The 57671-nt window shown below is 70.7% G+C and carries 37 protein-coding genes (2 of these 37 cut by a window edge); 16 read left to right on the top strand and 21 right to left on the bottom strand.

Translation table 11 applies throughout. The features are described from left to right. The 6 genes from IEY70_RS09920 to IEY70_RS09895 all read right to left on the bottom strand — a co-directional run. A protein-coding gene (locus tag IEY70_RS09920) for a heavy metal translocating P-type ATPase (RefSeq protein ID WP_373290775.1) crosses the window boundary here: on the bottom strand, nucleotides 1-66 show its start. Its footprint begins 2295 nt before the window's first position; 66 of the gene's 2361 nt are visible here — the first part of the coding sequence; its start codon is at nucleotides 64-66; its stop codon lies off the left edge, out of view. Between the two features lie 688 nt (nucleotides 67-754). Beyond that, nucleotides 755-952, bottom strand: coding sequence for a hypothetical protein (locus IEY70_RS09915; RefSeq protein WP_189064849.1), 198 nt, complete (start codon nucleotides 950-952; stop codon nucleotides 755-757). A 92-nt stretch (nucleotides 953-1044) separates the two neighbouring features. Then, nucleotides 1045-2097: a serine hydrolase domain-containing protein gene (locus IEY70_RS09910; protein WP_189064848.1), complete on the bottom strand. Its 1053-nt coding sequence runs from the start codon at nucleotides 2095-2097 to the stop codon at nucleotides 1045-1047. Between the two features lie 133 nt (nucleotides 2098-2230). Then, a complete protein-coding gene (gene murQ / locus IEY70_RS09905) occupies nucleotides 2231-3289 on the bottom strand; it encodes an N-acetylmuramic acid 6-phosphate etherase (RefSeq protein WP_189064847.1) in 1059 nt (352 codons plus the stop codon). Continuing rightward, nucleotides 3286-4536 (bottom strand): anhydro-N-acetylmuramic acid kinase, encoded by a 1251-nt coding sequence (locus tag IEY70_RS09900; RefSeq protein ID WP_229777810.1) that lies wholly within the window; start codon nucleotides 4534-4536, stop codon nucleotides 3286-3288. Before IEY70_RS09900 ends, murQ begins: the two co-directional genes overlap by 4 nt. Then, complete coding sequence (locus IEY70_RS09895; protein ID WP_189064846.1) at nucleotides 4533-5309, bottom strand: GntR family transcriptional regulator; 777 nt, start codon at nucleotides 5307-5309, stop codon at nucleotides 4533-4535. The genes IEY70_RS09900 and IEY70_RS09895 overlap by 4 nt, the downstream gene beginning before the upstream one ends. 143 nt (nucleotides 5310-5452) lie before the next feature. Between IEY70_RS09895 and IEY70_RS09890 the strand changes: the two genes are divergently transcribed. The 3 genes from IEY70_RS09890 (at nucleotide 5453) to IEY70_RS09880 (ending at nucleotide 9560) form a co-directional block, all read left to right on the top strand. Continuing rightward, on the top strand, nucleotides 5453-7222 hold the full coding sequence (locus IEY70_RS09890; RefSeq protein ID WP_189064845.1) for an ABC transporter substrate-binding protein: 1770 nt from the start codon (nucleotides 5453-5455) through the stop codon (nucleotides 7220-7222). Nucleotides 7223-7479: 257 nt separating this feature from the next. Beyond that, nucleotides 7480-8451, top strand: a complete 972-nt coding sequence (locus IEY70_RS09885; RefSeq protein ID WP_189064844.1) for an ABC transporter permease — start codon at nucleotides 7480-7482, stop codon at nucleotides 8449-8451. Next, nucleotides 8448-9560: an ABC transporter permease gene (locus IEY70_RS09880; RefSeq protein ID WP_189064843.1), complete on the top strand. Its 1113-nt coding sequence runs from the start codon at nucleotides 8448-8450 to the stop codon at nucleotides 9558-9560. The genes IEY70_RS09885 and IEY70_RS09880 overlap by 4 nt, the downstream gene beginning before the upstream one ends. Before the next feature lie 104 nt (nucleotides 9561-9664). Here the strand turns inward: IEY70_RS09880 and IEY70_RS09875 are convergent, their stop codons facing one another. Continuing rightward, nucleotides 9665-10021, bottom strand: coding sequence for a DoxX family protein (locus IEY70_RS09875; RefSeq protein WP_189064842.1), 357 nt, complete (start codon nucleotides 10019-10021; stop codon nucleotides 9665-9667). Between the two features lie 160 nt (nucleotides 10022-10181). Between IEY70_RS09875 and IEY70_RS09870 the strand changes: the two genes are divergently transcribed. Both IEY70_RS09870 and IEY70_RS09865 read left to right on the top strand, forming a co-directional pair. Next, nucleotides 10182-10835 carry a TetR/AcrR family transcriptional regulator gene (locus tag IEY70_RS09870; protein ID WP_189064841.1) on the top strand — a complete coding sequence of 218 codons (654 nt, stop codon included), beginning with the start codon at nucleotides 10182-10184 and terminating at the stop codon, nucleotides 10833-10835. A 291-nt stretch (nucleotides 10836-11126) separates the two neighbouring features. Further along, on the top strand, nucleotides 11127-13991 hold the full coding sequence (locus IEY70_RS09865) for a sensor domain-containing protein (protein ID WP_189064840.1): 2865 nt from the start codon (nucleotides 11127-11129) through the stop codon (nucleotides 13989-13991). Nucleotides 13992-14047: 56 nt separating this feature from the next. Here IEY70_RS09865 and IEY70_RS09860 read toward each other — a convergent pair whose 3' ends face one another. The 7 genes from IEY70_RS09860 to IEY70_RS09830 all read right to left on the bottom strand — a co-directional run bounded on the left by IEY70_RS09860 (nucleotide 14048) and on the right by IEY70_RS09830 (nucleotide 32886). Continuing rightward, the gene (locus tag IEY70_RS09860; protein WP_189064839.1) at nucleotides 14048-16648 is read right to left on the bottom strand and encodes an HD domain-containing phosphohydrolase; all 2601 of its coding nucleotides are present in this window, start codon (nucleotides 16646-16648) and stop codon (nucleotides 14048-14050) included. 4 nt (nucleotides 16649-16652) lie between these two features. Then, nucleotides 16653-17969 carry a S8 family serine peptidase gene (locus IEY70_RS09855; protein ID WP_189064838.1) on the bottom strand — a complete coding sequence of 439 codons (1317 nt, stop codon included), beginning with the start codon at nucleotides 17967-17969 and terminating at the stop codon, nucleotides 16653-16655. Nucleotides 17970-18125: 156 nt separating this feature from the next. Continuing rightward, nucleotides 18126-20648: a DUF7933 domain-containing protein gene (locus IEY70_RS09850; protein ID WP_189064837.1), complete on the bottom strand. Its 2523-nt coding sequence runs from the start codon at nucleotides 20646-20648 to the stop codon at nucleotides 18126-18128. 1 nt (nucleotide 20649) lies between these two features. After that, nucleotides 20650-25734: a DUF11 domain-containing protein gene (locus IEY70_RS09845; protein ID WP_189064836.1), complete on the bottom strand. Its 5085-nt coding sequence runs from the start codon at nucleotides 25732-25734 to the stop codon at nucleotides 20650-20652. Then, nucleotides 25731-28493: a DUF7927 domain-containing protein gene (locus IEY70_RS09840; RefSeq protein WP_189064835.1), complete on the bottom strand. Its 2763-nt coding sequence runs from the start codon at nucleotides 28491-28493 to the stop codon at nucleotides 25731-25733. Before IEY70_RS09840 ends, IEY70_RS09845 begins: the two co-directional genes overlap by 4 nt. A gap of 202 nt (nucleotides 28494-28695) precedes the next feature. Beyond that, a complete protein-coding gene (locus tag IEY70_RS09835; protein WP_189064834.1) occupies nucleotides 28696-31521 on the bottom strand; it encodes a beta strand repeat-containing protein in 2826 nt (941 codons plus the stop codon). Between the two features lie 300 nt (nucleotides 31522-31821). Beyond that, nucleotides 31822-32886 (bottom strand): sensor domain-containing diguanylate cyclase, encoded by a 1065-nt coding sequence (locus IEY70_RS09830; RefSeq protein ID WP_189064833.1) that lies wholly within the window; start codon nucleotides 32884-32886, stop codon nucleotides 31822-31824. A 216-nt stretch (nucleotides 32887-33102) separates the two neighbouring features. On the opposite strand from IEY70_RS09830, the gene IEY70_RS09825 reads away from it, so the two are divergent. After that, nucleotides 33103-33750 (top strand): YceI family protein, encoded by a 648-nt coding sequence (locus IEY70_RS09825; protein ID WP_189064832.1) that lies wholly within the window; start codon nucleotides 33103-33105, stop codon nucleotides 33748-33750. A 92-nt stretch (nucleotides 33751-33842) separates the two neighbouring features. Next, nucleotides 33843-34448 carry a DM13 domain-containing protein gene (locus IEY70_RS09820; protein WP_189064831.1) on the top strand — a complete coding sequence of 202 codons (606 nt, stop codon included), beginning with the start codon at nucleotides 33843-33845 and terminating at the stop codon, nucleotides 34446-34448. A 77-nt stretch (nucleotides 34449-34525) separates the two neighbouring features. Here the strand turns inward: IEY70_RS09820 and IEY70_RS09815 are convergent, their stop codons facing one another. Continuing rightward, nucleotides 34526-36736 (bottom strand): PAS domain-containing sensor histidine kinase, encoded by a 2211-nt coding sequence (locus tag IEY70_RS09815; protein WP_189064830.1) that lies wholly within the window; start codon nucleotides 36734-36736, stop codon nucleotides 34526-34528. Between the two features lie 239 nt (nucleotides 36737-36975). Beyond that, nucleotides 36976-37404 carry a response regulator gene (locus IEY70_RS09810; protein ID WP_229777808.1) on the bottom strand — a complete coding sequence of 143 codons (429 nt, stop codon included), beginning with the start codon at nucleotides 37402-37404 and terminating at the stop codon, nucleotides 36976-36978. 92 nt (nucleotides 37405-37496) lie between these two features. On the opposite strand from IEY70_RS09810, the gene IEY70_RS09805 reads away from it, so the two are divergent. From IEY70_RS09805 to IEY70_RS09795, 3 genes are all read left to right on the top strand, one after another. Beyond that, the gene (locus IEY70_RS09805; protein WP_189064829.1) at nucleotides 37497-37745 is read left to right on the top strand and encodes a hypothetical protein; all 249 of its coding nucleotides are present in this window, start codon (nucleotides 37497-37499) and stop codon (nucleotides 37743-37745) included. Nucleotides 37746-37849: 104 nt separating this feature from the next. Then, entirely contained in the window at nucleotides 37850-38107 is a 258-nt protein-coding gene (locus tag IEY70_RS09800; protein WP_189064828.1) for a hypothetical protein, read from the top strand. A 303-nt stretch (nucleotides 38108-38410) separates the two neighbouring features. After that, complete coding sequence (locus tag IEY70_RS09795; RefSeq protein WP_189064827.1) at nucleotides 38411-39571, top strand: acyl-CoA dehydrogenase family protein; 1161 nt, start codon at nucleotides 38411-38413, stop codon at nucleotides 39569-39571. Nucleotides 39572-39636: 65 nt separating this feature from the next. Here the strand turns inward: IEY70_RS09795 and IEY70_RS09790 are convergent, their stop codons facing one another. The 3 genes from IEY70_RS09790 to IEY70_RS09780 form a co-directional block, all read right to left on the bottom strand. After that, nucleotides 39637-41421, bottom strand: coding sequence for an EAL domain-containing protein (locus IEY70_RS09790; RefSeq protein WP_189064826.1), 1785 nt, complete (start codon nucleotides 41419-41421; stop codon nucleotides 39637-39639). A 353-nt stretch (nucleotides 41422-41774) separates the two neighbouring features. Next, nucleotides 41775-42920 carry a GGDEF domain-containing protein gene (locus tag IEY70_RS09785; RefSeq protein ID WP_189064825.1) on the bottom strand — a complete coding sequence of 382 codons (1146 nt, stop codon included), beginning with the start codon at nucleotides 42918-42920 and terminating at the stop codon, nucleotides 41775-41777. A 170-nt stretch (nucleotides 42921-43090) separates the two neighbouring features. Beyond that, a complete protein-coding gene (locus tag IEY70_RS09780) occupies nucleotides 43091-45361 on the bottom strand; it encodes a putative bifunctional diguanylate cyclase/phosphodiesterase (protein ID WP_189064824.1) in 2271 nt (756 codons plus the stop codon). 404 nt (nucleotides 45362-45765) lie between these two features. Between IEY70_RS09780 and IEY70_RS09775 the strand changes: the two genes are divergently transcribed. Then, nucleotides 45766-48519, top strand: coding sequence for a diguanylate cyclase (locus IEY70_RS09775; RefSeq protein WP_189064823.1), 2754 nt, complete (start codon nucleotides 45766-45768; stop codon nucleotides 48517-48519). 57 nt (nucleotides 48520-48576) lie between these two features. On the opposite strand, the gene IEY70_RS09770 is transcribed toward IEY70_RS09775, so the two are convergent. Together IEY70_RS09770 and IEY70_RS09765 are read right to left on the bottom strand one after the other, a co-directional pair. Next, nucleotides 48577-48891, bottom strand: a complete 315-nt coding sequence (locus tag IEY70_RS09770) for a metal-sensitive transcriptional regulator (RefSeq protein WP_189064822.1) — start codon at nucleotides 48889-48891, stop codon at nucleotides 48577-48579. Between the two features lies 1 nt (nucleotide 48892). Beyond that, nucleotides 48893-49114, bottom strand: coding sequence for a CopZ family metallochaperone (locus tag IEY70_RS09765; RefSeq protein WP_189064821.1), 222 nt, complete (start codon nucleotides 49112-49114; stop codon nucleotides 48893-48895). 269 nt (nucleotides 49115-49383) lie between these two features. Between IEY70_RS09765 and IEY70_RS09760 the strand changes: the two genes are divergently transcribed. The 5 genes from IEY70_RS09760 to IEY70_RS09740 form a co-directional block, all read left to right on the top strand. After that, nucleotides 49384-51960, top strand: a complete 2577-nt coding sequence (locus tag IEY70_RS09760) for a heavy metal translocating P-type ATPase (protein WP_189064820.1) — start codon at nucleotides 49384-49386, stop codon at nucleotides 51958-51960. A gap of 181 nt (nucleotides 51961-52141) precedes the next feature. Beyond that, nucleotides 52142-53533, top strand: a complete 1392-nt coding sequence (locus tag IEY70_RS09755) for an NAD-dependent succinate-semialdehyde dehydrogenase (protein WP_189064819.1) — start codon at nucleotides 52142-52144, stop codon at nucleotides 53531-53533. Nucleotides 53534-53652: 119 nt separating this feature from the next. Further along, nucleotides 53653-54720 (top strand): GGDEF domain-containing protein, encoded by a 1068-nt coding sequence (locus IEY70_RS09750; RefSeq protein WP_189064818.1) that lies wholly within the window; start codon nucleotides 53653-53655, stop codon nucleotides 54718-54720. A 92-nt stretch (nucleotides 54721-54812) separates the two neighbouring features. Beyond that, nucleotides 54813-56021, top strand: a complete 1209-nt coding sequence (locus IEY70_RS09745; protein ID WP_189064817.1) for an MATE family efflux transporter — start codon at nucleotides 54813-54815, stop codon at nucleotides 56019-56021. Then, nucleotides 56002-57671, top strand: the 5' portion of a protein-coding gene (locus IEY70_RS09740) for a glycosyltransferase (protein WP_189064816.1). The gene runs 286 nt beyond the window's last position; only the first 1670 of its 1956 coding nucleotides appear in the window; it begins with the start codon at nucleotides 56002-56004; its stop codon lies beyond the right edge, outside the window. The genes IEY70_RS09745 and IEY70_RS09740 overlap by 20 nt, the downstream gene beginning before the upstream one ends.

Raw genomic sequence — 57671 nt, 5'->3', positions numbered from 1 at the left:
GGCGCCGGGGACCGCCGGGGCGTCCGGTGTGGGCGCGGCGGCACTGGAACGCGGAGTGGACGTCATGCCGCATGATACCTGAGCAACCGCTCAGATGTCACAGATGTCTGACACGAACTTCCGATTGAATGGCCTGCAAAGCCGCTGGGTCCGGGCGAATGCAACTCGCGGAGCTGCCGCGCCCACCTCGCCCTTTCCTGTGATTACTCGCACGCCACTGCGTGTGGCCGTCCCTGTACAGAAGATCGGACGCCTGTTCAGGGCGTCCGGTGCGGGTTGAACTTGAATTGCTGGGGTGTGCGGCGCGGTGTACTCGTTGCCTGCGTGCTCACTGGTGGCCTCACTGGCTGCGTTGCGCGTTGCTCTGGGTGGTCTGCGCGCGGTCCGGGAACAGGACGGGCAGCGAGGCGAGGGGGATCACGATGGCGGCCAGAGCGAAGATGAATTCCATGACGTCAGTGTGCCTCCGGGGCAGTGGGAGCTGATGACAGCGGTCTTGAAGTGGCGTAGAGCGGCGCTTCAGGGGGCGTACAACTGCCCTTAGGGTCAGGCAGAGCCTGTTCTCATACGGACTCCGATTGAATGGGCTGCAAAGACCGTTCAATCCGAGCGGAGCGAGTAGGAGAAAGGCGGGTTCCGGACGTGGAGTTGGCAACCCGGCGCCCTCCCGGGTTGTCAACGAAACAAACGGAATCCGTATCACACTCATTCCCGCCTGGAGGCGGACCCGAGGTCACCCGCTCGTTTGGTCCCGTCAGTCGGTATGGGTAGTGGTCAGGTTCCAGCGGTGGTCGGTGGGGTCTGCCCGGTGGCGGTTCAGGGCCGCCGGGACGGACTGGTCGGCCGCGCTGTCACGCGGGCCGCGCCAGATCAGGAACGCGCACAGCAGTCCCAGACCAACACCGATCAGCACCTGAACCGTCGTCACCCACAGCAGAATGTCTACGAACATGCCCCAGTGTGAAGAATTCGACATGACAGAGTTCTCACATTCCTGACCCTGCCGGTCAACTGTTCCCGTCCCCCGCCTGCCCTCGTTGCCGTCTACCCGTCCTGCGCGGCCAGCAGGGTGTTGCCCACGGCGCGGCGCAGGCCCTGAATGTCGAAGCCCGTGTGCCGGGTCGGGTGTACGCGGTTGGTCAGCAGCGTCCAGGCGAGGCCGCGCGCGGGGTCCACCCACAGGCCCGTGCCGGTAAAGCCGGTGTGCCCGAACGCGGCGGGACTGGCGAGGCTGCCGCCGCTCCAGCCGGGGCTGGCGGTCACGAAGGCCAGGGTGCGGTCCTCGACCTGCGGGCGCAGCGCCTCGGCCTGCGCGGCAGGGGAGAGCCAGCCGCCGCGCAGCAGCAGTTCCGCCTGCCGCAGCACGCCGCCCAGCGTGCCGAACAGACCGGCGTGCCCGGCGACGCCACCCATCGCGGCGGCGTTCTCGTCGTGCGTCTCGCCGCGCAGCAGCCGCTCGCGCCACAGGCAGTGTTCCGTGGCGACCGAGTGGGCCGGGTCGGGCGTGAAGGTCAGCCCGTCTTCGGGCGGCAGGTCCCGCAGCGGGTGTCCGTGCAGGCGTTCCAGCACGCGGCCCAGCAGCACGTACCCCAGGTCCGAGTACACGACCGGGCCAGCCTCACTGACCGGCCAGGGTTCATGCAGGAACCGGGCGCGGATGGTCCGCTCGTCGCCCCAGGTGAACAGTTTCGCCCAGGCGTGCAGGCCCGCGCTGTGCGTCAACAGGTGCCGCAGCGTGCGCCCACGCAGGCCGCTCTCGTTGCCCTGGCCGGGCATCCACGCGAGGTCCGGCAGGTGCGCGCCGAGCGGGTCGTCGAGGTCCAGCTGGCCGCGCTCGGCGGCGCGCAGGATCTCGCGGGCGGTCAGCAGCGGTTTGGTCAGGCTGGCCAGGTCCCACCAGAAGGCCGCGTCCAGCGGCGGCGCCTCTGCCGGGAGTGCCGGGGTGCGCTGCGGCGTGCCCAGCAGCAGGGTCGCCCGCTCACCGGCGGCGCTGACCACGCCCAGCGCGACGGCGCTCGGTCCGCCCGGCACCTGCGTGGCCCGTTCCAGCAGCGCCCGCGTGACCCCGGGAATGACTGGACCGGGCACGCGGCTCATACGGACTCCGATTGAATGGGCTGCAAAGCCCGTTCAATCCGAGCGGATGCGAGTGGGAGAAAAACGGATTCCGGACGTGGAGTTGACAGATCGGTGGTGTTCCGATCTGTTAACGAAATAAACGGAATCCGCATCAGGCCTCGCCCAGCGCGGCGCGGGCGTGCCCACCCGCCTCGTCCAGTCGGCGGGCGGCCTCGCGGACGTTCACGCCCAGGCGCAGCGCGACCACCGCGACCTTCACCTGCCCGTTCGCTTCGAGCAGCGCCGCGCGTGACTGCGATTCGCTGGCGTTCGCGGCGTGCATGACCAGCCGCAGCGCCCGGCCCTCGAGTTTGGTGTTGCTGGTGCGCACGTCCACCATCAGGTTCCCGTACACCTTGCCCAGCCGGACCATCAGGGCGCTGGACAGGGTGTTCAGCGCGATCTTCTGCGCCGTTCCGGCCTTCAGGCGGGTGCTGCCGCTGATGAGTTCCGGGCCGGTGTCCAGCAGCACGGCGCAGTCGGCGGCGTCCAGCAGCGGCGTGTCCGGGTTGTTCGACAGGCTGATGGTGAGCGCCCCGGCGGCCCGCGCGGCGCGCAGCGCGCCCAGCACGTACGGGGTGGTGCCGCTGGCGGCCACGCCGATCAGCACGTCGTCCGGCCCGACCCTGACGGCCTGCACGTCGTGCTCTCCGGCTTCGCGGTCGTCCTCGGCGCCCTCGACGGCGCGGCGGATGGCGCGTTCACCTCCGGCGATCAGCGGCACGGCCCGCTCCGGCGGCCATGAGAAGGTCGGCGTGAGTTCCGTGGCGTCCAGCACGCCCAGGCGGCCGCTGGTTCCGGCTCCGGCGTACACCAGCCGTCCGCCGCGTTCCAGGCGGGGCAGCGCGGCGGCGACCGCGCGGGCCAGGGCGGGCGCGGCGTCACGGGCGGCGTTCACGGCCTGCACTTGGTCGTCCACGAGCGCCTGCACCAGCGCGGCGGTACTCAGGCAGTCCAGGTCGGTGTGATCGGTGCGGAAGGCCTCGGTGCGGCGGGCTTCCGGGGGCAGCGGGGTCGGTCGGCGCGGCGGCAGGTCCGCGCCCGGCAGAAGCGCGGCCGGCAGAGTCGTGATGGGCAGGGTCGTGATGGGCTGCGGCGCGGTGGGTACCTGCGGCGCGGGCTGCTGCTCGGTGCCCTGCGGGTCGGAGGCGGGGTCCGGTGGGTGCGTCATGGGCGGTCTCCAGTGCGGGGGGCGGGATCGGTCGGTGACGGCGGCGCGGGCGTCCACCGGCCAGCCGTGACGGCGTGGCGGGCGCCGGTGGTGTGCGGCAGGGTGTTCGGCCAGCCCTGCGCGTGCGCGTACCCCAGGAACGCGAACGCGGCGGCCTCGCGGGTGGCGTCCGTGAATCCGGCGTCGGTCCAGCCGAGGTCAGCGAAGGTCCGCAGCGGCGCCGGCGTGGGCAGGGCTGCCAGCGCGGCGGCCAGGGCGCGCATCAGGGCCGGGTTGCGCGCCCCGCCGCCCGCCACGACCACCTCGTGCGGGGGGCTGTTCAGGAAACGCAGGGCCTGGGCGACACTCCGGGCGCTCAGGGCGGTGGCGGTCGCGGCCAGGTCGGCGGGGTTCAGGTGCGCGGGGGCGTCCAGCCGGGCCAGGGTCCAGACCTCGCGGCCGGTGGCCTTGGGGGGCCGCTGCGCGAGTTCCGGGTGCGACAGCCAGCGGTTCAGGGTGGGTTCGTGTACCTGCCCGGCGGCGGCCAGTGCGCCGCCCGCGTCGTGCGTCTGGCCGGTCATGGCGGCGATCTCGTCGAGCAGGCAGTTGGCGGGGCCGGTGTCGAAGGCCTGCACGCCCTGCGGGTTCAGGCCGTTCAGGGCGGTGACGTTCGCGATGCCGCCCAGGTTCAGCAGGGTGCGGTTCACGCCGGGTTGCGCCAGCAGCGCCCAGTCCGCGAACGGCACCAGTGGCGCGCCCACGCCCCCGGCGGCCATGTCGGCGGGCCGGAAGTCGGCCACGACCGGGCGTCCGGTGCGCGCGGCGATCACGGCCGCCTCGCCGAGTTGCAGGGTTGCGGGCCGTTTCCAGCCGCGCGCCGGGTCCGGGGTGGGGTGGTGCTGCACGGTCTGCCCGTGGCTGGCGATCAGGTCGGCGTGCGCGGCGTGCGGCGCGGCGGCCTGGGCCAGCGCCTCGCCCAGCGCCCAGTGCAGCTGGGTCAGTCCGGCCGCGCCGACTTCTCCGCGCATGGCGGCCAGCACGGCGCCGCGCAGGTCCGGCGGGTAGGGCGTGAAGGTGTGCGCGACCACCCGGCCACGCGGCGCACCGGGCACGCCGATCTGGCCGCTGATGGCGCCCAGGGTGGTGGAATCGGGGGGCGTGTGGGTCCCGCGCAGCTCGGGCCAGCCGGGCAGTTCCAGCAGCGCGGCGTCGATGCCGTCGGCGCTGGTGCCGCTCATCAGGCCCAGCACGCGCGGGGGGCGTGTCACCGCTGATCCCCGCGCAGTTCCATCACGAAGTCGTAGCGGTCGCCGCGGTAGTGGGCGCGGGCGTACTCGATGGGTTTGCCGTTTTCCAGCCACGAGACGCGGTCGGTGGCCAGCAGCGCTGCGCCGACCGTCACGCCCAGCAGTGGCGCGAGGTGCAGGTCGGCGTTCAGGGCGCGCAGGTGCCGGATGGCGCGCACCGGGCTCAGGCCGCGCCCCTGCAACAGGGCGTACAGGCTGGCGTCCTGCACGTCCTGATCGGTCAGCGGGCCGACCAGCGAGGCGGGCAGGGTGGAGTCCTCGATGGCCAGGGGTTCGCCGTCGGCGGTGCGCAGGCGGCGCAGGCGGTACACGTGCTCGCTGGGCGAGAGTGCGAGGCTCATGGCTTCGTGCGCGGTCGGTCGGGCCCGTTCGAAGCTCAGGACCCGCGCGCCGGGTGTCTGCCCGCGGGAGCGGACGTCCTCGGAGAACGAGGCCAGCAGGGACAGCGGGCGGCTGGGCAGGTCGCCGGGCTGGGCGGGCGGCGTGACGAAGGTGCCGCTGCCATGACGGCGGGCCAGCAGGCCCTGCTGTGACAGGAGCGCCAGGGCCTGCCGGACGGTCACGCGGGACACGCCGAGCGTGGCGGCCAGGTCGCGTTCGGCGGGCAGGGCGCTGCCACGGCGCAACTGACCGCTCTCGATGCGGCTGGCGAGGCCCTGTGCGACCTGCACGTAGACTGGCGTGGCGCTTCCGGCATCCAGCGGTATGGCCCAGGTGGAGGAGGTGTCAGACATCCTCCTGAGGATACCAACTTCAGACCACTTGGCAAGAGACTTGTCGGTGGACCCAAAGTGGTATTAGTCTAGGAATCGCATTGCACAACCCACCGCCCGCAGCAGACACTCCCCTGACACCCGTCACCCCCCGGAGGCCACCCATGCACAGACCCACCCCACTGGCGCTGATCACCCTCACCCTGATGACCGCCGCCCTGACCGGCACAGCCCACGCCGCCCCCAAGAAGATCAGCGGCTACGGCACCCTCGGCGTGACGAACGGCAAACCCGGCGGCACCTACACCCTCCCGCTCGGCGACAGCCCCCAGAGCCTGTTCTACTACGGCGTCATCGACAACAACCTCGGGCTGGTCTCGCAGCAACTGTTCGACGGCCTGCTGGAATTCAACCTCGCCACCTACAAACTCGAACCCGCCCTCGCCGAGAGCTACGCCGTCAGCAACGGCGGAAAAACCTACACCTTCAAACTCCGCCAGGGCGTCAAGTGGAGCGACGGGCAGACCTTCGACGCCGACGACGTGGTGTTCACGTACCGGAACATCATCATGAACCCCGAGGCCCGCGCCGGGGACGCCGCCAGCTTCAAACTCGACGGCAAGCAGATCGAGATCAGCCGCGTGAACCAGTACACCGTGAAATTCGACCTGCCGCGCCCCAGCCCCGCCTTCCTGCTGCAGATGCGCTCGTTCATCATGCCCAAGCACAAACTCCTGAAATTCTCGGAGGAAGGCGGCGCCAAACCCAGCGACATCAACGGCGCGTGGCCCACCAACGCCCCCGAGAGCGACGTGGTCGGCACCGGGCCGTTCAAACTGAGCAACTACACGGCCGGGCAGAAGGTCACGCTGGTCCGCAACCCCAACCACTGGAAGGTCGACGCGGCCGGCACCCGCCTCCCGTACCTCGACCGACTCGAATTCCTGATCATCCGTGACCCGCAGGCGCAGGTCGCGCAGTTCCTCGCCGGGAACCTCGACCAGCTGAACATCAGCGGCGCGCAGTTCCCCGACCTGAAGAGCAAGGAAGTCGCGGGCGCGCCCTTCAAGGTCATGCGCTCCACCGCCCTGTTCGGCAGTCCCCCCTTCGTCGCGTACAACTTCGACGCCAGGGACCCGGCGCTGGCCAAGGTGTTCAGCGACGTGCGTTTCCGCCGCGCCATGCAGGGCGCCCTGAACCGCGAACGCATCATCGACACCGTGTACAACGGACTGGCCAGCCTGCCCGGCCACGGCGTGGCGCCCATCAACAAGGAGTGGTACGCCAACACCAGACCCCAGCTGGGCAGCTTCAACGTGACGGCCGCCGGACAGGCGCTCGACGCCATGGGCCTGAAGAGCAAGAACAGCGCCGGCATCCGCCTGCTCCCGAACGGCAAACCCCTGGAATTCGACCTGACGTACGGCACCGACTCCAGCACCTACCCCGCCATGGCCACCATCATCCAGAGCGACTTCGCCAAGGTCGGCGTGAAAGTCAACCTGCGCGGCATCCTGAGCAGCAAACTGCTCTCCACCGGGCAGAGCGGCGACTGGGAAATGATCCTGCACGCCTTCGGGGACCAGCCCGACCCGGAACTCCGCAAACCCATCTGGCAGCCCGGCGGCGCCCTGTACTACTGGCACCGCAGCCTCCAGCCCGCCAGGGACGGCGACAAACCCAACCTCGCGAAGATGGCCGCCTGGGAAAAGGACATCTACGCCATATTCGACAAGGCCGCCACCACCACCAACGTCGGGGAACGTAAGGCGCTGTACACCCGCTGGCAACTGTTGTTCGCGCAGAACCTGCCCGTCACGCCCATCGCCAAACCCGAGAACATCGGCGCGGTCAGCAACAAGTACGGCAACTACGTGTACAACCTCGGCGTGATCCCCGGCTACAACCCCGTCACGCTGATCTACCAGAAGTAACCCCGACCGGCCGTACCCCCGACAGGCCGTACCCCTGACAGGCCGTACACCCGACAGGAAGGGACCGTGAGTGGAGCGCGCCGCCGCAGGTCGGGGGCCGCCCCACACACCCCTTCCACGCCTTCATTCCATCTTTCGGGAGTTCCACCCTTGATCCACCCAGCTCCAGTCCACCCGGCACCAGTCCACCCAGTTCCAGTCCACCCGGCCCTGCCCGGCCCGGCCCCGCGCCCTGCCCCCCGCTGCCCGGCCCGCCCATGCTGAGTTACACCATCCGGCGCATCCTGGGCATGATTCCCACGCTGCTGCTGATCAGCGTGGTGTGTTTCACCGTGATCAACCTGCAACCCGGTTCCTTCCTGGATCAGTACCTCGAAGACCCGCGCGTGACGAAAGAGACCGTGCAGAGCATCACGCGGCAACTGGGTCTGGATCAGCCGCTGTGGGTGCAGTACCTGACCTGGATGAAGGGAATCGTCACGCAGGGGGACTTCGGGTACTCGTTCGTCAACGGCCGCCCCGTCTCCAGCCTGATCTGGGAACGGCTGGGCTGGACGGTCTTCCTGGCCCTCCTGACCCTGCTGGTGTCCTGGGTGATCGCGGTGCCGCTGGGCATCTATACCGCCCTGAACCGCTACACGAAACGCAGCGCCGCCCTGAACTTCTTCGGGTACGTGAGCCTCGCCACGCCGGACTTCCTGGTGGCGCTGCTGCTGATCGCGCTGGTCCTGAAGTGGGGCGGGTCGAACGTGGGCGGCCTGTTCAGCCCGCAGTTCATCGACGCGCCCTGGAGCGCCGCGAAGGTGCTGGACCTGCTGAACCACCTGTGGATTCCCATGATCGCCATCGGCCTGGAGGGCGTGGCGGGCCTGATGCGGCAGATGCGGGCGTCCATGCTGGACGTGGTCGGGCAGGATTACGTGCGGACCGCGCGCGCCAAGGGCCTCGCGGAGCGGCGGGTGCTGTGGAAGCACGCGGTCCGTAACGCCGTGAACCCCCTGATCAGCCTCGCGGGCCTGAGCCTGCCCAGTCTGATCTCGGGCACGATCATCGCCAGCATCGTGCTGAACCTGCCGACCATCGGGCCGTTCCTGTACGACAGCCTGCTGAACAAGGACCAGTACGTCGCCATGACCCTGCTGCTGTTCAGTGCGCTGCTGCTGCTGATCGGGAACCTGCTGTCCGACCTGGCGCTGGCGTGGGCGGACCCGCGCGTGAGGTTCGAATGACGGCCGTCGCCGCGCCGCGCACGCCTGCCCGGCAGACGCCGCTGACCCTGGCGCTGCGCCGCTTCCGCCGGAACCGCGTGGGTGTGTTCAGCGCCTGGGTGCTGGCCGCCCTGTACGCCGTGGCCCTGCTGGCCGGGTTCCTCGCGCCGTACTCGATCACCGCGCAGCACGAGGAGTACTCCTTCCAGCGTCCCCAGCCCATTCACGTCGTGCATGACGGCAAACTGATGCGCCCCTTCGTGTACGGCTTCAGGAAGACGCGGGATCCGGTCACGTACCTCAGTACCTTCGCGCCCGACACCAGCCGCCCCCTGCCGATCCTGCTGTTCGTGCGGGGCGACGATCCGGCCGAATCCGCGTACAACTTCCTGGGTGTGTTCCGCAGCCAGTGGCACCTGTTCGGCGTGAAGGACGGCTATTACTTCCCACTCGGGACCGACAAGTTCGGCCGTGACCTGCTGTCGCGCATGCTGGTCGGCTCGCAGGTCAGCCTGACCGTCGGCGTGATCGGCATCCTGATCTCGTTCACCATCGGCATCGTGCTGGGCGGCGTCAGCGGGTACTTCGGCGGCTGGATCGACAACCTGATCCAGCGGCTCGTGGAGGTGCTGCTGTCCTTCCCGCGCCTCCCGATCCTGCTGGCGCTGTCCACCATCATTCCCGCCCGCTGGCCCAGCACCTGGGTGTACCTGGGGATCGTCGCCGTGCTGGCCCTGATCGGCTGGGCCGGACTGGCCCGCGTGATCCGCGGGCAGGTCATGAGTGCCCGCACCGTCGATTACGTGCAGGCCGCCCGCGCCATCGGCAGCAGCGACCTGCGCGTGATCCTGCGGCACATCATGCCGAACCTCAGTTCCTTCCTGATCGTCACCGCCACCCTGGCCCTGCCCGGCTACATCCTCGGCGAGAGCGCCCTGAGCTTCCTGGGCCTGGGCATCAAGGAACCCATGACCAGCTGGGGCCTGCTGCTCAAGGACGCGCAGAACTTCGAAACCCTGAACCTCTACCCCTGGCTGCTGCTGCCGGGCCTGCTGATCGTGATTTCCGTGCTGGCCTTCAACTTCCTGGGAGACGCCCTGCGGGACGCCGCCGACACCCAGAGCCGCTGAGCCCAGAGCTGCCCAGCAGGGCCGCATCTGAACGGCAGGCGTGCGGGAGGGTGGGGGAGTGGGCCGGCACACGTGGACGGCCCGCTCCCCCACCCTCCCGCTGTTCAGCCCTGGGTGGTGGCCCAGAGGGCGGCGGCGCTGAGGACGCCCAGGACGACGGCCGGGACGATGGGTTCCTTGCGGCGCACGTGAACGGCGGCGGCGCCGATCATGGTGAGGATCAGTCCGGCGGCGGCGACGGTGGACAGCCAGGGCAGGACGTTCAGGGCGCGCGGGAGGATCAGGCCCAGGGCGCCGAGTACCTCGAGCAGGCCGATGGTGCGGACGGTGCCCTGCGGGAAGTCGTTGACCCAGGGCATCTGTGGCGCGAGTTTCTCTTTGGGTTGCGTGAGTTTCATGCTGCCGGCGGCGAGGAAGGCGAGGGCGACGAGGCCGGTGATGATCCAGATGAAGATGTTCATGGGAGCTCCTTGGGAGTGGCGCAGGTGATCTCGTGTTGTGAACGAAACAGACGGAAGCCGTATCACTTGGCCTGAAAGTGGAGGTCTTCCTCCGCTTGAGTGAACAGTAGCATAAGTGGAGGATGTCGTCCACTTATTGGCCGGGCGCTATGCTGGGGGCGTGACCACCCCCGAGCCCACCCCCCTGCGCCGGGACGCCGAACGCAACCGCGCCCGCATCCTGAACGCCGCGCGCGAGGTCTTCACCGCCGACCCCGACGCCACCATGACCAGCGTCGCCCAGCACGCCGGGGTCGGCGTCGGCACCCTCTACCGCCGCTTCCCCACCCGCGAGGACCTCCTGACCGCCCTGTACCACGCCGACCACCGCGTCTACCAGGACATCCTCGACGAGGCCCTCGCGACTGCGGACCCCTGGACGGCCTTCTGTCAGTACCTGCAACGACTGTGCGAACACCAGGCCAGCGGCGGCATGCGCGGCGCACTGACCCTGACCCCCACCTTCAGCCGCCAGCTCGAAACGCAGCGCCAGCAACTCAGGAACGGCATGCAGACCCTGATCGAACGCGCCCAGCAGAGCGGCAGCCTGCGCCCCGACATCACCCCCGAGGACCTGCAACCCGTGATCATCGCCAGCGCCGCCGTCGTGACCGCCACCGCCCGCGTCAACCCACGCGCGTGGCGGCGCGCCCTGGCCCTGACCCTCGACGGCTTTCGCGCCGAGGGCGCCCACCCACTCCCGGAACCGCCCATGACCCAGCGCGAACTGTTCCGCGTGCAGCGCCGCCAGATGAACCCCGGCCCGCAGCCGTAACGCACCCGGCCGCCAACACACCCGGCCATCAACGCATCCGGCCACCCGGTCCGGCCTGTCACCCGGCCCGTGACGGAAGCTCCGGGCGGGTCCGGCGCGTATGGGTATCATGCGGACTCCGATTGAATGGCTTATAAAGCCGCTGGGTCCGAGCGGACTCGTCAAGCGGCACCGCAGAGCGAGCAGGTGCCGAAACGGCAGCCCGTATCAGCCCAAGCGGCTGTCCGGGTTCCGGGACGGCGTGCGGGTTTTTTCGCGCCGGGACAGGCCTCAACCTGCTAGCATGAACGCATGCTTCATTCAGGACTCACGTTTGTGAGTGCCGCTGCCCAGTCCGGCGACGGTCTGGGACTGGTCAACGCGGACGGCTCGCTGGGCGAGGTGAACGCCGCGCTGCGCCGACTGTGCGCGCATCTGCCCGGCGGGACGGCCCTGCGCCTGGCGGGTCTGCTGCACCCGGACGATCTTCAGACCCATCAGCGGGCCGTGTCGCAGGTGCTGACCGGGCAGCGTTCCAGCGTGACCTTCACGGCCCGTGTCCACCCGGACGTGCCGGGCGCGTGGGTGTCGGTCACGCTCTCGCATGTGCGTGCGTACCCGCAGGGTGACCCTGCAGCCCTGCTGATCGTCCGTGAAGCGCGCGAGCAGGCGCAGATTCAGGAGTTGCAGGACCAGCTGCGGGCCCTGAAGGCCGAGGCGGACCGCTGGCGCTTCGCCGTGAACGGCAGCCGTGACGGCGTGTGGGACTGGTACCCGCAGCAGCACAGCATCTTCGTTTCTTCCCGCTGGAAGGCGCTGCTGGGCTACCGCGACCACGAGTTCGACGCGACCGTGGAAGGCTGGCTGGACCTGATCCACCCGGACGACCGTCCCGGTCTGCTGCCCCGCTACCGGCAGCATGTGGCCCTGGAAACCGAGGCGTACGAGTTCGAGCACCGCATGCGCCACCGCAGCGGGCACTGGGTGTGGGTGCTGCTGCGCGGTCAGGTGTCCGCCTGGAACGAGGACGGCACGCCCGAACGCGTGACCGGCACGCTGCGCGACGTGACCACCCAGGTGACCGCGCAGCAGGACCTGCGCCGCACCCGCGACCACCTGCAGACGATCATGAACGCCGTACCCGGACTGATCGGGTACAAGGACCGCGACCTGCTGCACCAGTTCGGGAACGCCGCGTACCAGGACTGGTACGGGCACAGCCCCGAACGCATGCAGGGCCTGCACATCCGCGAGGTGATCGGCGAGGCCATGTACCGGCAGAACGAGGCGCACATGCGCGCCGCGCTCGACGGGCACGCGCAGCACTTCGAGCGGACCCTGACCGACCCGCACGGCCGCGAGCGTCACGCGCTGTTCTCGTACATTCCCGACGTGCAGGCCGACGGCGTTCACGGGTTCTTCGTGCTGGCCGTGGACATCACGGGGCGGCGCAACGCCGAACTGAACCTGCTGGAGGAACGCGAGTGGGCGCGCACCACCCTGAACTCCATCGGGGACGGCGTGATCACCACCGACCCGGCCGGGCAGGTGACGTTCATCAACCCGGTCGCGCAGGCCCTGACCGGCTGGTCCGGTGCCGCCGCGCACGGGCGGCACATCGGGCAGGTCATGCACCTGACCGACATGGTGACCGGCGACGCCATGCCCAACCCGCTGCTGCTGGCGCTGAAGGAACGCCGGGTGGTGGGGATGGCGCTCGACGCCACACTCGGCAGCCGCGACGGGCAGGTGCACGCCATCGCGGATTCGGCCGCGCCGATCGTGCGGCCCGACGGGACCGTGCTGGGCGGCGTGATCGTCTTCCATGACGTCACCCAGGCCCGCGCCATGGCGGCGCGCATGAGTCACCTCGCGCAGCACGACGCCCTGACTGACCTGCCCAACCGGGTGCTGCTGCACGACCGCATCCAGCAGGCGCTGGCCCGCTACCGCCGCAACGGCCGGCCGTTCGCGGTGGTGTTCATGGACCTCGATCACTTCAAGCACGTGAACGACTCGCTCGGGCATCACGTGGGCGACGAACTGCTGCGCGCCGTGGCCGCCCGCCTGACCGAACAGGTCCGCGAGACCGACACCGTCAGCCGTCAGGGCGGCGACGAGTTCGTGCTGCTGCTCACGGAACTCCGCACCGCCATGGACGTACGCGCCTTCACGGACCGCCTCGAGGCCAGTCTGGCCCGCCCGTACGAGGTGGCCGGGCAGACCCTGACCGTGTCGTTCAGCATCGGGATCGCCATGTGCCCCCACGACGGCGACGACGTGGACACCCTGCTGCGCCACGCGGACGCCGCCATGTACCAGGCCAAGGGCGCTGGCCGCAACCGCACGCATTTCTTCTCGCCGGACCTGCTGGCCAGCATCGAGTCCCGCCACCGACTGGTCGGGCAGTTGCGCGCCGCGCTGCGGGACGATGCGTTCACGCTGCACTACCAGCCGAAAGTGAACGCCGCGACCCGCGAACTGACGGGCGTGGAGGCCCTGCTGCGCTGGACGCTCCCGGACGGTCAGGCGGTGTCGCCCGCCGAGTTCATTCCGGTGGCCGAGGAGAGCGGCCTGATCGTCCCGCTCGGGGGGTGGGTGCTGCGCGAGGCGTGCGCGCAGGCCCGCGCGTGGCAACTCGCGCTGGGCCGCGCCGTGCCGGTCGCCGTGAACATCTCCGGGTTGCAGTTCACGCAGGCGGACTTCGTGGAGCAGGTCCGCGCGGCCCTGGAAGGCGCGCAGCTGGACCCGCACCTGCTGGAACTAGAGATCACTGAGAGCATGCTGGTCACGCAACCGCAGCAGGCCAGTGACCGCCTGCGTAGCCTGCGTGACCTGGGCGTCCGCCTGAGCATCGACGATTTCGGCACGGGCTTCTCCAGCCTCAGTTACCTGAAGCTCTTCCCGGTGGACATGCTCAAGATCGACCGGGCGTTCGTGCAGGACGTCACCACCGACCGCAACGACGTCGCCATCGTCGAGGCCGTCATCGGGATCGGGCAGGCCCTGAACCTGCAGGTGCTCGCCGAGGGCGTCGAGACGCCGCAGCAGGTGCAGACGCTGCTGAACCTGGGCTGCGCGGCCATGCAGGGCTACCACTTCGCGCGGCCCATGCCCGCCGCCCAGGCGCAGGCGTGGCTGACCGACTGGCCCGGAGCGAACGACAGCGGCCGCTGAAGCTGATACGGACTCCGATTGAACGGTCTTTGCAGCCCATTCAATCCGAGTCCGTGTCAGGAGGGGGGTGGGGCGTGCCGACGCGCGAGTTTCACCTCGTACATCCGGTGGTCACTCAGGTGCAGCAGTTCACCGGCCTTGTGCGCGTCGCGCGGGTACACGGCGGACCCGGAACTGGCGGTCGCGCCGGGGAAGCCCCGCCGGGCCACGGTGGCCTCGACGCGGGTCATGATCTCGCCCAGCATGGCCGGGCTCAGCGCGCCGCAGGCCAGTACCGCGAACTCGTCACCGCCGATCCGGTACGCGGGTCCCAGCGACTCGAACGATTCGTGCAGGGCCTGCGCGAAGCACTGCAGGTACGCGTCCCCGCGCGCGTGCCCGTGCCGGTCGTTGATGCCCTTGAGCCCGTCGAGATCCAGGGAGATCACCGTGAATTCCAGGTGCTCGCGGACGCTCTGATCCAGCCACTGCTCAAGCTTCAACTCGAAGGCCCGGCGGTTCCCGAGGCTGGTCAGACTGTCGGTCAGGGCCATGGTCTCCATGTGCGCGGCGAGCTGCACGGCCTCCTGGCGGGCCTGTTCCAGTTCGCGGGTCCGTTCGATCAGCAGTTGCTCGAACACATTCAGGACGTGATCGGCGTCCTCCTGCGTCAGGGCGATCAGGTCGTCGTCACTCAGCGTGTGGGCCGGGCGGGGTTCCAGCAGCAGTGGCAGGGCGATATCCACGATCAGCGGATCGAAGTGCGTGCCCCGCTGCCGCCGGATCTCCTCGGCGGCCTGCGCGGGCGTCCAGGCGGGCTTGTAGGGCCGCGTCTGCGTCAGCGCGTCGAACACGTCCGCGACCGCCACGATCCGCCCCGTGACGGGAATCTCGCTGCCGCGCAGCCCCGACGGGTACCCCGTGCCGTCCCAGCGCTCATGATGGGTGCGGGCGATCTCCTCGGCCATGCGCAGCAGTTCCGAACGGCCGCCGGACAGGATCCGCGCGCCGATCAGGGTGTGCGTCTGCATCTGCTGGTACTCGTCGGGTTCGAGGGTGCTGGTCTTGAGCAGGACGCTGTCGGGAATGCCGATCTTGCCCACGTCATGCAGGCGCGCGGCGATGCTCAGCACGCCCGCCTGCTCCGGCGGCCAGCCGAGCGCCAGGGCGATCAGGGCGGCCATCCGGCCGACGCGGCGGGTGTGGTCGCCGGTCGTGTCGTCGCGGTACTCGGCGGCCATCGCGAGCCGCGTGACGACCTCCTGCTGCGCCTGCGCGAGTTCCGCCGTGCGTTCACGGACCAGTTTCTCGGCCGTTTCACGCCCCTCGCGTTCAACCTCGGTCCGCACGCGGTACAGGTCGGTTTCGTAGCGGGCGCGCGTCACCTCGAACTGCACGCTGAGGTTCTGCGTGTGCCGGTCCCGCTCGGCGTTGAACAGTTCCCGCTCGATCCGCAGGGCCGCCTGACTGTGCGACAGGGCCAGTTCCAGTTCGCCGGTCGCGCGCAGCACGTCGGTCAGGCACTCGTGCGCCGTGCCTTCCTCCTTCAGGGACTGCACGTCCACCGCGTACCGCAGCGCGAGTTCCAGTTCCTCACGCGCCGCGCCCAGCTCACCCTGCCGGGCGTGCAGTTTCCCCAGTTGCAGCCGCGCCTCGAGTTCCGCCTGCCGCGACCCGCTCTGAACGGCCAGATTCAGGGCCTGCCGGATCACGCACGAGGCGCTGTCCAGCTCCCCGGTCTGCAGGTGCAGGGTGCCCAGGCCGTCCAGGGCGTGCATCTCGATCACCTGGAAACTGGCATTCCGGCTGAGTTCCAGTGCCAGTTGCAGCGAGGCGCGCGCCTCGTCGGTGCGGCCCAGTTCCAGCTGGAACATGCCCCGGTTCAGGCTGGCCATGGCCTGCATCCGCACGTCACGGGACTGCACGGCCGACTGGTACGCGGTGTCCATCACGCCGGTCGCGAGGTCGTTGTCGCCGTTGGCGCTGTGCACGTGCGCGAGGTTATGCAGGATCGGCGTTTCGAGTTTCAGGTTCACGGGCTGCGTCTGGTACAGCGCGTGCGCCCGCGTGAGGGTCGCGACGGCCTCCCCGTACTGCCCGAACCACATCTGGATGATGCCGAGGTTCGTCAGGCAGTGAATCTGCCCGGTCACGTCCCCTTCCTGTTCGCGCAGGTCCAGCGCCTCGTGCAGCAGGTTCAGCGCCCCTGTCACCTGCCCCTGCTGGTGCCGGACGACCGCGAGGTGATTGAGCGCCGCGGCCCGCAGACCCAGCGGCGCTCCCTGCCCGCTTGTCAGGCTCAGGGCCCCGGTCAGTTGCTCCTCGGCCTCCTGCAACTCCCCTGAGTCGAGCAGCAGTTTTCCCAGCGGCACGCGGGCCTCTGCTTCCAGGACCGGGTCGCGCAGGTCGCGGGTTTCGTCCGCGACGGCCCGCAGGGTCGCGGCCGCCTCCGGCAGGTGCGCGGCGGCGTGCTGCGCGCGGCCCAGCAGCAGCCGGGTGCGCAGCGCCGCCCAGTGGCTGCCGTCCTGCGCCCGGATGCCGTCCAGGCACGCCTGAGCGGCGACCACCGCCTGCGCCGGATCAGTCTCCAGCAGCGCCGTGATCGCCGCCCAGGTCGCATTCAGCGCCCCCTGACCCGTTTCGGGTGTCAGGGCAGAGGGCAGACTGGCCGCGTTCATGCCATCAGTCCAGCGTTTCTTTCAGGAAGGCGGGGAGGTCCAGGCGGCCCTTGTCGCCCAGCTTGTCCTTGTAGCTGGCGTTCAGGCCGTCCTTGTACACGTCCTGCGCCTTCTCGGTGATCTTCTTGGCGAGTTCGCTGGTCTTGGCACCCTCGGCGATGGCGAGGGCCAGGCTGCCCGTGACCATCGGGGCGGCCATGGACGTGCCGCTCCACGCGGCCATCTGACCGTCCGGGGCGGGCGCGTAGACGCTCTCGCCCGGCGCGACCATCTCGAGTTCACTGGCGTAGTTCGAGAAGCTGGACTTCACGTCGTTCAGGTCCACGCTGCCCACGCTGACCAGGCTGCTGTTCAGGCCCTTGCGGCGCGCGGCGGACGCGGGGTACGTGATGGGCGAGGTGTTCTCGTTCCCGGCCGAGGAGACCACCAGCACGCCGCTGGCCGCCGCGCGTTCCAGGGCGCGGTCCACGACCTTCGACGACTCGGTGCTGCCCAGGCTGAGGTTGATGACGTCCGCGCCGTGATCGATCGCCCAGTCGATGGCCTGCGCGACCATGACCACGTCGCCGGAACCGTCGGCGCCCAGCACCCGCAGCGGCATGATCTTCGCGGCCGGCGCGACCTGCAGCACGATCCCGGCGACGTTGGTGCCGTGCCCGTACGCGCCCTCGCCGAACACGCCTTCCTCCTGCGGAACCCCGTCGGTCGAGTAGAAGTCCTGCCAGGTGTTCGGGGCGCTCAGGGCGTCCTGGAAGGCCGGGTGTTGCAGGTCGATGCCGGAGTCGATCACGGCGACCGTCACGCCCGCACCCAGGCTGGGAGCGAGACGCTGGCCTTCTTCCAGGCCGATCTTCTGCCACAGGGCCGTGTTCTCGGGCAGCGCGGAGTACGTCCCGCCGGCCCACATGGAGATCTTGCCGCCCGCCCACATGGAGATCTTGCCCCCGGCCCACATGGAGATCTTGCCGCCCATGGTGGCGATCATGGTGCCGCTCCCACCGAAGGCGTTGCGGTTGTGTTCGACGTGCACGCTGCGCCCGCCGAGCGCACGCAGGCTCTGGGCGCCCAGCTGCCCGTTCACGGGGGCGTTCAGGCCGACGAGGGCGGTGCAGTCGCCCGGGGCGCAGTCGTTCCATTCCAGGACCGTGCCGCCCAGCGCGCGGGCGACGCTCTCGGGCGTGTCGCCCGCCTGAAGCGGCACGAGGGCCACCTGGCCGAAACGCTCCGCATTCACGGAGGCGGTGGGAACGGACTGGGTGCCGGTGCAGGCGGTCAGAAGGGTCAGGGTCAGCAGGCCGAGCAGGGAAACAGTACGGGTCACAGGGTCACTCCTTGAGCAGTCCGGACGGTCTCAGACTCTGCTCAGATTTTACGCATCAGTGTCTCACACGCTTCTGACAGGCATATGCCGAACTTTTCACACCCCCCCCATTTCCCCCCGTCGCCCCTCACGTGCGGGCCGGGCGTCCGGGCGCCGTCACCGGATCTTCACCCGGTAGCACACGGTGCCCTGCTCGCCCCCCGCGAGCGTGCCGATCACGACACTCAGGCGGCCCGGCGTGACACTCAGGCTGCCAGGGTCGGTGTCGGCAGCGCTCGTCAGGTTGTTGCTGTCCGTGCCGGGCGTGGCCGTCTGACCCGGCTGCGCCGCGACCCCCCGCACCCAGCGGACCCCCTGCCCCGGCAGGTACCCGTCCAGTTGCGGCGCCGTGAAGAACGGCACGGGATCGGTCATGACGACCTCACTGAGCGTCCCGACCCCCTGGTTGAGGTAATTGACGCAGTACTCGAGCACCTCGCCCACGCCGCCCGTACTGGCGTTCAGGCTGAACGCACCGCCCGCCGTGATGTTCCGCACGAGTTTACTGAGGTTCAGGCTGCCGCCCGTCCCGCCACTCTGCCCCACGATGGTCGTGTCGGTCAGCGTGGCCGTGCGGACCGTCCCGCCGACCGTCTGCCGCGCCCCCAGCGTCAGGACCTCCGTGACACCCTGCGCCAGTCCGGGCGGCACGAGCACCTGCACGAGCAGGTTCACGTCGGCCGGCGTGCCGTCCGGACGGGTGGGGAAACTGCCCGTGACGTTCAGCGTGCCCGTCGTCTGCCCGGCCGGAACGACCGCCTGATCGGCCGGGTCCACCTGCCCGTCGCCGTTCACGTCGTACCACAGCAGGTACGTCATGCGTGACCCGGCAGGCGGCGTCAGCGTGAACGTGACAGGTCCGGTCACGCCGGGCGTCAGGCGGTGCGGGTTGGTGACCGTGGCGGGACTCTGCGTGGTCCGCACGGCGCTGCTGACCAGCGCGAACGGCGCGACCGTCAGGTCGGCGGTGGCGCTGGCCGCGCCGTTCACGCCGGAATCCCGCACGCCGTCGTTGAAGGTCGCGGAGACCTGCGTGGGCTGAATCACGTTGGTGTACTTCCCGCTGGCCGTGGCCGCCCCCAGCGTGACCGGCAACGTGATGACGCAACTGCCCCCCGCTCCCAGCGTGCCGCCCGTCAACTTCAGCACCCCGCCCGCCACGCTGACCGACCCGCCACACGAGTTTCCGGTCACGGCGCCCAGCGTCAGGCCGGGCAGGCCGGTCGTTTCCGCGATCCGGTCCTCCAGCGTCAGGGTCGCGACCTTCGTGGGCGCCGAGTTCCCGTTCGTCAGGGTCACGCTCAGGACGGTCGTCTGACCGGGCAGCAGATTCGCCGGTGAGAACGTCTTACTGACCCGCACCGCGTCGTACAGCGTGGCTTTCGCCTCCTCCTGAATCACGTTCGCGCTGGTCACCACGGTACTGCCCAGAATGACGTTCTGGTACGTTCCGGGCACCGGGACCGTCACGTTCACCTGCAACACGCAGCCGCCCACCGGGATGTACGACCCGGCCTTGATCCGCAGTTCCGGCGGACTGTTACTCAACTGAATCTGCGCGTTCCCGCAGGTGCCGCTGGGGTTGGGGTTCGGCGCGAACGTCATCTGCGCCGGACTGCTGGGCAGGGGGTCCACGAGGTCCGTGTACAGCGCAATCGGGCCGCTGTTGTCGTTCCCAACCGTGATGGTCAGGCGGCTGATGCCCCCCGCACCCGTCAGGAACGGAGGATCGAACTCTTTTTTCAGGGTGGGCCGGGCGGGAACGACGTTACAGGACGCCAGGTCCGTGATGTTCTGCCCCTGATTGTAGATGCTGGTGGCCGCGCCGTCGGCGCCCATGCGGTACAGGTTGGTGCCGCTGGACAGGTAGAACGTCTCGGCGATGATCGTGGTGTTGCCCTGCACCCGGAACGGTTCGATGGCCATGCCGTTGAAGCCGCCGGTGGCGACGCCGCCCACCTTGATGGGCACGGGCGTCCCGGCGACCAGGGTGTCGCTGATGGGAATCAGGTGACTGCCGCTCGCGCCGCCGTTCAGGACACCCTCCACCAGGATGTACAGCTGGTTGTTCGCGCCGAGCACGATGTCACCGTTCGTGTTGGTGGCGGGTGTGAACCCGGACGGGAAGGTGATCTTCCTGGGTGCCTGCACCTGCGTGCCGGTGGCCGTGTTGAAGATCGACACCCACCCGAAACTGGAGTACACGTACATGTTCCCGGTTTCCTCGATGGCCGCGCCGATGATGAACCCGATGCCGGTTGCGTCTGTGTTGCTGCGCAGGTTGGTGTTCTGCGTGACTTTGGTCGTGACCCGGGTGGCCGGGTTGTAGCTCAGCAGCGTACCGGTGGTACGCTCCACGTAGTACAGCGCGCCGTTGACGGGGTTGATGGCGCTGGCGTTGTACTCGAGCGGCCCGGTCGTGCCCGTGACCTTGCTGTCGTCGATGGTGCCGTAATCGGAGACCGTTCCGGAGATGGTGTTCAGGAACTGGTGCTTGGAGGTCGCCCCGCTCGTGCCGGGCGCGGCCGTCGCGTAGATGGCCGTGCAGTAGCTCGCGGCGGCGGCGTGCCCGGTCACGGCGGTCAGCAGGGTCAGCAGGGCGCGCGTCAGGCGGCGCAGGGAGCGTGGGTGCTGCGGCATATCAGGGGGTGTCCTTCGCGGGGGTCTCGGGCGGGGTTGGAGCGGCGGTCTCGTCTGCCTTCCCGGCGCCGCTGAGCAGGCTGCGGATGCGTTCGTCGGCGCTGATGTCCAGCCGCAGGTACGCGCCCCGCTGCGTGGCCTGGGTGCTGATCGAATCGAATCCCGTGAAGTTGTACCCCAGGGTCAGCCACGTGCCGGGCAGGGCGCGCAGGCTGCCTTCGATCCCGGCGGCGGTGCGGGCCACGCCGGTCGCGGGTTGCAGTTGCGTGTGCAGCGCCGCGCCCACCGCGAAGCGCTCCCCGAGGTAGTAAGAGCCGCTCAGGCTGGGCTGCACGGTCAGGCTGCCGGGATCGCCGGGCACGGCGCGCACGGCCAGCCCGCCGCGCATGGCCCAGGTGGCGGCGTGGTACGCGAGTTCGCCGCTGCCGAGCAGGGTTCCGGCGCCGCTGGTGCTGAGGCTGCCGCGTTCGTAACTGGCGCTCAGCAGGCCCTGCCAGGCGTTCTTGCGCAGCGCGCCGCCCGCCGTGAACCGGTCCCCGCGCGACGGACCGAACTCGCTGAGGGCGTCCACGTTCAGCGTGGCGAAATCGTTGACGCTCAGGGACGCGCCGCCGCGCAGCACGGTGCGCAGTTGCCCGTTCTTGACCGAGAAGTCGCTGCTGCCGCTGGCGCTCAGGCGGGCGTCGCGGTAGCGCAGGGCGGCGTTCAGGTTGTACTCGCGCTGCGGATCCGGGCGGTTCTCGCCCGCGAGTTCCTGCGTGAGGCCCCCGCCGAACGAGGCGCTCAGGCGCTCGGTGACGGGCAGGGTGGTGTCCGCGCCGAAGCGGGCGCGGTTGCCGCCGCCGCCTGCCGTGGGCAGTTCGTACGCGGCGCGCAGGTTGGTGCCGCCCAGGCGGGATTCCAGGCCCAGGCTCAGCGCCTGACCGGGCGCGGCGCTCCCGCCGGGCCACGTGACGGTCCCGCCGAGGGTCGCGGCGACCTGCCGGGTCACCTGGTAGCGGGCGCTGAGGGTGGTCTGCGGGTTCACGTTCCCGGTCAGCGGCTGGGCGTGCGTGACGTCCAAGTCCACGGGCGCGGCGTGGTACCCGGCGCTGGCGGTCAGGCTGGTGCCCTCGGTCTGCCCGAACTGGCTTTTCACGCCCAGGCCCAGCGTGACGGGGTTCAGGCTGGCGCGGACGCCCGCACTGACCTGCGCCTGCCGGGTGCGGTCGGTCTGCTCGCCGCCCGCGCCGGTGGGGGTGTCGTGGAACTCACCGGCCACCTGGGCGCTCAGGACGCCGCTGATGGGCACGGCGGCGCTGGCCGTGGCGTGCGTGCCGTCCTGCGCGGCGTTCAGTCCGGCGTACCCGTCGCTCTGGTGCGCGGCGCTGACGCTCAGGCGCGTGCCGCCGGGCAGGCTGCCGGTCGCGGCGGCACTCACGTTGACCTTCCCGCCACTGACGGCCGCGAGGCTGGTGACACTCAGGGCGCCGCTGCCCGCCGCGCGGCCGCTGCCGTCCGATCCGGCGGCCGTGACGGTGGCCGCACCGTACGTGGCGCGCACGGCGGTGGTGTTCCCGCTGCCCGCCCCGCTGCCGGGCAGGGTGACGGTCGCGGCGCTGAGGCTCAGGTCGCCGCGTTCCAGGCGGACTTCCGCGCCGAACGCCAGTTGACGCTCGCCCGCACCTTCCAGACGGTACGCGGCGCGCAGGGACTGCGTGACCAGCAGGCCTCCCTCCACCGTGAACGCGGCCAGCGGCGTGGCCAGCGTGATCAGTCCCGTCTCGGCGTCCAGGGTGTAGTCCTGCCCGCGCGTCAGGCGGCGTTCCGTGTCGCCGTCCGGGCCGCTCACGATCAGGTCCAGGGTGTCGCTGCCGGGCGCGGCGGGAAACTGCGAGAGGCGCAGCAGGCGCGTGCCGTCGGGCGTGAGCGTCTCGGTGCGCGCGGTGACGCTGACCCCCGCCGCGAAGGCCGTGAAGACCGGCTCGCCCGGCGCGGCGTGCGTGACGACACTCAGCGCGGTCGGGCGGCCCGGCACCAGCAGCGTCTCGATGGGCGCCTCGCCCTGACGGTACGCGACCGTGAAGTCCGCGTGATCGTACTGGAAGGCGGCCGGGTCCTGCCCGGTCAGCGGGACGGTCTGCGCGCTGCGGTCCCCGCGCGCCGCGTACGGGCCGCCCGCGTCGTTGTTGCCGGGATCGTCCTGGGCGGGCAGACCGTCGGTGTTCGCCACGGCGATCAGGTGCCCGCCCCCCAGGGGCGCCTCGAGCGTGCCGCGCGCCGTGACGTTCAGGCCCGCGCCGCTCAGGGTGGCGCTCAGCAGTCCGGCCCCGACGGTGCCGTGCCCGGCCTCCAGGCGCTGCTCGGCGTGAATGGGTTGCCCGTCGCCCAGGTCGGCGTCCAGGCCCACGCGGACCGGCGCGGCCTGCGGCGCGAACTCCAGCACTCCCTCGCCGTCCCTGAGGCGCACCTGGTACCCGGCCTCCATGGGGTTGGCGTCGGGTGTGGTGGGTTCCAGGGTGGTGCGGACCGTCAGGAACGGCAGGGCGGTCGTGACGCCCCGTTCATCCACGGCCTGCACGCGCAGCCGGATGGGCGTCACGCCGTCCGCGATGACCTGTTCACCCAGGACGCGCAGGTTGGTGGTGCGGCCCGCCAGCGTGACGGTCGTGCGCTCCCCGAGCGCCTCGATGACGTTCTGGCCCGGTTTCAGGCGCACGCCGACGTACTCGAGGCGTTGCAGGTTGCTGGCCGGGTCGAACGACCGCGTGCCGATCAGTTTCGAGGGCAGGTCCTCGCCGTTCAGGGTCACGTCCAGCGGCACGTCGCCGGGACCCTGCACGATCACGGTCACCTGATCGCGGTCACGGTACACCTGTCCGTCCGGGGGGCTCTGAATGACCCGGTCCGGGTTCAGGACCGCCGTGTCCGGCGCCTGCGCGGACGCGAAATCGCCCGGGTCGAAGGAGCCGCGCAGCGTCTCGCGGGTCTGCTGGCCGTACGTGGCGACCAGCGTCGGTTCGCCCAGCGCGGGCAGCGCGGCGTCGTGCTGGGCGCTGTAACGCAGTTCGCCCGGATGGGCGGGCAGCGTCCAGTACAGCGTGCCGCTCGGACCGACCAGCGGGTCGGGCAGCGTGAGTGCGTCGTAGCGGGCGCTGCCCGGCAGGTACGTCGCGCCGTCCGGGAGGCGCTGGGCGTAGATCAGGCCCTGCGCGGCGCCCGTGCTGGTCACGCTGGCGTGAATGTCGCTCACGCGCGTCATGGGCGGCAGGCTGGCCGGTGCCGCCGGCATCTGTGCGGCGGGTGCCTGTGCGGCTGGCGTCTGTGCGGCTGGCGTCTGTGCGGCTGGCGGCTGTGCTGCTGGCGTCTGGGCCGGTACCGTCGCCTGGGCAGGCGCGCTGCCAGCCGGAGCCGTACCGGCGGCCGGTTCGGGCGTGGGCACCACCAGCGGGCGGACAGTCAGGCGGCCGCTGGCGGTCTGCGTGTCGGCGCAGTCGGTCACGAGTTCCGCGTGTGGGGTCAGTTCGCCGCTCTGCGCGGTCACCTGCGCGCGGTACGTCAGGGTGCGGGACTCGCCGGGCCGCAGCGTGCCCTCGAACTCCGGGCTGTCCAGGGCGCTCAGGCCCTCGCCGGGCGTGTCACTCAGCAGGTACGGCGTCGGCTGTGCGCTGGTGTTGTTCAGGTGCAGCGCGACCGTCACGGTGTCGCCTGGGCGGGCGTCCGGCAGGGCCGCGCGCCGCAGTTGCAGGGCCGCGCGGTGCGGGCTGACGTTCAGCGCGGCGTCCGCCTGGGTGCCGGGCGCGCTGGCGGTCACGGCTGCCCCGCCGGGCGTGTCGGCGCGGGCCACGACTTCCAGCGTGGCGGGCTGCCCGGCGCGGACGGCGGCGTTCAGGCGCGTGGCGGTCAGCGCGCTCAGGCCCGCCGGGAGCTTCAGGTCCAGCGGGGCGTTCAGGGTGCCGTCGAAGTCGGTGCTGACGGTCGCACGGAAGGTGACCACGTCACCCACGCACACCACCGGGCGGTCCTGCGTGAGGCTCACCTGCAACTGCGGGCGGACCTGCACGGTCACGTCGGCCAGTCCGTCCTCGGGCACCGTGACCGTGTCGGGCGCGCTGATGGTCGCCCCGGCGGGGGCCTGCACGCTCAGCGGGTACGTTCCGGCCGGTTGCTCGGCCGTCCATTCGCCCGGCACGGTCACAGGCTGATCCCCGACCATGACGTTCAGGGTCGTGGCGCTGATCTCGCCGCCGGGCTGTACCAGTTGCGCCTGCACCCGGAGCTGCCCGACCCGGTCGGTCTGCGCCAGCGTGATCCGCTGGTCCGCGCCGCCCCGCGTGAAGGCCAGTCCGGCGGTGTTCGAGTACTGCGCGGCGCCCGGCGGCTGGCGCAGTTCCACGCGGTACGTGCCGGCGCCGGGCAGCGGCAGGTCCACCCACTCGAGCTGCCCGCTGATCGGCAGGGGCGTGACGACGCCGTTCTCGTCGGTCACGCGGACTTCCATCTCGGCGGGGCCGTCGCCGTCGTACAGGCGCAGCGTGTCGCCCGCCTGGGCGTTCAGTGTCAGGGCGGGCGTCCAGGCCGGGCCGCGCACCGTGACGTTCACGCGCGTGGCGCTCAGGCTGGCGGCGTGCGCCTCGATCCGCGCGGCGAAGGTGTTCTTCCCGCGGCCCTGCGTGCTGGCCTTCAGGGTGTACGTGCCGGGCTCCAGCGTGCCGTCGAAGGCGGTCACCCAGTCGCTGGCGCCTTCCGGGACGCGCAGGGTCCGCAGGGTCTGCCCGTCCGGCCCGAGCAGCGTGAAGGTACTCTCGACCGGCAGGCCCCCGTAGCGTTCATCCCCGAGGCTCTGCCCGTCCGGGCGGCGGTAGTCCTGCGGGTCGAATCCCGCCGAGTACAGTTGCAGCGTGACCGGCCCGCGCTGATGCACCTGCAACGTGAAACTGTCGTCCCCGACACTCCAGTTCAGTTCCTGCCCGACGCTGGTGACGGGACGGGTGGTGCGTTCCGGGTGCGGCCCGCCCGTGTCCACGCGGGTCAGGCTGGCGTCCTGCGCCAGCGCGGCGCCGCCCAGTCCCAGGGTCAGCAGGGCCAGCGCGCGCGGGCGGCTCACGGCAGCCTCCAGCGCAGGTAGGGATCCGTGCCCGCCTGCTCAGGGGTGCCGCTGAAGGTGAAGGAGTACTCGTTGGTCATGGAGCCGCCCGCGAAGTCTACGGTGAAACCGGACTGACCGTCCGTCAGGACCGCGCCGGTCGGGAGCGGATCGGCGACTTCCAGTCCGGGCAGCGCGGCGGGCGAGGTGACGGTCACGCGCACGCGGTAGCGGGTGTCGCCCAGCCACGTCACCTGTTTGCGCAGCGTCACGTCACCGCGGCGCACCGTGGTGTCCCGCACGGAGTACACGTCCCCGCCGCCCGGCGCGAGCGGAAAGTCCACGCTGGTGAGGTTCAAGGCGACCACGCTGCGGGTGCCGCTCAGGCCGCCGTCCTGCGGGACGCTCAGCGGCTCGTTGCGCACGCTCTGCGGGTCCAGGCGCAGCACCTGCGGTCCGCGCGGCACCGCCCCGAAATGGTACCGTCCGGCCTGATCGGTCAGCGCCGAGCGGCCCCCGGCCAGCAGCACCCGCGCTCCCTGAACCGGCGTGTCGAGGTCCGGCGTGAAGCGCCCGTCGCGGTTGCGGTCGATGAACACCTGCCCGTTCAGTTCGGCGTTCGGCGTGAAGATGCCCGGCGTGACCTTCACGCGGGCGCGGGCCTCGGCACTCCCGATCTGCGCGCCCTGCGGGGCCTGCATGTTCGCCACGGCCACGTTCACCAGCGACTCGCCCGCCAGGGGCGTGACGCGCATGGCGTACGTCAGGGTGCGCGTCGCCCCGGCCGGAAGCGCCCCGACCGTCCACAGCAGACCGCCGCCCGGCTGCGCGGCCGGGTCGGGGGCGGGCCTGCCGTCCACGGCGGCCGTCCCGGCAATGAATTCCAGCCCGGCGGGCGGCGTGTCGAGCAGCGTGCCGCCCGACAGGTCCGAGACGCGGCTGCCGTTGCGGACGGTGACCGTGAACGTCACGCGGTCCCCGGTCGTGACGGTGGTGGGCGCGGCCGCCTTGCTGATCAGCAGGGCGCTGCTGTACACGTGAGACGGCGCGGCCGGACTGCTGACCGGGCTGGGCAGTTCCCCGGACGCCAGCGTGAACACGTTCCGCACCACCGTGTCGTCGGGCACGTCGGCGTTCACGCGGGCGCGCAGCGTGACCGCGCGGGTCTGACCGGGGGCCAGGGTGCCGGCCCCCCACACGACCGTGCGCGTGAACGAGTCCAGCGTGCCGCCGTCCGAGGCGTCCAGGAAGGTCAGGCCCTCGGGCAGCGGGTCGCGCAGGGTCACGTCCGTCAGGGGCGAGTCGTAGGGGTTGGTGGCGCGCAGCGTGTACGTGAGGACCTGCCCGACCGGAACAGTCCCGGCCGGGGTCACGGTCTTCACGAGTTCCGGCGCGCGCGGATCCACGAGCGGCGCGGCGTCCTCGGTGCGGTTCACGGGTGCGCCCGCCTCACTCGCGGCGCTCAGCAGGGCACGCGCGCCGTCACTCCCGGCGACCGTGACGCTCAGGCACGCCTGCACGTCCCGCTGCTCGCCCGGCGCGAGGTTCAGCGGCTGCGCGAGCGGCGCGCCCTGCGCGTCCCGCCAGGTCAGGGTGCCCTGCCCCAGCGTGAACTCGCCGCTCAGGGTCACGCGGTCGTCGACGTTCCCGGTGTTCTGCACGGTATGCGCGAAACAGCCGGGTTGCCCCAGCACCGTGAACGGACGCAGTTGCAGGTCGTCGCGGCTGCCTTCCCCGCCGGGCAGCGCCGCCGGGTTCCCGGCCGGGCCGAGGTTCACGCCGGGCCGCGCCGTGACCTGCACGTTCGCCTCGGCCTGCAGGGTCACGCCGCCGCCCACGAGCGTGGCAACGTTCACGCGGGTGCCGGGGGTGGCGTCCGGGGCCGCCTGCATCTGGAAGGTCATGCTGACCACCTGACCGGGCAGCAGGGACGGCACGCGCCACGTCACGGTGTCACTGCCTGCCGCGAGAACACTCAGGCGGCCGGTGGGGGCACTCTGGGTGCCGCCCAGCAGGCTCAGGCCGCGCAGGGCGGGCGTGCCGAGCGGGTCGGTCACGTCGGCCTCCTCGCTGGGTTTGTTGCCCAGGTTCCGCACGCGCACCGTGACCTGCGTGGTGCCGCCCGGCGCGACGGCCGGCGGCATGAAGCTCTTCTCGATCTGCAGTTCCGCGCCGCCGTTCACGCGGACCGCCGCGACGTTCCCGCTGTCGCTGGCGTGCGCGCTGCCGCTGGAGCTCACGCAGCCGCCCACCAGGCCCATGAACGCCGTGCCGGTCGCGTCGGCGGGGGCCTGCACGATCAGCAGCAGGTCCGCGCTGGCGTCCACGGGCAGCGCCACGCGGTCCGTGACCGGCTCACCGCTGTCCGGCACGCCGTTGCTGTTCAGGTCCCGCACGACCCGCGCGGCGCTCGGCGCGAACGCACTGCCGGGCGACACCTGCCAGGACAGCGTGAACGCGTCGTCCACGTTGCCGGTGTTCACCAGCCGGTACGGCAGCACGCTCTCTCCGCCGGGCGCGATGCCCACCCGGTACGCCGGTTGCGCGGACGTTCCGTCGGGCGTGACGGCCACGGCGCACTGGGCGCGCACGACGGTATCCACGGCCGGACTGAGGTACAGCTCGCCGGCGGCGGTGGCGCTGGCCTGGTTGGTGATCACGGTCCCGACCGGCGTGCCGCCCGCCTGCGCCGCGCCCGGCAGGGTCAGCCCCAGCAGGGCCAGGGCCAGCGCCGTCAGGACGGGCAGCAGCGTGCGCGGAGTGGACAGGGGAGAGGGCAAGGCGGAAGTCTCCAGTGGTGACCGGCCGGGAAGCCGGGTGAAGGTTCGTTGAGACGCAGCGAAAACGGGGGGAGCAGATCAGGAAAGGTTGGTGATTGAAAATCCGTCTGAAACGGGTGCTTCTGGTATTGGGTGATGCGGGTGGCCCGCTCTCCTGAAAAAGGGAGGGTGGAGAGCGGGCCTGGAACTCAGGGGTGCGGGATCAGTTGACGCGGACGGTCAGGGTGAAGGTCACGCTGCTGCCGCTGGACAGGCTGGTCTCGGTCGCGTCAATGCTGCCGTTGCCGTCACTGTCCACCGCGAACTCGATCAGGGTGCCGGCGGTCTGCGCGACCGGCGCGGTCGTCACGGCCGTCCAGGTGCCAGTGGTGCCACCGATGCGGTAGAAGCCGCCTGCCGGGCCGCTCACGCCAGCCAGGACGGTGTTGGCGGGCACGGTGTCGCGCAGGATCACCTCGGTCAGGGTCTCGGTGGAGAGGTTGCGGGCCGCCAGGGTGTAGCGCAGGTACTCGCCGGGGAAGGCGTCGGCGCCGCTCTTGGTGACCGCGCAGGTCAGGTCGTTGGCGCAGTTGTCGACCGTCTTGTCGATGGCGAGCTTGCCGCCGACCACGCGGGTGGTGTCGGTGACCGTGGCGGGCGTACCGACCGGGTCGCGGGACACCGCGCCGGTGGCGGGGCTGGCGGGCGTGGTCGCGGCCGTCAGGGTCAGCTGGTTGATGCTCTCGGTGGGCGCACCGGCCGGAACGTTGATCTTCACGGACAGCGTGACCTTCTCGCCCGGATCGAGCGTGGCGGGGCTGGCCGTGCCCAGCAGGTTGCGGGTGGCCGCGTCACTGAACGCCGCGCCGACCGTGGAGAAGAAGGTGGTGCCGTCCAGCGAGTACAGGTACGTCCAGCCGCTGGTCGCGCCGCTGGGGGTGCTGGTGAAGGTCAGGTCGGCCGGGCTGAACGAGGTGTTCCCGTCGTTCTGCAGCGTGTGCTGGTACAGGGCCGTGCCGGGGCTGGTGGTCGTGCCGCTGCGGTCGGGCGTCAGGGTGATGTCGTACACCTGACGCACGGTGACGGTGTCGTTGTTGTCGGTGCCGCTGGTGTTCGTGACCGGGCTGGTGGCGGTCTGCGTGACGTTGACCGTGCCGGGCAGGGCGGTGGCCGGTGTGTTCACCACGCCGATCAGTTTGATTTCCGTGCCGGGCTGGACGGTGCCGGTGTTGGTGATCGGCCCGGCCGCGATCTCGTTCGCGTCGAGCACGCCGTCGCCGTTCAGGTCCTTGTAGTACAGGACGTTCACGGTGGTGGTGGTCGTGCCGGTGGGCGTGCTGGTCGTGAAGGTCACGGTGCCGCTGAGGTTGTAGTTGTCGGGCTGCGCGCCGTTGTTCCCGACTTCCATGGGGAACTGAGCCTGCTGGCCGGGCAGCACGGGCCGGTCGATCGCCTGGGTCGAGGTGCCGCCGTTGCTGCCGCTGGGGTCACCGATGGCCACGCTGGGCGCCGTCACGGCCGAGATGGCGTTGGTGGTGGTATCGGTCAGGGCGGTGTTGACCCGGCTGGTCGCGGTCACGACGACCGTGCCGCCGTTGACGTCCGCGCCGCCCTGGGCGGGTACGCGCACCCGCACCTGGATGTTGGTGCTCTCGCCGGGTGCCAGGGGGCCGCTGTCGGGTTTGCCGCTGCCGTCGGTGTCGGTCAGCGAGACGCCGTCACGCAGCAGTTCGACGGACGTGCCGGCCGGCAGGTCGTTCAGGACGCCCGTCAGGTCGAAGGTGTCGGTGCTGTTGCCGGTGTTCCGGATGGTCTGCGTGAACGTGACCGTGCTGCCGGCCGCCAGGGACGCGACCGTCTGCCGGTCGGTGTTGTCGGGCGTGATGGTCAGGCCCTCGGCGCTGGTGTACACGGCGCCGGTGGCGGGGTCGCTCGCGCCGAGGGGATCGCCGTTCGGGCCGATGGCGACGCCGGCGGTGGGCGCCTTGGTCACGTCGGCGGTGTTCGAGGCGGTCGTGGTGACGGTGCCGGTCGAGCCGGTGTACGTGACGGTCGCCACGTTACGGTAGGGGTTCTGGCTGGTGGTGGGCGCGGCGGCGGCCGGGATGGTCGCCGTGAAGGTCAGCTGGACGCTCTGACCGGGCGCGACGGCGCTGAACACCGCCCTGACCTGATCGTTCGGGTTGCTGTCGGCGTCGTCGTTGGGGTAGCTGACCGTGCCGGTCGTGGGCGACACGGACGCGCTGGCGGCCTTCACGACCGAACCGGTGGGCAGGGTGCTGGCGGCGCTGATGATGTCGTCGGCCAGCGTGACGTTCGTGGCGGTCTGCGTGCCGGTGTTGGTGCTCTGGATGCGGAACACGACGCTCAGGTCGCCGTTGGCCTCGGTGGTGGTGGACACGACGCTCTTGCTGACGCTCAGCACGGCGTCCTGCACGACGTTCGCCTGTGCGTAGTTGGTGCTGCCGCTCACGCCGTCGCTCTTGGTAGGGTCGAAGGTACTGACGGCGGTCGGCTGGATGATGACCTTGTTGGCGCTGGTGGCCGAGGACGGCACCTGCAGCACCACGAAGAACTTGACCTGCGCGTCGGCCGTGACGTTCTGGAACTGCACCTTGCCGCCCACCTGGGGCAGGGCGACGCGTTCACCGGGCTGGAGGATGCCGTCACCGTTGGCGTCGATGTACACGACGCGCGTGGCAGGCGCGACCGTGTTGGCGACCGTGCTGTCGACGACCGTGTCGATGCTGAATGTGTCCGGACCGTTGCCGGTGTTGGTGAGGGTGTACGGGAACACGACCTCGGCGCCGGGAACCGCCTGCTGCTGCTGTCCCGGAGCGGCCGGCGTGCCGTCGGGGCTGATGGTGACGCCCGCGACCTGCTTGACCAGGGTGCTGACCTGGTTGCTGTTCGCGTCGAGCTTGGTGCCGGTGGAGTCACGGTAGGCGGCGCTCGCCTGGTTGGTGATCTGCGTGCCGGCCTTCGTGCCGGCGGCAGAGGCGACGCCCAGGGCGAGGAAGGCGGCCAGCATCAGTGAACGGTGTTTCATGGTTCTCCTTGAGAGGGGCGGTGCGGTGCGGGCGGTGTCCGGTGTGAGGGAGCGCTCTTAACCTGCGTGCGGCACCGGGTCCATGTGCTTACCGTACTGACACAATCCTTACACCGTTCTCACATGAACGTTATGCACCGCTCAGTGCGTCGAATCGGGATTTATGCGCATAAAACTCACTCCTAACTGACCCGGAACACGGCCTGATGCCTCAAGACCTTCATGTACGCAGCCCTGTACCACGGCCCCCGGCGCCCGCTCGCCTTCAGGGCACGCACCCTGGGCAGCCGGATGGGCCGGTCAACCGTCCGTGCCGACGTTCCCGGCGACTGCCAGTTGCACGGCCTGCCCATCACGTTTGGCGCGGTACATCGCCTGATCTGCCGCGCGGCACAGCGCTCCGGCGTCCAGACCGTGTAGCGGCGCGACCGCCACGCCCACCGACGCACCCACCCTCACGACGGGCGTCTGTTCGCCCGCACTGCCCGGCAGGTGCAGCGTGACCGGCCGGGCCAGCGCCGCCCCGATCCGCAGCGCCACCTGCCGCGCGTCGTCCACCGACCGCACGTCCGGGAGCATCACCACGAACTCGTCCCCACCGAAGCGCGCGGCGGTATCCGAACCGCGCAGGCAGCTGCCCAGGCGCCGCGACACCTCCCGCAGCAACCCGTCGCCCGCCTCGTGCCCGTGGCGGTCGTTCACCTCCTTGAAGCCGTTCAGGTCCAGGAACAGCAGCCCGCACTGACCACCGTGTCGTTCCAGACGCAGCAGCGCCTGCCCCAGCCGGTCCAGCAGCAACGAACGGTTCGGCAGGCCCGTCAGTTCGTCGTGGTGCGCGCGGCGCGCCAGTTCCGCGTGCAACCGGCGCTGCGTCAGCACCGCAGATGTCAGGTTCGCCAGCGCCCCGTACCACTCCAGTTCCGCGTCCTCGAACGGCGGACTGTCCTCGCGGGTGATCACGGTCAGCGTGCCGGTCACGCGCGCGCCGTCCCGCAGCGGCAGCACCGCGATGTGCCCGCACCGGTTCGCGGCGCGGCGCGCCCGCACCCGCTCGCTTTCACGCGGGTCCGGTTCGTGCGGCGCCGAGAGGGCCACCTGCCCGGTGCGGTACACCCAGCCGCTCAGGCCCTCGTGGAACTCGTCGGCCGTGAAGTCCGTCATCTCCGTCTGCCCGGCCAGCAGAACCGGCCCGATCCGGTCCCCGTTCACCGTGATGATCGACGCGCCGTGCGCGCCCAGCACATCCACCGGCGCCTGTACGGTCAGGCGCAGGACCTCCAGTTCGTCCCCGGCCGTCATGACCGCCTGCGCGAGGCGGTACAGGACCGTCAGGGACTCCGAGATGTGCAGTCTGAACCCAGGCATCTGACCTTCAGGATGCGCGGCGCCGTCCAACACCAATCTGACGGCAGCGCGGAGGCGGCCCGCCACTCTGCCACCCCCCCCCGCAGGGGCCAATGAGGTCGGTTGAACCCGGCCGCCGCTCCGCCCGTACAGAAGGCAAGACCACAGCAACCCAGGTCCGCATCACTGCACAGTTCGTTCTCACGCCGCAACTCATGACCCACAAGGAGGCCCGCCATGCCGCGACGCCCACGCCGTTCCCTGCACCCTGAAACGCCCGCTCCGGCCCACCCGACCCTGGCCCGCTCTACGTCGGCGGTCCGCCGTTTCCGGGTTCCGCTGCTGGCGGCGTTGCCCCTCACCCTGGCCGCCGCGCTGGTCGTCACGGCCGCCGCACAGGCCACGACGGTCCGCGTCCGGGACGGGTCGGTGGGCTTCGCTTACCGCGTCACCCTGATTCCCGTGAACGGCACCGTGAACGCCGTGCAGAGCAGCGACACCACCCTCGACTTCGCGGCCCTGCGGCGCACGCGGACCACCGTGACCGTGAACCTCGCGGCCCTGAAGACCGGAATCGCCCTGCGTGACGAGCACGCCCGTGAGGCGCTGGACGCCCGGAACTTCCCGAACGCGTCGTTCACCCTGGAGAACTTCAGCGGCCCGGAACGGATTCAGGACGGTCAGGCCGTTCAGGGCGACGTGACCGGCACGTTCACGCTGCGCGGCGTGCCCCGTCCCCTCAGGGCGCCCGTCACGCTCACCCGGCGCGGAAACAGCCTGAACGTGCAGGCGACCTTCACCGTGAACCCGCAGACGCACGGCGTGAACGTCAAGGGAGGTGATACCGGCAGCCGCGTGACCGTGAACCTCACCCTGACCCCCTGATTCGCCCCGACCCCCCCGATGCCCCGACGCGTTCAACCTGCCGCCATCCCCACCGCCCCAGTTCTCGCCATCAGCTTTCATAAGGAGTCCCCATGACCCGTACCGCCCAGACCCGTACCGCCCAGACCCGTACCGCCCTGACCGCCACCGCCCAGGCCACCGCTGTTCAGACCCTTCTTCGGCCCGCCGGGTTCACTCCGGTTCACCGGGCCGCGCTGCTGTCGCTGGCGCTGCTGGGCAGCACCCTGATCGCGCCGCCCGTCCTGGCGCAGGGCGCCGCGCAGCCCGGCCACACCATGACCGGCGCTGCTGGCAGCATGACCGGCAGCGCCATGAAGGAAGGCACCGCGAAGGCGGGAGCCATCAAGACCACCCTGACCGGCAGTTTCCGCGCCCTGCACGCCCCCACCACCGGCACGGTCACCCTGGCCCGCAACGCGCAGGGCCGCTGGACGCTGACCATCCGCAACCTGAAGACCGAACCCGCCCCGGACCTGAAAGTCTGGCTGCTGGCCGCGAAGACCGTCAAGGACACCCCGGAACTCCGGAACGAGAAGTACATCGACCTGGGCGAGATCGCCACCACCGGCACCCGCACGTTCCTGCTGCCCGCCACCTTCACGCCCGAACAGGCCGGAAGCGTAGTCCTGTGGTGCGATCAGTTCAGCGTGGCGTTCGCCGCCGCAACCCTCAAGTAGCGCGCAGGGGCGCCTGAAAGCGTCATACCGACTCCGATTTGAATGGACTGCAAAGCCCGTTCAAATCGGAGTCCGCATCACAGGTCCGTCTCGGCGGGTGCAGGCAGCGTGAAATGAAAGGTGCTGCCCTGACCGGGCGTGGACGTGACCCACAACTGACCGCCGTGGCGTTCCACGACGCGCCGGGCGATGGACAGGCCGATGCCGTTCCCAGCGTACCGTTCGCGGCCGTGCAGGCGCTGGAAGACCGTGAAGATCCGCTCGTGGTACTCGGCGGGAATGCCGATGCCGTTATCTGCCACCTGCACGTGCACGAGGTCGCCCTCACGTTCGGCCGTGACGGTCACGGCCGGTAGCCGCCCGGCGTGCCGGAACTTCACGGCGTTCCCGATCAGGTTCTGAAGCAGTTGCCGCAACTGCGTGCCGTCGGCCAGCACGGGCGGCAGATTCCCGGCTGTCACGGTCGCCTGTGCGTCCCGCAACGGCCCGCTCAGGTCGTCCAGGACGATCTGCAATGCGGCGCCGATGTCCTGCGCGGTCGGCGGGGCATGTTCGGACGAGACGCGCGCGAACCGCAGCAGGTCCTGAATGAGGTGCTGCATGCGGGTGGTGCCGTCGTTGATGTGCCGCAGGTACTCGGCGGCGCGGGCGTCCGCGCCGGTCCGGTCGAAGCGGCGGATCAGCAGTTCCGAGAAGCTCGTCACGGTCCGCAGCGGCTCCTGCAGGTCGTGACTGGCAATGAACGCGAACTGCTCGAGTTCCGCGTTGCTGCGCTCGAGTTCCAGCGTGCGCTGCCGGAGCGTTCCGGCCTGCTCGGCGCGCTCCAGGGCCAGACGCAGGCTGAACATCACGGTTTCGAGCAGCGTGCGTTCCGGCGCGGTCCACGGGTGCGCCTCGTGCCGCCCGATGACCAGCACCCCCCGCACCCGCGACCCGCTGCGCACCGGGAACGACGCGGACGAACGGATCACGCGGATGTCACTCTGGACGCTCTGCACGCTGGCCGGGTCGAACGTCTCCTGGTAGTACGGCTGGCCGGTCTCGAAGGGCCGGTCGACATTCAGGGTCGCGCCGCGCGGCAGGCCCCGGTGCAACCCGGCCAGCAGCGCCGGATTCCGGAACTCCCCCCGGTGCGACAGCAGCGTCCAGCGCGGCCCGCGCGCCTCGTAGTACGTGCTGACGCTGTCGGGCATCAGCGAGATGGCGATCTCCTGCGCCCGGCCGATCAGGGCGACCGGGTCGTGCTCGAGCACCAGATCGCGGGACAGTTCCGCGAACCGTTCGAGTGCGGCGGTCCGCGCGGCGAGTTCCGTGTTCAGCCGCTGGAGTTCCAGCGTGCGTTCCCGCAACTGCTCGGCGTGCCCGGCGGCCGCCGCCCGGTCGGGCCGCAGGTCCCGCACGTACGCCACGCTGAACGTCCGGTCCTCCTCGCGCGCGGGCAGCAGCGTGACCTGCACCGGCACGCGCCGACCGTCGCGGTCCAGCATGTCCTTCTCGTACGTCACGGACTGCTGCGAGGTCATGGCCGCCAGGTACTGCTCGCGGTCGGCGGCGCGGTACTCGGGCGGGGTCAGGTGCGCCCAGTTGACCTGCCCGTCCTCGAATTCCCGGCGGGTGAAGCCCAGCAGGTTCAGGTACGCGTCGTTCACCATCAGCAGGTGCCCGCTGGTGATCCCGGCGGCCATGGCGACCGGGCCGTTCACGATCAGCTGTTGCAGGCGCGACTCGGCCAGCTGCGCCCGCTGCCCGGCGTCCCGCAACGCCGCGTGCAGGTCTGCGCTTCCGGTGGGCACTGCTGCGCCCTGTGCACCCGCATCCTGGGCACCTGCATCCTGTGCACCTGCGTCCGGGGTACCTGCATCCGGGGTCGTGAGGCGGCGCAGCGCCTGACCGGTCAGGGCACCCAGAATGCCTGGCGTGTCCGGCCGCAGGCCCGCCGGAACAGACTGCCCCTCCACTGCCGGGAGGCACAGGGCGGCCGGTGGGTCCGTGAACGGAATGGGCGTCACGGACCACTGCCCGCTCGGGAGGTCAGCGGGGGTGAGGTCGGTGGCGTCCGCCGTTCCAGCGGTCCCCGTCTGGGCACTCGATGTCGGGGCAGTCGATTGGGCAGTCCATGTCTCGCCCGTCCAGGTGGCCAGGAACGCGCCGGGCACGTCCGCGCCGCGCAGGCAGTCCAGGAGTGCCTGCCGGACGTCCGGGACCGTGCGGGCACCCAGGAGCCGGGCGTTCAGGTCGGCGATCAGTTCCGCGACCAGTTCACCGCTCCCCCCACTGTCAGACTGCATATCCTTAAGATAGCGTGAACAGGGCCGGCCGTGCCTGCCAGTCGCGTTCCAGGCACGCGTTCCGGGCTGCGGGTCGGGTCATGCCGACTCCGGTTGAATGGGCTGCAAAGGCCATTCAATTCGAGCGGATGCGACTCGTAGAGCTGCCCCGCAGAGAAGGAGAGAAACGCCCCTCCGGACGTGGAGTCGGCAGGGGCGGCGATGCTCCGGGTTGTCGGCGAAACAAACGGCAGTCCGTTTCAGGGGTTCTGCTGAACGGTGGGGAACTGGCAGCGCCGCCAGTACTGGATGAACTGGTCGACCTGTTCCACGAAGTCGGGGAAGTTCTGCTGCTTGATCATGTAGGAACTGGCGAACAGGCGGTAGGCGGCCTGAATGTCGCCCGGATCGTTGGAGGTCGAGAGGATCACCACGGTCAGGGGTTGCAGCAGTGGGTCGGTACGGATGGCTTCGAGGACTTCCAGGCCGCTCATCATGGGCATGTTGAGGTCGAGGACCACGACGTGCGGGAGTGATTTCTGCGGGTCGCGCAGGTGCGCCAGGGCGTCGTGGCCGCCGCTGCAGGTGGTGACCTCGGTGTTGCTCTCGTGTTCCTCGAAAGCGATGGTCGCCAGTTCGAGGTCTTGCGGGCTGTCGTCCACCAGTAGGACACGCAGGGTACGTTGCATACCCTTCCATTGTTCGGGTCTTCATGATTTTCAGGGTGTTTTTTTTCACATTGGGGTCATCCTGCCGTTCGGCGGCGCGCCTATGATCAGGTATGCTCGACCGCTTCACGTACTCGATTCTCACGTTGAACCCCGGCCGGACCGTTGTTCCGGGCGAGATCGAATGCACCCTCGGCGCCTGGAGTGCCTCGGCTGACCTGCACGGGCCGCCTTCCTATCAGCAGCATCCGGACAACACCTGGACGTTCCTGCTGTCCTCGTCGGTCAGTGCCGGGCAGGTCTCGGAACTCGTGGAGTTGTTCCGCCGTGACTACCCGGACGGAGCCGTCTTCCGTACCTGACGCTTATCTGATCGGCCGGGTCGGCGTTCCCCTGGCGTCCCTGGCTGTCTGTGCAGGCGGGCAGATGCGCTCGCGCCGGGACTGACACTGTGTCACTCTTGGGCGTGCCTTCATCTTCCACCTCCTCCAGACGCACCCCGTACCTTCTCAACTGTGTCCTGCTGTCCCTCCGGCGCCGCGTGGCGCACTTCATCATCACGGCGGCCCTCACGCTCGGCGCCTGCCTGCTGATCGGCCTGCACCTGCCCGCCGCACTGGCAGGCGCCGCCCTGTCCATCCTGATCACCGCCGTCACCCTCGGCGTCCAGTCCTACCAGCGGCACGCAGACGACGTGATCACCCCCACCCACATCCCCGCCTGACCATCACCCCCACCTGATACGGACTCCGATTGAATGGACTGCAAAGGCCATTCAATCCGAGCGGATGTGAGAAGGAGAGAAGCGCCCCTCCGGACGTGGAGTTGGCAACCCGGCGCCCTTCCGGGTGGAAGGCGAAACAAACGGAATCCGTATGAACCCCGGCCCGGACCACTGCGTTCCGGGCCGTGCCCGTGTGGGCGCGTGCAGAACCTGCCGGGCCGAAGCGCGTAGACTGTGCTTCTCAAATTCTGATGTGATGGCGGGCGGCGCGCTCCGCGCGTGCCGGGTCCGGCCGAGGTGCGTATGTTCGATGAATTCGGTGTGCATGAGTTGCTGTCGGCAGAGGAACGACTGGTTCGTGAAAGTGTGAGGGGGTTCTGCGACGCGGAACTGATGCCCGAGGTGGCGGCCTGGTGGGACGACGGTTCGCTGCCGGTGCGCAGCGTCATGCGCCGCTTCGGCGAGATGGGCCTGCTGGGCCCCACCGTGCCCGAGGAGTACGGCGGGGCCGGCGTGACGTACAGCGCGTACGGCGCGATGATGTACGAACTCGAACGCGTGGACAGCGGCCTGCGCAGCGCCGCGAGCGTCCAGGGCAGCCTGGTCATGTTCCCGATCTTCACCTACGGCAGCGACGAGCAGCGGCGCCGCTGGCTCCCCGGACTGGCATCCGGCGAACTGATCGGCTGTTTCGGCCTGACCGAACCGGACGGCGGCAGCGACCCCGGCGCCATGCGCACCCGCGCCCGCCGCGACGGCGACCACTGGGTCCTGAACGGCAACAAGATGTGGATCACCAACAGCCCCGAGGCGGACGTGGCCGTCGTATGGGCCAAGGACGACGGCGGCGTGGTGCGGGGCTTCATCGTCCCGACCGACACGCCGGGCTTCAGTGCGCCGCCCATCCACCGCAAGATGAGCCTGCGCGCCAGCGTGACCGGCGAGATCGTGTTGCAGGACTGCCGCATTCCGGCCGCGAACCTGCTGCCCGGCAGTGACGGCCTGAAAAGCCCGCTGTCCTGCCTGACCTCCGCCCGTTTCGGGATCGCGTGGGGCGCAATGGGCGCCCTGGAAGCCGTGTTACAGGCCACCCTGGACTACACGGGCAGCCGCACGACCTTCGGGAAACCCATCGCGGCGCGGCAACTCGTGCAGGACAAACTGGTGCGCATGGCGACCGACCACAGCCTCGGCACGCTGCTGGCATGGCGGCTGGGCACCCTGAAAGACGCCGGGCGCATGAACTTCGCGCAGGTCAGCTACGCCAAACGCAACAACGTGCGCGTGGCCCTCCAGGGCGCCCGACTGGCCCGCGAACTGCACGGCGGGAACGGCATCACCACCGAGTACCCGGTCATCCGGCACATGCTGAACCTCGAAACCGTGGACACCTACGAGGGCACGCACGACATCCACACCCTGATCGCCGGCCGTCACCTGACCGGACTGGGCGCCCTGGAATAGCTCGCAGGCGGCTCATACGGACTCCGATTGAACGGTCTTTGCAGCCCATCCAACCGGAGTCCGGGTCAGGTGCGCAGGGACAGCAGGTCCTCTAGGTAGTCCGGGCGGGAGATGTGGTACCCCTGCGCGTAATCGCAGCCCAGTTCGCGCAGGCGGGCCAGCATTCCGGCGTCCTCGACGCCCTCGGCGACCGTCGTGAGGTTCAGGTCCCGCGCGAGGCGGATGGTGTTGCGCAGCAGCGCCCCGCGCGCCGTGTCCTGCACGCCGTCACGCAGGAACGACCGGTCGAGTTTCACGACGTCCAGCGGCAGTTCCGTCAGCAGGGACAGGCTGGAGTGCCCGCTGCCGAAGTCGTCCAGCGCGATCCGCACGCCCGCCTCCCGCAGGCGCGCCAGGTGACGGCAGGCGAGTTCCACGTTCTGCATGACGGTACTTTCCGTGACCTCGAAGGTCAGCAGGGTCGGCGGGACGTTCAGGGCGGCCAGGGTGCCCAGCGCCCGCTCGGCGAAGTCCGGCATCAGCAGTTGCAGCGGACTGACGTTCACGTTCACGTGCGCGCCGGGCCACAGGGCGCGGGCCTGCTCGATCTCACGCGCGGCCGTCTGTAGCGCCCATTCGCCCAGCTGGTAGATCTGCCCGCTGCGCTCGGCCACCGGAATGAACGTGCCGGGCGGCACGACGCCCAGCTGCGGGTGCTGCCAGCGCATCAGGGCCTCCAGGGACACCCACTGGCCGGTCAGCACGTCACTGATCGGCTGGTACATCAGGGACAGTTCCTGGCGGGAGACGGCGCCCTGCAACTGCGTTTCCAGGGTGTGCCCGTACTGGCTGCGGCGCAGCATGTCCTCGTTGAACACGCCCAGGTGCTCGTTGCGGTCCATGGCGTGCTGCAACGCCAGGAACGCCTGACGCAGCAGCGCCGTGAACGGCACCGGGTACGCCGACTGCGAGAACCCCGCCACGAGTTTCAGGGTGACCTCACCTTCACGCAGCGCGAACGGGCGTTCCAGCGTGATCAGCACGGCCACGACCTTCAGTTGCAGCACGGTCGCCTGCCCGGCGCGGTACATGTCGCGCGGGATGCTCAGTTGCAGCGCCAGTTGCGGGGGACCGTCGGGTGCGCTCAGCGGCGAGGCGACCGTCACGACGCCCGGCGCGAAGGTCAGGGCCTCCTGCCCGGCGGTCGGCAGGGCGCCCAGGCGGGCGGTGAAGGTCTTCTCGGCGTGCATCAGGGCGCCCAGCGCCTGGGCGTTCAGGGCGCGGGCGAACAGCATCACGCCGCCGCTCCCGCTGCCGTCGTCACGGGTGATGGTCCGCGCGGCCAGCAGGTACGGGCGGCCCGCCACCTGCACCGTTCCGGACACGCCGTCCGGGGGCAGGGTGCGCGGCAGGGTGCCCATCAGGGTGCTGACCAGCGCCTCTGCGTCCACGACGGCGTCGCCCTGCATGGCAGCGGCCGCCATCAGCGTGCCCTGCGGGGACATGATCCCGGCGTAATCCACCCGCCCGCCCGTGAAGGTGCTCGGCACCATCACCTGCGCCGGGAAGGTCGCGTTGCGTCCGGCCGCGAACTCGAAGGTCTCGGTCCACTGGCTGAAGTTCAGGACGAACAGTCCCACGCGGCGTTCCTCGGTGTTCAGGTCCTCCTGCGCGATGCGGGTGTACTGACTCACCTGATCCCGCTCGATCTGCGCGAACCGCTGCACGATCACGCCCGGAATGACCGTCAGGACCATCAGCAGGGTCGGCAGGATCAACGCGGCCAGCAGCAGCGCCACCTGCACCCGCAACGACTGGCCGGGGCCGTCCGGGCCGGTCCACCACCAGCGGCGGCGCAGCGGGCCGGTCACGCGCCCTGCCACCGGCCTGCACGCAAAAGCGGCGGCGTGGCCGGACGGACTGTCGGGGGGTGGGCACTCATCAGGGGAAGGATTCCTTGTCGGGCGGCAGGTGGGGGAAGGTGAACGGAACAGCAGTCTGCGGGAATCCGGGGGCGGTGCGAGCGGGGGCGGTACGGGGCGGAACGGGCGGGCGTGCGCGCCGACAGTCCTTTCACGGTCTGCCAGGGGCTGCCAGCGTGATTCTTCCGGTGACTCTCATCTTGGTCCAATGCGCGGCTCAGAACATGAGTGAGGTTGGCACCATTTTTAGGTAGTGGGGGCCTCCGGGGGCATCGGGGTCCGGGTGGGTGCCCCGGTCCGGGTCAGCGGTTCAGCTGTTCCAGGCAGGTCGTCCTGGCACGGCGTTCCGGCACCGGCGGACGCTCCGGATTGAACGGATTGACGCGCACGCCGTTACGGCCCTCCTGCTTGACCCGGTACAGCGCCTCGTCCGCGTCCCAGAGGGTCCGGGTACGGGACCACGGCCCGAACGGCGCACCCCCCACCGAGACGGTCACGTGCTCCAGCGGCGCCGGGAAGGGAATGGCGGCAATCAGTTCACGCAGGCGGTGCGCGACCTCCTCAATGCGTTCCGGCGAGACGCGCCGCAGAATCACCGCGAACTCCTCGCCGCCGTACCGGTAGGCGCGGTCCCGGCCCCGCAACGTTCCGGCCAGCGCCTCGCCGATGGCGCGCAGCACCTCATCCCCGACCGGATGCCCGAAACGGTCGTTCACCTGCTTGAAGTGATCCACGTCGATCAGCAGCAGTGCGTCGCCGGGCGTGGTGAACGGCAGGTCCAGTTCGAACTGACGGCGGTTCGGCAGGCCCGACAGGGCGTCACGGTGCGCCTGCTCGCGGTACGTGTCGGTGCTCTGCAACAGGGACACCCGGCCCGTGATCATGCTGGCCGCCGCCCAGAAGCCCAGCACGTGAAACGCCAGGGTCAGCAGGTACGTGGACTGCAACAGGTCCGCGCCGCCCGGCAGGAGCGCCAGCCCCAGGTTGTACGGCACGAAGATCAGCGCGCCCACCCAGGCGTGCCGGTGCAGCGAACCGTGCGGGTCGCTCATGTCCAGGGTCCAGCGGAACAGGTGCGTCAGGCCGCCCACCAGCAGCAGGTTCATCAGGGACAGCGCCACGCCCGGCATCGGCGCCGCGTCGCCGCCCGCCGCCAGCAGTGGCAGCAGCGCCGCCGGAAGGCCGATCAGCAGGCCGCTGCCCACCCCGTACCGCAGCACCATCATGACCACCGGCACCAGCGACAGGTCCAGGTGAATGCCGCCCGGCAGGGACGGCGAGAGCAGGTGCAGCGCCACCGTCGAGACCAGCGTCAACCCCAGCCGCAGGCTCTTGAGATGCCAGCCCGGCGGCGGCGGCCACGAGCGGTACGTCAGGCTCAGCACGAACGTCAGCGTGACCAGCACACTGAAATTCATGAAGAGTTGAGGCAGCAGGGGCAGGGACACGGCGGGACTCCGGGCGCGGCGGGAATGGCGGCGTGAGCAGGCGGCTGGGCGGAAAAGGGGTCATTACCAGTTCAGTACCCGCACTGTTTCACACCCCACCCCGCCCGTCTGCCGCAGGTGCCGCCCCCCCGGATGGGGGAGGGGCGGACAGATGGCGCGGGGCGCCCGTATCACAGGTGCGCGCGCGCGAAGGCGCCGGCCACCTCGGCGTCGGCCGGGCGGGCGAACAGGAACCCCTGCGCGAAACGGCAGCCCAGGTCCTGCACGGCCCGCGCCTGCTCCAGCGTTTCCACGCCCTCGGCCACCACCCGCATGTTCATGTGCCGCGCCAGCGTGACCACGCTCGCCACGATCGCCGAGTGCCGGTCGTCACCGTCGCCGGGCAGCGGCGCCACGAAACTCCGGTCGATCTTCAGGGTGTCCACCGGGAACCGCTGCGCGGCGGCCAGCGACGCGAAGCCCGTCCCGAAATCGTCCAGCATCAGCGGCACGCCCCGGCGGTGCAGGGCGCGCATGGTCCGCATGGCCTCGGGCGTGTCCACCAGACTGGTCTCGGTGATTTCCAGGTGCAGGCCCGCCGGGAAGGTCATGGCCAGCAGGTCGTCCGGGCTGCCCGCCTCGACCTGCAACTGCTGACCGCTGAGGTTCACGGACACCAGCAGGTGCGCCAGCTGCGGATCGTCCTGCCATTCCAGGAGTTGCCGCTGCGCCTCGCGCAGCACCCACGCGCCCAGCGGCACGATCAGGCCGCTGCGCTCGGCGACTTCCAGGAACGCGCCGGGCCCCAGCAGGCCGCGCGACGGGTGCTGCCAGCGCACCAGCGCCTCGAACCCCACGCAGCGTCCCGAGGCCAGCTCCATGACCGGCTGGTAGTGCAGCCGGAACTGCCCGTCACGCAGCGCCTCGCGCAGTTGCCGTTCGGTATCCACCCGCTCCTGCGCCTGATCGTGCATGGACTGCTCGAACAGCACGGTGCGGTTCTTGCCGCGCCGCTTGGCGACGTACATGGCGGTGTCGGCGTCGCGCAGCGGCTCCTCGATGCGGGTGTACGAGCGCCGCCCGTTCGCCAGTCCGATGGACGTGGACACCCGCACCTCGTCGCGTTGCAGCCGGAACGGGCGGGCCATGGCGCGTTGCAGGCGCTCGGCGACCCGCAGGGCGTTCACCTCGTCGCAGGGCGCGTCCAGCAGGACCGCGAACTCGTCGCCGCCCAGGCGGGCCACGGTGTCGGTCTTGCGCACGGCGTCTTTCAGGCGCGCCGCCGTCTCCAGCAGCAGGCGGTCGCCGGTCAGGTGCCCGTACCCGTCGTTCACGTTCTTGAAGTCGTCCAGGTCCAGGAACATCACCGCGTACGGGTTGTTCGGTTCGCGCTCGAAGCGCTGCATGGTCTTTTCCAGCAGGCTGTTCAGCAGCGAGCGGTTCGGCAGGCCGGTCAGACGGTCGTGCAGCGCCTCGTGCCGCAGCCGCGACTCGGCGTGCTTGCGGTCCGTGATGTCGTGCATGGCGACGACCGCCCCGAGCGCCTGCCCGTCCGGGCCGGTCAGCGGGCCGCCGGACGCCACGACCGTGCGGCGGGTCAGGCCGCGCGGCGCGATGACCATCTCGGCGCCCTGCACCAGTTCGCCGCGCAGCGCCCGGAACAGCGGCACGCGCTCCTGCGTCAGCGGGGTCACGCCGTCCGGTTCGAACAGGTCGTAGTGCCGACTCCACTCCGACGGGTCGATGTCGGCGCGGTCCAGGCCGTGCATCTCGCGGCTCATGCGGTTGAAGACCGTCAGGTTCCCCTGCGCGTCGCAGGCCACGATGCCGTCCTGCACGTTCTCCAGCAGGGCTTCGAGCGCCACGCGGGCCAGCTGCGCCTCACGCATCGCCTCGACCTGCCCGGTGATCTCGCGGCCCTCGACCATCACGCGTGACACCTGATCCCCGCGCCGGACCGGCGTGAACTGCAACTCCAGCGTGACCCGGCGGCCCCCGGCGGACCGCGCCGGGACTTTCAGGGAGGTCGCCTCGCCACGCCCGGCCCGGGCGACCGCCTCGCGCAGCGCCCCCCGGTGCTCCGGATCGCGCGGCCACCACGGGGCGTCCCACAGCGGGCGGTTCAGAAGTTCCTCGCGCGGCGTCTGCCCGGCCTGCACGGTGGTGCCGTTCACGTCGATCAGGCGGCCGTGCGGCGTGAGGACCACCTGAAAGCGCGACGCCAGATCGAAGGATTCCCGCAGTTCGTCCCGCTCGGCTTTCAGGGATGCCAGGTGCCGGTGCAGTTCGCTCAGGGCGCCCAGCGATTCGCGCATGGTTTCCTCGGCCGTCGGCGTGACCGGCGGCGTGAGCTGCCCGGTGGTCAACACCTGACGCAGCAACGCCTCGGAAATGCCTGCGGCGCTGAGGAGAGGACGCAGGGCGTCCAGCAGATCTGGCACGTCGCCCGGACTTGAAGTCATACCCCGAGTATAACTTTTATGAAGGAAACCTTCAGGTTCTTACGTGCATTCGCGCACCCCGGCAATCCCTCATCTTCCGGGGTGATCGCCCCCCCCACTCCCGGCCGGACGGGTCGCGGCAGTATGCTGGGACAGAACCGCACACCGGGCAGTTCCCTGCACCCTTCCGTCTGGAACACACCCTCAGAGCCGCGCCGCCACTGACTTCGCCGCCCACGTGCGTGTTCGCCGCCTCACGTGCGTTCGCCGCTTTCCCCATGCTCTGCGCGCGCGCTCACCGTCGCATCCGCAGCCAGCCCCCTCAATCAGTTCCCGCAATCAGCCCCCGCAATCAGTCCAGGCCGCCCGCTCCGCCCCCCTTCCGGCGCCTGCACGGCCCGGAACACCCACTGGATACCGCGTCGATGCTGACCATCCTGCTGAGCAACCTGGGCCTCGTGGCGCTGTTCTCGTACGCGCTGGGCCTCACCTATCGCAGCTGGCCGCCCACCCAGACGCCGCGCGACATCGCCCTGCGCACCCTGCTGGGCGTGATCGCCACCCTGGCGCTGGCCCTGCACGGCGGTCCCGGCGGGCACCTGTACCTGATTCCGCTGGCGCTGCTGGCCCTGCGGTACGGCCCGCTGCCGAGCGCGCTGGGCGCCACCCCGGTCATCCTGACCGGCCTGCTGCTGCCCGACTCGATGCTGCCCGGCACCCGCGACCTGCTGCTCGACTCGGTCACGCTGACCGTCCTGGGCACGCTGCTGTCCCCTCACCTGCGTCTGGACCTGCCCCCGGACCACCACCGGCTGTGGTGGGGCGCGCCGCTGCTGTTCGCGCCCACCCTGCTGATCAGCGCCCTGACCGACCGCTGGCTGGACGGTCCGGGCGGCGCCGCGTGGACCGCCACGCCCGGCCTGAACCTGCCGGCCGAACTGCTGATCAGCAGCGTGTCCGTGGTGCTGCTGCACAGCGCCCTGCACAGCCGCCTGCACCTGCTGCGCGTCTCGGCCACCTTCCGCGCCGAGGCGCACACCGACGTCCTGACCGGCCTGAGTAACCGCCGTCAGTTCGATCAGGACCTGCCGTTCCTGCAACCCGGCGATCACCTGCTCGTCATGGACCTCGACCACTTCAAGCGCGTGAACGACGAGTACGGCCACACCGAGGGCGACGCCGTGCTGCGCCGCGTGGCCCGGCTGCTGCGCGGCACGCTGCGGCCCGGCGACCCCGCATACCGCATCGGCGGCGAGGAATTCGCGGTCATCCTGCGCGCCACGCCCACCCCGCAGGCCGAGACGGTCGCGCTGCGCTGCCTGAACGCCGTCCGCCAGTGGACCGGCGACGGCCCCGCCGTGACCCTCTCGGCCGGACTGGCCTGCCACGCCCCCAACGACACGCCCCTGCGCACCCACCAGCGCGCCGACGAGGCCCTGTACGCCGCCAAGGAAGGCGGCCGCGACGGCCTGCGCGTCTCACCCCCCGCGCCGGACGCCGCGCCCCTGACGCCGGAACTCTCCCTGCGCGCCGCCCTGACGCACTTCCAGTCGCTGCACGACCCTGGCCCGGACGCCTGGCACGACCTGCTGCTCGCCGCCTGCCAGAGCATTCCGGGCGCCGAGACCGGCAGCCTGCACGTCGTCGAGCAGGGAGACTTCGTGACCCGCGCGCAGATGGGCCTGCCGGGCGACCTGCTCGGTCAGCGTGTCCCCCCGAACGCCCAGCGCGCCTGGCACGGCGGTCCCGACGACCACTGGCTGGGCGGTCACCCACGCGTGCTGCGCGGCTACGCCATCGGCGCCGCCGCCCGCGCCGCCAGCGCCGCCGCCTTCCAGCCGGCCAGTGAACGCACCCACTGGAAGGCGCGGCTCGAAGGCGTGACCGAGACGCTGGGCGTACCCGTCACCGCCGACGGGCACGTCATCGCGTACCTGAACTTCGACCGCAGCGGCCCCGGCGTGGTGTTCGGCGCCGCCACGCAGGAGGTCGCCGTGGGCCTCGCCGCGCAGGTCGCGCCGCCGCTCGCGCCCCGCGCCCGCCGGGAACGCGAGGCGCAGCGCACCCGCGAACTCGAAGCGCTGGTGCAGATCTCGGCGGCGCTGCGTGACGCCCGCACGTCCGGGGACGTCACGCACGCCATCAACTCCATGGCGCACGTCGCCCTGAACGCCCGCCAGACCATCTTCATGCGGTACGACCCGGCCAGCGATACACTGGTCAGCAGCCTCCGCGAGGGCCTGCCCGCCGAGACGCCCACCCTCTCCCTGCGCCGCGGCCACGGACTGTCGTGGGCGGCCGTGACCGCACGCGACGTGATCCGCGTGAACAACATGGACGCCGACCCCCGCATCGTGCGGGTCGCGGGCGTCGCCAACGGCGCGTCCATGCTCGCACCCCTCCAGACCGCCGACCGACTGCTGGGTGTGCTGATCGTGATCCGCACGCACCCGTTCGGTGAGAACGACGCGCAACTGGCCCGCGCGCTGGCCGCGCAGGGCGTCACGGCGCTGGAACGCACGGAACGCATCCGCGCCATCGAACAGGGCCGCGAGGGCATCCTGGCCGCACTGGGCCGCGCCCTCGAAGCCCGTGACTTCGAGACGCGCGGCCACACCACCCGCGTCCTGAACCTGACCCTCCAGGTCGCGCGGCGCATGAACCTCTCCCCGGATCAACTCGAGGCGCTGCGGGACGGCGCGTACCTGCACGACCTGGGAAAGGTGCAGGTGCCGGACGCCGTGCTCCTCAAACCCGGCCCGCTGAACGCCGACGAGTGGGCCGTCATGCGCCAGCACGCCCAGGCCGGAGAGGAACTCGCGCGGCACATTCCGGGCTTCAGCCGCCACGCCCTGCAGGTCATCCGGCACCACCACGAACGCTGGGACGGCTCCGGGTACCCGGACGGCCTCAGCGGCGCGGCCATTCCGCTGCTGGCCCGCATCTTCACCGTCTGCGACGTGTTCGACGCCCTGACCAGCGCCCGGCCGTACAAACGCGGCTGGTCGGTCCCCGAGGCCCTCGCCGAGATCCGCTGCCAGAGCGGCGCCGCCTTCGACCCGCAGGTCGTGCAGGCCTTCCTGGAATACATGAACGGCTCGCCCACCCTGCCCAGCCGGGGCGGCCCGGCCAGCATCCACCCGAACGTCCCGCGCACCGACCACCCGCCCGACGCCTGATACGGACTCCGATTGAATGGCTTTTGCAGCCGATTCAATCCGAGTCCGCAGCATGGATCAGGTGTACTTGAGGGCTTCCATCAGTTCCTCGACGATCTCCACGGAGTCGCCGCGCGTGCTGGCCGTGGCGACGTGCGCTTCCAGGTGGCCGCGCAGCACGACCTCGCCCGCGCCGGACAGGGCGCCCTGCACGGCCTTGATCTGCCGCAGCACGTCCACGCAGTAGGCGTCGGGGTTGTCCAGCATGCGCACGATGGCGTCCAGGTGGCCGCGCGCGATGCTCAGGCGGCGGGCGGCGCGTTTGCGGGCGTCCTCGGGCATGCACAGGTGATCGGGGCCGCTGTGGCAGGCGGGCGCGGGTTTGCCGGTCATGTCAGGCGAGGGGAGAGGCCGGAACGGCGATCTGCGCCTCGTACCCTTCCTCGACCACGGCGGCGATCAGGGCCTGCACGTCGGCGGGACCGGTGACGCTGGCGTGCCCGGACGCGAGGTCCACGCTGGCGCTCTGCACGCCGGGAACCTGTTGCAGGGCCTCCTGAACGGCTTTCTGGCAGTGTCCGCAGGTCATTCCGGTGATGGTCAGTTCGGTGCTCATGGCGCGATGCTATCCCCCCCCTGGGGGCCTGTCAATTGGCATTGCGGTGCGCGGCCGTCAGGTGTCCTGCGGGGGTGCGCCGTGCAGCCCGGCAGCAGCCTGCTGTGCGGCGGGTCAGTGTGGTCTGGGGTCTTGAAAGCTGGTTGGGTGGGCGCCTATCTTCAGGTCGTATCCCCCCAGGGGGGGTCTGGCGTCCGGGCCTCTGCCACGGTGCCCTCCGTCCCGACCCTGTCCGCCACTGCCTTTCCTGCCCGTCACTGGAGTTTCCGATGAGTCAGCCTGCCCACCCCAGCCCCTCTCCCGACCCCCGGCCCGGCCCAGACACGGCCAGCCCAGGCGCAGCCAGTCCTGTCACGGCCGAGTTCACCGTGCAGGGCATGACCTGTGCCAGCTGCTCGGCCCGCGTGGAACGCGGTCTGGGGAAGGTGGGGGGCGTGCAGCGCGCCCAGGTGAACCTGGCGACCGAGCGGGCCAGCGTGACCTTCGACCCGGCGCAGACCAGCCTGACGGCCCTGACCGCCCGCGTCCGCGAGATCGGGTACGAACCGCTGACCGCCACCGCCGACCTGAGCGTGCAGGGCATGACCTGCGCCGCCTGCGTGACCCGCGTGGAACGCGCCCTGAAGCGGGTGGAGGGCGTGCTGGACGCCCAGGTGAACCTCGCCACCGAACGCGCCCGCGTCACGTACCTGCCGGGCCGCGTGACCGACAGCGACCTGTCGGCGGCCGTCACGCGGGCCGGGTACGCCGTCCTGACCGGCGCGGACAGCGGCGTGCCGTCCGCGGCGGGCCGCGCCGCGCTGGAACAGGCGGCCCGCGACGACCACGAACGCAGTCTGGAACGCGACCTGCGCGTCAGCGCCGCCTTCGCCGTGCCGCTGCTGCTGCTGGCCATGCTGCCCATGATGTGGATGCCGCTGCACATGACACTGACCGGCCTGCTGGGCGAACGCGGCCTGAACGTCCTGATGCTGCTGCTGGCCACGCCCGTGCAGTTCGGGCCGGGCCGCCGCTTCCTGCGCCTCGGCTGGAACAGCCTGCGCCACCGCAGCCCCGACATGAACGCCCTGGTCATGATCGGCACGGGCGCCGCGTACCTGTACTCGCTGCTGGTCACGCTCGCCCCCGGCGTGTTCCCGGCCGGGACGGCGCACGTGTACTTCGAGGCGAGCGCCGTCGTCATCACCCTGATCCTGCTGGGCAAGGTGCTGGAGGCCCGCGCGAAGGGACGCAGCAGCGCCGCCATGACCGCCCTGCTGCGCCTGCAACCCACCACCGCCCGCGTGGTCCGGGACGGGCAGGACACCGACATTCCCACCGCCGACGTGCGCAGCGGCGACCTGATCCTGGTGCGTCCCGGCGAGCGCGTCCCGGTGGACGGTGAGGTGCAGAGCGGCGAGTCCTGGGTGGACGAGAGCATGCTGACCGGCGAGAGCGTTCCCGTGCACAAGGCGGCGGGCGCGGCCGTGACGGGCGGCACCGTGAACGGCGCGGGCGCCCTGACCTTCCGCGCCACGCACGTCGGCGCGGACACCGCCCTGGCCCGCATCACCCGGCTGGTCGAGGACGCCCAGGCCAGCCGGCCGCCCATCCAGGGTCTCGCGGACCGCGTGGTGGCCGTGTTCGTGCCGGTCGTGCTGGCCGTCGCGGCCCTGACGTTCCTGACCTGGCTGCTGCTGGGCGGCCCGCAGGGCCTCAGTCACGCGCTGGTGAACACGGTCGCCGTGCTGATCATCGCCTGCCCGTGCGCCATGGGCCTCGCCACGCCCACCAGCGTGATGGTCGGCACGGGCCGCGCCGCCAGCCTGGGCGTGCTGTTCAAGAGCGGCGCGGCCCTGGAGGCCCTGCACCGCGCGCCCGTCATCGCGCTCGACAAGACCGGCACCCTGACCCTGGGCCGCCCGGAACTGACCGACCTGATCCTGACCGGCCCGCACGCCGGCCCTGACGACCGCACGGCCGCGCTGACCCTGATCGCCGCCGCCGAACGGGGCAGCGAGCACCCGGTCGCGCAGGCCATCGTGACGGCCGCCCGCGCCGGGGGCCTGACCCTCCCGGACGCCCAGGAGTTCCGCGCCCTGCCCGGCGAGGGCATCGAGGCGACCGTGAACGGGCAGCGCGTGCAGGTCGGCAGTGACCGCCTGATGACCCGCCTGGGCCTGAACGTCGCCCCTCTGACCGCCCAGACCGACGCACTGGCCGACCTGGGCCGCACGCCCCTGTACGCCGCCGTGGACGGCCACATCATTGCCGCGCTGGCCGTGGCGGACCCCATCAAGCCCGGCAGCTTGGAAGCCGTGCAGGCCATGCAGACCAGTGGCCGCCGGGTCGTCATGATCACCGGCGACCACGCCCGGACCGCGCAGGCCGTCGCCCGGCAACTCGGCATCACGGACGTGCGCGCCGAGGTGCACCCCGCGCAGAAAAGTGCCGCCGTGAAGGAACTCCAGGCGGCCGGGCAGCGCGTCGCGTTCGTCGGGGACGGAATCAACGACGCGCCCGCCCTGGCGCAGGCGGACGTGGGGGTCGCCATCGGCACCGGCACCGACGTGGCCGCCGAGACGGCCGACGTGATCCTGATGTCCGGCGACCTGCGCGGCGTTCCGAACGCCGTCGCCCTGAGCCGCGCCACCCTGAACAACATTCGCGGGAACCTGTTCTGGGCGTTCGCGTACAACGTCCTGCTGATCCCGGTCGCCGCCGGTGTGCTCGAACCCGCCCTGGGCCTGCGCCTGAACCCGGTGCTGGCGGCGGCCGCCATGGGTCTGTCCAGCGTGTTCGTCCTGAGTAACGCCCTGCGCCTGCGCGGCTTCCGGTCCCCGCTGACCACCCCGGCCGCCGTTTGAGGGTGCCGCCAGCACGCTGATCTCCCGCGGGAACGAACCTTTCCGTTCGCGCTGTGGCGTCCTGTCCCGGCTGCCCACCCTGTGCCGGTCACCTCCAGGCTGGTCACGGGGTTCTTAATGAGGGCTTCATGGAGCGCCGTCTCACATTGACGGGCGGGCTGCGCGGACTAGAACGGAAGGCATGCAAAGCGTTAATCCGGCCACCGGCGAGACTTTCGCCACCTACGACGAGCACACCACCGAGCAGGTGCAGGCGGCCATCGCGGCCGCCCACACGGCCTACGGCGAGTACCGCCGCACCACCTTCGAGCAGCGCAGCGCGTGGATGAACGCCGCCGCAGACGTCCTGGCACGCCGCGCCGGGGAACTCGCGCTGCTCGCCACGCAAGAGATGGGCAAGACCCTGGAGGCCGCGCGGCAGGAAGTCCTGAAGTGCGCCTCGGCCTGCCGGTACTACGCCGAGCATGCCGGGGCGTTCCTGGCGCCCGAACCCGTGCAGACCGAGGCGGACGAGGCGTTCGTGACGCACCAGCCCCTCGGCGTGGTGCTGGCCGTCATGCCCTGGAACTTCCCGTACTGGCAGGCGTTCCGGTTCATCGCGCCGACCCTGATGGCCGGGAACACCGGACTGCTCAAGCACGCCAGCAACGTGCCCGGCTGCGCCCTGGCGATCGAGGACGTGCTGCGCGAGGCGGGCTTCCCGGCGGGCGTGTTCACGACCCTGCTGATCGGCAGCCGCGACGTGGAAGCCGTCCTGAAGGACCCGCGCGTGACCGCCGTGAGCCTGACCGGGTCCGAGGGCGCCGGGCGGGCCGTGTCCGCCACCGCCGGGGGTGAACTCAAGCCCGCCGTGATGGAACTGGGCGGCTCGGACCCGTTCATCGTGATGCCCAGCGCCGACATCGAACTGGCCGCGAAGACGGCCGTGACGGCCCGCACCATCAACAACGGTCAGAGCTGCATCGCCGCCAAGCGCTTCATCGTGCATTCGGATGTGTACGACGCCTTCACGGACGCGTTCGTGGCTGGCCTGGAGGCCCTGAAGGTCGGGAACCCGGAACTGGAAGACACCGACGTCGGCCCGCTCGCCACGCCGCAGATCCGCGAGGACATCCACAAGCAGGTGCAGGACGCCGTGAGCAAGGGCGCGCGCGTCCGCACGGGCGGGCAGCTGCCGCAGGGGCCGGGCAACTACTACCCGGTCACCGCCCTGGACGGGCTGACCCCCGACATGGACGTGTGGCTGGAAGAGACCTTCGGGCCGGTCGCCCTGATCTTCCGGGTGCAGAGCCTCGACGAGGCGGTCGAACTGGCGAACACCACCACCTTCGGGCTGGGCAGCAGCGCCTGGACGAACGATACGGCCGAGCGGGAACGCTTCATCGCCGACCTGGAGGCCGGGTCGGTGTTCATCAACTCGATGGTCGCCAGCGACCCGCGCCTGCCGTTCGGCGGCGTGAAGAACAGCGGCTTCGGCCGGGAACTGGGCCGCCACGGCATCCTGCAATTCGTGAACATCAAGACCGTGTCCATCGGCGCGCCCGACGGCGCCCACCGCAGCAAGACCGAGTGATACGGACTCCGATTGAAAGGCGCCGTTCAATCCAAGCGGATTGCGAGCAGGAGAGGTCCATCTGACTGCATGAACATCTTCTCAAGCAGCGCCGCGCGGGATTCGCTTAAGTTAGGCGAATGTTCGGTGGCGAGCCTGGCGGGCTGGTAGAGGGCGGGCGCGAGCAGCACCTCCGGCGGTTGTACGTCGGCATGGCGCTGCTCGCTGCGCTCGTTCAGGCCTGCATTGCCCAGTACGCCCAGTCGAACGCTCTGCCGGGCCTGAACCTCCAGGCGTTGCTGGGCCTGGGGTTCAACCTGCTGCTGGTCGGTCTGGCCGCGTGGCAGCGGGTGCCCGCGCACGTGTTCCAGTTGATCCTGATCGTCAGCGGGCAGTTGTGGGTGCTGAGTTCCGCGCTGCTGTTCGTGCGGGCCGAGATCCCGTCTGCCACGCTGCTGGTCGGGTTCCTGACCATGGCGCTGTTCGCGTTCGCGTGGCTGCGCGCCCCGGCAGCGGCGGCCCTGACGCTGGCCGGGTACCTGCTGCTGGTCGGCCCGGTGGCGGCCGCGCGGCCACTGGACCCGCCGGGCCTGCTGATGACCGGGTTCGCCGCGACCCTGATCTGGTTTCTCAGTGCGCACGGGCAGAGCCTGCACCGCGCGCACCTGCGTAACGACGCCCTGGCGACCCTGGCCTTCACGGACCCGCTGACCGGCGTGCTGAACCGCCGTTCGGGCCGTGAGCGGCTGGACGGAGCGCTGCGCGCCGCCCGCGCCCACCCGCAGCGGCTGGCGGCCGTCCTGATCGACATCGATCACTTCAAGCGCGTGAACGACAGCCTGGGTCACCACCGGGGCGACGAGATCCTGATCGCGCTGGCCGACCTGCTGGAACGCAGCGTGACCCCGCAGGACGCCGTGATCCGCTGGGGCGGCGAGGAATTCCTGCTGCTGCTGGCCGGACGCGACCCGCAGGACGCGCAGGCGCTCGCGTGGCAGGTCGTGCGGGCCGTGCGGGCGCAGCGGTTGCCGGGGTTCCCGCCCGTGACGGTCAGTGCCGGCATGGCCCTGGCCTCCGAGGCGGAGGGCGTGCCCGGGTGGCTGGCCCTGGCCGACGCGCGCTTGTACGCCGCCAAGGACGCCGGACGTGACCGCGTGGTGCATCAGGGGAGCCGTGAAACGCCGCACGCGCAGGCCCCACCTTCATGAAGACGGTCTGCGAAAGGGCGGCTGTGACGATCTTCACCGCTGCGTGGGCATGTGAAAGACGCGCGTAAGGGTCCCCCCCGCAGGATGAAGACATGAACGACCGACGAGACTCCATGCAGGGCCTGCTGAGCCTGCTGGCCGTGCTGGGCAGCAGCGCCCTGAACTACGGGTACACGCTGCTGCTGGGCCGCTGGCTGGACCTGCCGGGTTACGGGGCCTTCGCGGCGTTCACGTCCCTGTTCATGCTGACGGCCGCGCTGCCCATCGCGTTCCAGCAGGCCACGTCCCGCCGTGCCCGGGGAGCGAACACCGGAACCGCCCTGCGCACGGGCGCTCTGGTGGGCGCGGCCCTGCTGCTGCTCTCGCCGCTGCTGGGGCCGCGCATCGGGGTTCCGGCCGTGTGGGTGGCGGCCTTCGCGCTCACGGTACCGGCCATGGTGCTGCTGGGCGCGTGGCGCGGCGCGGCCCAGCGGGACGGCCGCAGCGCCGCGTTCGGCTGGAGCCTGATGACCGAGCACGGCGCAAAGGTCGCCCTGACCGCGCCGCTGCTGGCCACGCTGCCCGGCCCGGCCGCCGCCGTGACCGCCACCCTGCTGGGCCTGCTGCTGGCCCTGCCAGTCGTGCGGCCCCGCCCCGCGCTGGCTGCTGCCAGCGTGACCACTGTCACGGGCGGCCGTGAGGGCAAGGCCCCCCTGACCTTCGTGGCCGCCGCGCAGAGCGCCCTGCTGTACGGCGACGTACTGCTGGCCGGCGTGCTGCTGCCCCCCGCCGACGCCGGTGCGTACGCGGCGGCCGCCACGCTGGCGCGCGTGGTGTTCTTCGCCGGGTGGGCCGTGCAGGTCGCGGCGTTCCCGGTCGTGGCGCGCCGCGTGGCGGCCGGGGAGCGCACGGGGCCGCTGCTGGGCGCGGCGCTGGCGGCCACGCTGGTCATCGCGGGCCTCCCGGCGCTGCTGTTCGCGCTGGCGCCCGCCTGGAGCGCGCAACTGGCCTTCGGGACCGGCATGAGCGGCGCGGTGATTCCGCTGCTGTCCCTGACGGGCCTGGGCACCCTGGCGCTCACGGTGGCCGCAACGGCCCTGAACCACGCGCTGGCGTCCGGCGGGGCGGCCGTGCTGTGGCGCGTGGGCGGCGCGTACGTGGCGGCCAACCTCGTGACGCTCGCCTGCGCGTTCCTGATCTCCCCTGAACCCTCTCACCTCGCGCTGGCCGCCCTGGCCGGCAAGGCGACCCTGATCGTCATGGCCACCCTCGTCCTTCTCCCCACCACCCGGAGGTTCCCTCATGTCCTACCCCGCCTTTGAACAGTGGCGCGCCCAGCCCCTCGACCGGGTCACCCTGAGCATCGTCATTCCCGCGTACAACGAATCCGAGCGGATCCTGCCGACCCTGGCGGCCTTCGCCATCAGTGTCAGCGGCGACGGGGAACCATGGGAACTGATCGTCAGTGACGACGGCAGTCGCGACGGGACCGCCGACCTCGTCGAGAGCCTCGGCTGGGCGAACCTGCGGGTCATCCGGCACGCGAACACCGGTAAGGGTGGCGCGGTCCGCCGGGGCGTGCAGGCCGCGCGCGGCGAACTGGTCCTGTTCGCCGACGCCGACAACAGCACCCCCATCGAGGAACTCCCGCGCCTGATCGCTGCCGTGCGCAGCGGCTCGCACATCGCCATCGGGTCGCGCGCCGCCGAGGGGGCCGAGGAGACCGGCAAGAGCCCGGTGCGCCGGGCCGTGTCCGGGGCCCTGCGCCGCGTGACGCGCGCCGTGACCGGCGTGAAGGCCGAGGACACCCAGTGCGGCTTCAAACTGCTGCGCGGCGAGGTGGCCCGCGACCTGTTCCGGCGTGGGAAACTCGACGGGTTCTCCTTCGATCTCGAACTGCTGTACCTCGCGGCGCGTGACGGTCTGCGCGTCACGGAAGTCCCGGTCCGCTGGGTGGACGCCCCGGACAGCAAGGTCGACCCGCTGCGCGACTCCGTGAAATTCCTGAAGGACATGCTGGCCCTGCGCCGCCTGCACGCCCGCCCCGAACGCCGCCCGGAGGACCCCATGCACCTTGCCATCGTGACCGCCTTCCCGCCCGGCCGCCGCAGCCTCAACGAGTACGGCCTGCACCTGTCGCGCGTGCTGAGCGAGAAAGAAGAGGTCGGCCGCGTGACCATCATCGGGGACCGCGTGAGCCCCGAACTGGCCGCGCAGGACGCCCCGAACGTCCGCCGCGTCTGGGATTTCAATGACCCCCTGAGCGCCGCGCGCATCCTGCTGGCGCTGCGCCGCGCCCGCCCGGACGCCGTGATCTTCAACCTGCAGATGGCCAGTTTCGGGGACCGCCGCGTGCCCGCCGCGCTGGGCCTGCTGACCCCGCTGCTGTCGCGCCTGACCGGCACGCCCAGCGTCACGCTGCTGCACAACCTGTTCGAAACGGTGGACCTGGACCGCGCCGGGTTCGGCGGGAATCCCGTCAAGACCGCCGTGACCCGCGCGTTCGGGCAGCTGTTCACGCGGGCGCTACTCGGCTCGAACCTCGTGGCGACCACCATGCCCCGTTACGTGAAACTGCTGCGCGACAACTACGGCGCGCGCAACGTGTTCCTCGCGCCGCACGGCACCTTCCAGGTTCCGCAGCCGCCCCAGCCGTTCCCGGACGTGCCCACCGTCATGACCTTCGGCAAGTTCGGCACGTACAAACGCGTGGAAGTCCTGATCGAGGCGCACCGCCGCCTGCTGCTGCGCGACCCCCGCACCCGGCTGGTCATCGCGGGCAGCGACACGCCCAACGCGCCCGGTTACCTTGAGGGCGTGCGGCAGGCCACGCAGGACATCCCGAACATCACCTTCACCGGGTACGTGGCCGAGGAGGACGTGCCGCGCGTGTTCAGCGACTGCACGGTCGTCGCGTTCCCGTACAGCGCCACGACCGGCAGCAGCGGCGTGCTGCACCAGGCCGGAGAGTT

It is taken from the genome of Deinococcus seoulensis, assembly GCF_014648115.1.
Classification (GTDB): domain Bacteria; phylum Deinococcota; class Deinococci; order Deinococcales; family Deinococcaceae; genus Deinococcus; species Deinococcus seoulensis.
This window is presented reverse-complemented; position numbering and strand designations above follow the sequence as displayed.

What these genes read in the sequence shown, in the direction of transcription:
- IEY70_RS09820 (WP_189064831.1), top strand. Translation starts at nt 33,843, where the DNA reads ATGACCCGTACCGCCCAGACCCGTACCGCCCAGACCCGTACCGCCCTG.
- IEY70_RS09770 (WP_189064822.1), bottom strand. Translation starts at nt 48,891, where the DNA reads ATGACCGGCAAACCCGCGCCCGCCTGCCACAGCGGCCCCGATCACCTG.
- IEY70_RS09750 (WP_189064818.1), top strand. Translation starts at nt 53,653, where the DNA reads ATGTTCGGTGGCGAGCCTGGCGGGCTGGTAGAGGGCGGGCGCGAGCAG.
- IEY70_RS09915 (WP_189064849.1), bottom strand. Translation starts at nt 952, where the DNA reads ATGTTCGTAGACATTCTGCTGTGGGTGACGACGGTTCAGGTGCTGATC.
- IEY70_RS09765 (WP_189064821.1), bottom strand. Translation starts at nt 49,114, where the DNA reads ATGAGCACCGAACTGACCATCACCGGAATGACCTGCGGACACTGCCAG.
- IEY70_RS09850 (WP_189064837.1), bottom strand. Translation starts at nt 20,648, where the DNA reads ATGCCGCAGCACCCACGCTCCCTGCGCCGCCTGACGCGCGCCCTGCTG.
- IEY70_RS09760 (WP_189064820.1), top strand. Translation starts at nt 49,384, where the DNA reads ATGAGTCAGCCTGCCCACCCCAGCCCCTCTCCCGACCCCCGGCCCGGC.
- IEY70_RS09895 (WP_189064846.1), bottom strand. Translation starts at nt 5,309, where the DNA reads ATGTCTGACACCTCCTCCACCTGGGCCATACCGCTGGATGCCGGAAGC.
- IEY70_RS09805 (WP_189064829.1), top strand. Translation starts at nt 37,497, where the DNA reads ATGCTCGACCGCTTCACGTACTCGATTCTCACGTTGAACCCCGGCCGG.
- IEY70_RS09830 (WP_189064833.1), bottom strand. Translation starts at nt 32,886, where the DNA reads ATGCCTGGGTTCAGACTGCACATCTCGGAGTCCCTGACGGTCCTGTAC.
- IEY70_RS09745 (WP_189064817.1), top strand. Translation starts at nt 54,813, where the DNA reads ATGAACGACCGACGAGACTCCATGCAGGGCCTGCTGAGCCTGCTGGCC.
- IEY70_RS09865 (WP_189064840.1), top strand. Translation starts at nt 11,127, where the DNA reads ATGCTTCATTCAGGACTCACGTTTGTGAGTGCCGCTGCCCAGTCCGGC.
- IEY70_RS09880 (WP_189064843.1), top strand. Translation starts at nt 8,448, where the DNA reads ATGACGGCCGTCGCCGCGCCGCGCACGCCTGCCCGGCAGACGCCGCTG.
- IEY70_RS09795 (WP_189064827.1), top strand. Translation starts at nt 38,411, where the DNA reads ATGTTCGATGAATTCGGTGTGCATGAGTTGCTGTCGGCAGAGGAACGA.
- IEY70_RS09810 (WP_229777808.1), bottom strand. Translation starts at nt 37,404, where the DNA reads ATGCAACGTACCCTGCGTGTCCTACTGGTGGACGACAGCCCGCAAGAC.
- IEY70_RS09780 (WP_189064824.1), bottom strand. Translation starts at nt 45,361, where the DNA reads ATGACTTCAAGTCCGGGCGACGTGCCAGATCTGCTGGACGCCCTGCGT.
- IEY70_RS09755 (WP_189064819.1), top strand. Translation starts at nt 52,142, where the DNA reads ATGCAAAGCGTTAATCCGGCCACCGGCGAGACTTTCGCCACCTACGAC.
- IEY70_RS09890 (WP_189064845.1), top strand. Translation starts at nt 5,453, where the DNA reads ATGCACAGACCCACCCCACTGGCGCTGATCACCCTCACCCTGATGACC.
- IEY70_RS09885 (WP_189064844.1), top strand. Translation starts at nt 7,480, where the DNA reads ATGCTGAGTTACACCATCCGGCGCATCCTGGGCATGATTCCCACGCTG.
- IEY70_RS09910 (WP_189064848.1), bottom strand. Translation starts at nt 2,097, where the DNA reads ATGAGCCGCGTGCCCGGTCCAGTCATTCCCGGGGTCACGCGGGCGCTG.
- IEY70_RS09825 (WP_189064832.1), top strand. Translation starts at nt 33,103, where the DNA reads ATGCCGCGACGCCCACGCCGTTCCCTGCACCCTGAAACGCCCGCTCCG.
- IEY70_RS09815 (WP_189064830.1), bottom strand. Translation starts at nt 36,736, where the DNA reads ATGCAGTCTGACAGTGGGGGGAGCGGTGAACTGGTCGCGGAACTGATC.
- IEY70_RS09775 (WP_189064823.1), top strand. Translation starts at nt 45,766, where the DNA reads ATGCTGACCATCCTGCTGAGCAACCTGGGCCTCGTGGCGCTGTTCTCG.
- murQ (WP_189064847.1), bottom strand. Translation starts at nt 3,289, where the DNA reads ATGACGCACCCACCGGACCCCGCCTCCGACCCGCAGGGCACCGAGCAG.
- IEY70_RS09860 (WP_189064839.1), bottom strand. Translation starts at nt 16,648, where the DNA reads ATGAACGCGGCCAGTCTGCCCTCTGCCCTGACACCCGAAACGGGTCAG.
- IEY70_RS09875 (WP_189064842.1), bottom strand. Translation starts at nt 10,021, where the DNA reads ATGAACATCTTCATCTGGATCATCACCGGCCTCGTCGCCCTCGCCTTC.
- IEY70_RS09835 (WP_189064834.1), bottom strand. Translation starts at nt 31,521, where the DNA reads ATGAAACACCGTTCACTGATGCTGGCCGCCTTCCTCGCCCTGGGCGTC.